The organism is Nitrospirota bacterium (assembly GCA_016212185.1).
Lineage (GTDB): Bacteria > Nitrospirota > Thermodesulfovibrionia > UBA6902 > DSMQ01 > JACRGX01.
In genome coordinates this window covers 1-40,430 of sequence record JACRGX010000025.1, presented here as the reverse complement: position 1 = coordinate 40,430, position 40,430 = coordinate 1, and the positions used below count along the sequence as shown (strand labels likewise).

At 40.9% G+C, this 40,430-nt stretch carries 45 protein-coding genes; 24 read left to right on the top strand and 21 right to left on the bottom strand.

Features of this window, described 5'->3' with window-relative positions; all coding sequences use genetic code 11:
• The 6 genes from HZA10_02965 to fabG all read right to left on the bottom strand — a co-directional run.
• Positions 1-1,300 (bottom strand): hypothetical protein (locus HZA10_02965; GenBank protein MBI5195265.1); only part of this gene is annotated, 1,300 nt, incomplete at its 3' end.
• Between the two features lie 26 nt (positions 1,301-1,326).
• Entirely contained in the window at positions 1,327-2,538 is a 1,212-nt protein-coding gene (locus HZA10_02960; GenBank protein MBI5195264.1) for a beta-ketoacyl-[acyl-carrier-protein] synthase family protein, read from the bottom strand.
• On the bottom strand, positions 2,531-2,974 hold the full coding sequence (gene fabZ, locus HZA10_02955) for a 3-hydroxyacyl-ACP dehydratase FabZ (GenBank protein MBI5195263.1): 444 nt from the start codon (positions 2,972-2,974) through the stop codon (positions 2,531-2,533). Before fabZ ends, HZA10_02960 begins: the two co-directional genes overlap by 8 nt.
• Before the next feature lie 16 nt (positions 2,975-2,990).
• The gene (locus HZA10_02950) at positions 2,991-3,230 is read right to left on the bottom strand and encodes an acyl carrier protein (protein MBI5195262.1); all 240 of its coding nucleotides are present in this window, start codon (positions 3,228-3,230) and stop codon (positions 2,991-2,993) included.
• Positions 3,231-3,252: 22 nt separating this feature from the next.
• A complete protein-coding gene (locus HZA10_02945) occupies positions 3,253-4,485 on the bottom strand; it encodes a beta-ketoacyl-[acyl-carrier-protein] synthase family protein (protein ID MBI5195261.1) in 1,233 nt (410 codons plus the stop codon).
• A 4-nt stretch (positions 4,486-4,489) separates the two neighbouring features.
• Positions 4,490-5,233: a 3-oxoacyl-[acyl-carrier-protein] reductase gene (gene fabG, locus HZA10_02940; GenBank protein ID MBI5195260.1), complete on the bottom strand. Its 744-nt coding sequence runs from the start codon at positions 5,231-5,233 to the stop codon at positions 4,490-4,492.
• Between the two features lie 597 nt (positions 5,234-5,830).
• On the opposite strand from fabG, the gene HZA10_02935 reads away from it, so the two are divergent.
• The 17 genes from HZA10_02935 to rsmA all read left to right on the top strand — a co-directional run bounded on the left by HZA10_02935 (position 5,831) and on the right by rsmA (position 20,230).
• Positions 5,831-6,151, top strand: coding sequence for a divalent-cation tolerance protein CutA (locus HZA10_02935; GenBank protein MBI5195259.1), 321 nt, complete (start codon positions 5,831-5,833; stop codon positions 6,149-6,151).
• Between the two features lie 228 nt (positions 6,152-6,379).
• The gene (locus tag HZA10_02930) at positions 6,380-6,718 is read left to right on the top strand and encodes a histidine triad nucleotide-binding protein (protein ID MBI5195258.1); all 339 of its coding nucleotides are present in this window, start codon (positions 6,380-6,382) and stop codon (positions 6,716-6,718) included.
• A gap of 175 nt (positions 6,719-6,893) precedes the next feature.
• Positions 6,894-7,559 (top strand): endonuclease III domain-containing protein, encoded by a 666-nt coding sequence (locus HZA10_02925; protein ID MBI5195257.1) that lies wholly within the window; start codon positions 6,894-6,896, stop codon positions 7,557-7,559.
• A gap of 267 nt (positions 7,560-7,826) precedes the next feature.
• The gene (locus tag HZA10_02920; GenBank protein MBI5195256.1) at positions 7,827-8,012 is read left to right on the top strand and encodes a hypothetical protein; all 186 of its coding nucleotides are present in this window, start codon (positions 7,827-7,829) and stop codon (positions 8,010-8,012) included.
• Positions 7,972-8,430 (top strand): nucleotidyltransferase, encoded by a 459-nt coding sequence (locus tag HZA10_02915; protein ID MBI5195255.1) that lies wholly within the window; start codon positions 7,972-7,974, stop codon positions 8,428-8,430. The genes HZA10_02920 and HZA10_02915 overlap by 41 nt, the downstream gene beginning before the upstream one ends.
• Positions 8,427-8,648 carry a hypothetical protein gene (locus tag HZA10_02910; GenBank protein ID MBI5195254.1) on the top strand — a complete coding sequence of 74 codons (222 nt, stop codon included), beginning with the start codon at positions 8,427-8,429 and terminating at the stop codon, positions 8,646-8,648. Before HZA10_02915 ends, HZA10_02910 begins: the two co-directional genes overlap by 4 nt.
• Positions 8,649-8,882: 234 nt before the next feature.
• A complete protein-coding gene (locus HZA10_02905; protein ID MBI5195253.1) occupies positions 8,883-9,905 on the top strand; it encodes a type II toxin-antitoxin system death-on-curing family toxin in 1,023 nt (340 codons plus the stop codon).
• Between the two features lie 264 nt (positions 9,906-10,169).
• Positions 10,170-12,911, top strand: coding sequence for a PD-(D/E)XK nuclease family protein (locus HZA10_02900; GenBank protein ID MBI5195252.1), 2,742 nt, complete (start codon positions 10,170-10,172; stop codon positions 12,909-12,911).
• The gene (locus HZA10_02895) at positions 12,908-13,054 is read left to right on the top strand and encodes a hypothetical protein (protein ID MBI5195251.1); all 147 of its coding nucleotides are present in this window, start codon (positions 12,908-12,910) and stop codon (positions 13,052-13,054) included. Before HZA10_02900 ends, HZA10_02895 begins: the two co-directional genes overlap by 4 nt.
• Positions 13,051-16,239: a UvrD-helicase domain-containing protein gene (locus HZA10_02890; protein MBI5195250.1), complete on the top strand. Its 3,189-nt coding sequence runs from the start codon at positions 13,051-13,053 to the stop codon at positions 16,237-16,239. Before HZA10_02895 ends, HZA10_02890 begins: the two co-directional genes overlap by 4 nt.
• A gap of 199 nt (positions 16,240-16,438) precedes the next feature.
• Positions 16,439-16,699: a type II toxin-antitoxin system Phd/YefM family antitoxin gene (locus HZA10_02885; protein ID MBI5195249.1), complete on the top strand. Its 261-nt coding sequence runs from the start codon at positions 16,439-16,441 to the stop codon at positions 16,697-16,699.
• Positions 16,700-16,987, top strand: coding sequence for a type II toxin-antitoxin system RelE/ParE family toxin (locus tag HZA10_02880; protein ID MBI5195248.1), 288 nt, complete (start codon positions 16,700-16,702; stop codon positions 16,985-16,987). It abuts the gene before it with no gap.
• A gap of 244 nt (positions 16,988-17,231) precedes the next feature.
• Positions 17,232-17,480, top strand: coding sequence for a TnsA endonuclease N-terminal domain-containing protein (locus HZA10_02875; GenBank protein ID MBI5195247.1), 249 nt, complete (start codon positions 17,232-17,234; stop codon positions 17,478-17,480).
• 79 nt (positions 17,481-17,559) lie between these two features.
• Positions 17,560-18,321 (top strand): TIGR04255 family protein, encoded by a 762-nt coding sequence (locus HZA10_02870; protein MBI5195246.1) that lies wholly within the window; start codon positions 17,560-17,562, stop codon positions 18,319-18,321.
• Between the two features lie 2 nt (positions 18,322-18,323).
• Positions 18,324-18,680: a hypothetical protein gene (locus HZA10_02865; protein ID MBI5195245.1), complete on the top strand. Its 357-nt coding sequence runs from the start codon at positions 18,324-18,326 to the stop codon at positions 18,678-18,680.
• Positions 18,681-18,684: 4 nt separating this feature from the next.
• On the top strand, positions 18,685-19,221 hold the full coding sequence (locus HZA10_02860) for a hypothetical protein (GenBank protein MBI5195244.1): 537 nt from the start codon (positions 18,685-18,687) through the stop codon (positions 19,219-19,221).
• A gap of 175 nt (positions 19,222-19,396) precedes the next feature.
• Entirely contained in the window at positions 19,397-20,230 is an 834-nt protein-coding gene (rsmA, locus tag HZA10_02855) for a ribosomal RNA small subunit methyltransferase A (protein ID MBI5195243.1), read from the top strand.
• Here the strand turns inward: rsmA and HZA10_02850 are convergent.
• The 8 genes from HZA10_02850 to HZA10_02815 form a co-directional block, all read right to left on the bottom strand.
• Entirely contained in the window at positions 20,189-21,481 is a 1,293-nt protein-coding gene (locus HZA10_02850; GenBank protein MBI5195242.1) for an O-antigen ligase family protein, read from the bottom strand. The two genes, rsmA and HZA10_02850, sit on opposite strands and share 42 nt — an antisense overlap.
• Positions 21,482-21,566: 85 nt before the next feature.
• Positions 21,567-22,598 carry a glycosyltransferase family 9 protein gene (locus HZA10_02845; GenBank protein ID MBI5195241.1) on the bottom strand — a complete coding sequence of 344 codons (1,032 nt, stop codon included), beginning with the start codon at positions 22,596-22,598 and terminating at the stop codon, positions 21,567-21,569.
• Positions 22,599-22,777: 179 nt separating this feature from the next.
• Positions 22,778-24,070 carry a glycosyltransferase family 4 protein gene (locus HZA10_02840; GenBank protein MBI5195240.1) on the bottom strand — a complete coding sequence of 431 codons (1,293 nt, stop codon included), beginning with the start codon at positions 24,068-24,070 and terminating at the stop codon, positions 22,778-22,780.
• Positions 24,067-25,239, bottom strand: coding sequence for a glycosyltransferase family 4 protein (locus HZA10_02835; protein ID MBI5195239.1), 1,173 nt, complete (start codon positions 25,237-25,239; stop codon positions 24,067-24,069). The genes HZA10_02840 and HZA10_02835 overlap by 4 nt, the downstream gene beginning before the upstream one ends.
• Complete coding sequence (locus HZA10_02830; GenBank protein MBI5195238.1) at positions 25,236-26,360, bottom strand: glycosyltransferase family 4 protein; 1,125 nt, start codon at positions 26,358-26,360, stop codon at positions 25,236-25,238. Before HZA10_02830 ends, HZA10_02835 begins: the two co-directional genes overlap by 4 nt.
• Positions 26,357-27,376, bottom strand: a complete 1,020-nt coding sequence (locus HZA10_02825; protein MBI5195237.1) for a glycosyltransferase family 9 protein — start codon at positions 27,374-27,376, stop codon at positions 26,357-26,359. The genes HZA10_02830 and HZA10_02825 overlap by 4 nt, the downstream gene beginning before the upstream one ends.
• Before the next feature lie 29 nt (positions 27,377-27,405).
• On the bottom strand, positions 27,406-28,611 hold the full coding sequence (locus tag HZA10_02820; GenBank protein ID MBI5195236.1) for a glycosyltransferase family 9 protein: 1,206 nt from the start codon (positions 28,609-28,611) through the stop codon (positions 27,406-27,408).
• Entirely contained in the window at positions 28,580-29,743 is a 1,164-nt protein-coding gene (locus HZA10_02815; GenBank protein ID MBI5195235.1) for a glycosyltransferase family 4 protein, read from the bottom strand. The genes HZA10_02820 and HZA10_02815 overlap by 32 nt, the downstream gene beginning before the upstream one ends.
• 74 nt (positions 29,744-29,817) lie before the next feature.
• Here HZA10_02815 and HZA10_02810 point away from each other — a divergent pair, with 74 nt between their 5' ends.
• Positions 29,818-31,128 carry a nucleotide sugar dehydrogenase gene (locus HZA10_02810; protein MBI5195234.1) on the top strand — a complete coding sequence of 437 codons (1,311 nt, stop codon included), beginning with the start codon at positions 29,818-29,820 and terminating at the stop codon, positions 31,126-31,128.
• A gap of 237 nt (positions 31,129-31,365) precedes the next feature.
• The gene (locus HZA10_02805; GenBank protein MBI5195233.1) at positions 31,366-32,340 is read left to right on the top strand and encodes a GDP-mannose 4,6-dehydratase; all 975 of its coding nucleotides are present in this window, start codon (positions 31,366-31,368) and stop codon (positions 32,338-32,340) included.
• A gap of 186 nt (positions 32,341-32,526) precedes the next feature.
• On the opposite strand, the gene HZA10_02800 is transcribed toward HZA10_02805, so the two are convergent.
• Positions 32,527-33,396 carry an SAM-dependent DNA methyltransferase gene (locus tag HZA10_02800; protein ID MBI5195232.1) on the bottom strand — a complete coding sequence of 290 codons (870 nt, stop codon included), beginning with the start codon at positions 33,394-33,396 and terminating at the stop codon, positions 32,527-32,529.
• Positions 33,397-33,528: 132 nt separating this feature from the next.
• On the opposite strand from HZA10_02800, the gene HZA10_02795 reads away from it, so the two are divergent.
• The 5 genes from HZA10_02795 to hemC are packed head-to-tail and all read left to right on the top strand — an operon-like array spanning position 33,529 to position 37,347.
• Positions 33,529-34,077, top strand: coding sequence for a hypothetical protein (locus tag HZA10_02795; protein ID MBI5195231.1), 549 nt, complete (start codon positions 33,529-33,531; stop codon positions 34,075-34,077).
• Positions 34,031-34,219: a hypothetical protein gene (locus tag HZA10_02790; protein MBI5195230.1), complete on the top strand. Its 189-nt coding sequence runs from the start codon at positions 34,031-34,033 to the stop codon at positions 34,217-34,219. The genes HZA10_02795 and HZA10_02790 overlap by 47 nt, the downstream gene beginning before the upstream one ends.
• Positions 34,220-34,257: 38 nt before the next feature.
• Positions 34,258-35,079 carry a c-type cytochrome biogenesis protein CcsB gene (gene ccsB, locus HZA10_02785; protein ID MBI5195229.1) on the top strand — a complete coding sequence of 274 codons (822 nt, stop codon included), beginning with the start codon at positions 34,258-34,260 and terminating at the stop codon, positions 35,077-35,079.
• Positions 35,076-36,356, top strand: a complete 1,281-nt coding sequence (locus HZA10_02780) for a glutamyl-tRNA reductase (GenBank protein ID MBI5195228.1) — start codon at positions 35,076-35,078, stop codon at positions 36,354-36,356. The genes ccsB and HZA10_02780 overlap by 4 nt, the downstream gene beginning before the upstream one ends.
• Positions 36,343-37,347, top strand: a complete 1,005-nt coding sequence (hemC, locus tag HZA10_02775) for a hydroxymethylbilane synthase (protein MBI5195227.1) — start codon at positions 36,343-36,345, stop codon at positions 37,345-37,347. Before HZA10_02780 ends, hemC begins: the two co-directional genes overlap by 14 nt.
• 36 nt (positions 37,348-37,383) lie before the next feature.
• Here hemC and HZA10_02770 read toward each other — a convergent pair whose 3' ends face one another.
• The 6 genes from HZA10_02770 to HZA10_02745 form a co-directional block, all read right to left on the bottom strand.
• The gene (locus HZA10_02770; protein MBI5195226.1) at positions 37,384-37,710 is read right to left on the bottom strand and encodes a hypothetical protein; all 327 of its coding nucleotides are present in this window, start codon (positions 37,708-37,710) and stop codon (positions 37,384-37,386) included.
• Entirely contained in the window at positions 37,710-37,961 is a 252-nt protein-coding gene (locus HZA10_02765) for a hypothetical protein (GenBank protein ID MBI5195225.1), read from the bottom strand. Before HZA10_02765 ends, HZA10_02770 begins: the two co-directional genes overlap by 1 nt.
• A 310-nt stretch (positions 37,962-38,271) precedes the next feature.
• On the bottom strand, positions 38,272-38,634 hold the full coding sequence (locus tag HZA10_02760; protein MBI5195224.1) for a DUF5615 family PIN-like protein: 363 nt from the start codon (positions 38,632-38,634) through the stop codon (positions 38,272-38,274).
• Positions 38,631-38,861, bottom strand: coding sequence for a DUF433 domain-containing protein (locus HZA10_02755; protein ID MBI5195223.1), 231 nt, complete (start codon positions 38,859-38,861; stop codon positions 38,631-38,633). The genes HZA10_02760 and HZA10_02755 overlap by 4 nt, the downstream gene beginning before the upstream one ends.
• 392 nt (positions 38,862-39,253) lie before the next feature.
• Positions 39,254-39,679 (bottom strand): prepilin-type N-terminal cleavage/methylation domain-containing protein, encoded by a 426-nt coding sequence (locus HZA10_02750; GenBank protein MBI5195222.1) that lies wholly within the window; start codon positions 39,677-39,679, stop codon positions 39,254-39,256.
• Between the two features lie 72 nt (positions 39,680-39,751).
• Entirely contained in the window at positions 39,752-40,396 is a 645-nt protein-coding gene (locus HZA10_02745; protein ID MBI5195221.1) for a hypothetical protein, read from the bottom strand.
• Between the last annotated feature and the right edge of the window lie 34 nt (positions 40,397-40,430).

Here is a 40,430-nt window from a genome sequence, read left to right as displayed (position 1 = left end):
GTTTCCTGAATATTGCCGCGGCATTATACCCTGCGAAGCCGCAGGATAACTTCATTGCTGTATTTAAAGAATACGGAACAAAGTCTCTTACTATATCAATATTATACTTCGGTTCCACCTCATCACAATTCAATGCCGGCGGAATTAAATCTTTCTCCATAGATAGCAAAAGAATAATACTTTCTAAAATAGCGCTTCCTCCAAGATTATGCCCCACATACGGTTTAAATGCCGTTATGAAAGGCTTTTGATTGTTTTTACCAAAAATATCTGTAATGGCTTTTGCTTCATATCCATCGGTTACTTTAATCGCCACTCCGTGGGGAACTATTAAATCAATATCCTCCGGCTTCAAACGAGTTTGTTTTAAAGCGCCTTTTATTGCATCCTGATACGATAAGCTTCCTATCATTGGCACAGTCACTTTCCAGCCCTCCAGTGAAAATCCCCCACCAAGATATTCTGCATAGATATGTGCTTTTCTATTTAACGCACAGTCCATTTCTTCTAAAACCAGTGCTGAAGCTCCATCGCCAAGAACTATACCATCGGCTTTTTTTGAGAAAGGTTTTATCCTTCCATCCTCAGCATAAAGGTTCTGTTCTTTAAACCACAAATGTTTAAACATGGTATTAGCGACATCTACCCCTGCAAGCAAAATAATGTTACTTCCGCCGTATCTAATTTGTCTTGCTGCGGATTCCATAGCAAATAAACCCGACGCACAAGCATTGTTGCTAAATAAAGAATATCCGTGAATCCCAAATGCCCTGGCAACGAAATAAAGATACATAAAGCTTTGAAGGTCGTAACCTTTTATGGAAAAATGCTCAAACACATGCCTAAACAATTTATGCTTAGAAAAATTACTATTAAATGGATTTTTTTCCAGATATGCCGTAGTTTCTTTGATTATTGCTTCACAGAAAGGTTCAAACCCGGGATGTTCAGCTGTTAAGAATAATCCAATATCATTATTCTCTTCATCGTAAGAAATTCTACTATCATCAATGGCTAATTTAACTGCCGCCAATAAATATAAAAGGTCTTTGTCTTCCTTCCCTTTTTTCCATGTCTGGATGCTCTCAATTATATCCTTCTTAATACTAAATTTTTCAATATCAAAATCCTCTACCTTATGAAAATAAAATTTATCCCACTCTTCCCCGTCAATATTAATCTCCTCTAATCTTAAACCGACCCTTTTTTTTAAAATCCCTTCCCAAAACACATCCTTCCCGATTCCTGTGGAAGCTATAGGACCTATCCCTGTTATCACCACTCTTCTTTCTCTTGTCATAATTTTGAGTTGTATAACTAATATTATTAATGAAACTTCTTAATCACCAGGCAAGAATTATTGCCTCCAAAAGCAAATCCATTATTTAATGCGATATTCACCTTCTTTACTCTTGCTTTGTTGGGAACGCAATCTATGTCACAGTTTGGATCCGTATTTTCAAAATTTATAGTCGGCGGAATGATATTTTCTTTAACTGCAAGGCAGCAGGTCAGCGCCTCAATCGCAGAAGCAGCGCCCATAGGATGACCCAGCATTGATTTTATAGAACTCACAGGAACTGTTTTAAATTTTTGCTTAAAAACCCTCTTAATGGCAGCACATTCATTCTTATCATTGCCCTGAGTGCCTGTTCCATGAGCGTTTATATAATCAACTTCTCTTTCTTCAACGTCTGCATCCTTTAAAGCCTTGCGCATTGCCTTTTCAATACCATCTACCTGAGAGGCAGTCATATGATAGGCATCACAGCTAAGTCCATAACCGGCTATTTCTGCATATATGCCTGAGTTCCTTTCTAATGCAGACTCCAGCGACTCAAGGATAAGAATTCCTGCTCCTTCGCCGACCATCATGCCTTTTCTATTTTTATCAAACGGCTGACATTTTTCAGGGGACATTGCATAGATGCGGTGAAAGCCGCTGAATGCAAGCTTGGAGAATGAATCAGCGCCGCCTGCTACAGCATAGTCCAAATCCCCTTTTCTTATTAAGTCAAAGCTGTAACCTATGGCATAATTGCCTGCCGCACATGCCGTTGGAATAAGATAATTAGGTCCCAAAAGTTTAAAATAATTGGAAACATTAGCAGGTATATTATTCGCCGAAGACTGAAGTATTTTTGTCTTGCTCATATTGTCTGCCCCTGCCATAAACCAGATATCAATGGATTCCTCCAAAGGCTTTTCACCCATAGTTGTTCCGATAATAACGCCTGCCCCTTTTTTATTAATATCCTTCGGAGATAATCCGGCATCTTCTAACGCCAGGGCAGCGGCAGATATGGCTAATTGTGAGGTCCTGCCAAGGAATTGCACTTTCCTCCTTGCAATAAAATCCTCCGGTCTGAAGTCCTTAATCTCACCGGCATAGTGACACCTGAATTCACTGGTGTCAAATGAATCAACCTTTGTTATCCCTGATTTGCCGTTTATTACGGCTTTCCAAAACTCATCTCTGCCTATTCCCACAGACGAAACAACTCCGATTCCCGTTACTACAACTCTTCTGTTATTCATTCTTACTTCTAACGGCAAAAACAAGATTTGCCTTAGCCGTAATTTTATCCTTCACCTTTATCACACAATCCGTAATTGCAGCATAGTCCAGAATCTTTACACCGCGTACTTCTATAATGAGTTTATCCCCCGGATATACCGGTAAAATAAACTCTGCCTTGACATTGCCGAGATAATAATCAGGGTTCGTCTTAACTATTTCAGGCTTGGCAATGTAATAAAGGATTATTGAAGCCTGCGCCATGGCCTCTATCATTAAAACACCCGGCATTATAGGTCTGCCGGGGAAATGTCCTTCAAAAAAGCTTTCATCGTTCTCTATGTGTTTGACTGCAACAACCTTTTCAGCGCCATTAATCTCAATAACCCCGTCAATAAAAAGAAACGGCTCCCGATGCGGCAAAATAGATTTGATTTTTTCCTTATCAAAAATCATTACACCAACCCTCGGACTATAGCTTTATATTCTTAGTATATTCTATTATCTGTCTCAGATTTCTGATATTAGGGATATCTTTTTCAGGGATAATAATCCGGTACTTTTTTTCAAAGGCGGCTACAATCTCAATCGCCTTTAATGAATCAATCACTAAATCTTTGAAAAAGTCTGCATCAAGCGTCAGTTTTTCTACCGGTACCTCAGTAACATTTGAAACTAATTGCCTCAATTCCTCTTCTAACCTGTTTGGCATAGCTTGATTTACAATCTCCTTTTTATTGATATTTGGATATGATTAGCGACGCATTACTTCCGCCGGGTCCGCAATTGTTAATCAATACATTTCTTACCCTGACTGTTCTGGATTTATTTGCTACATAATCAAGATTGCAATCATTATCCTTTACCTTGTAATTAACAGTAGGCGGTATAAAACCATAAACCGTACTGCCTATGGCAGCGGCCATCTGGAACAAACCGCCTGCGCTGAATGTCTCGCCTATCATTGACTTGATGGAGCTCACCGGGATATTGTAAGCATATTTGCCGAAAACATCCTTTATGGCTTTTGTCTCTAACTTATCCTGCATAGGCACAGAGTTTGCCGCTGCACTTATATAATCTATGTCTTTAATGTCCAATTCGGAATTTTCTATTGCCCTTTTTATGCTTTCCTTTAATCCTTTTGCTCCGGGTTCGTACTTACCCATCCTGTAGGAATCAAAACAATTGCCTGTATCTTTAATTTCAGCATAAATACTGGCCCCTCTTTCCCTCGCATACTCCTCATCTTCCACGACTATAACTGCCGCGCCTTCACCTAAAATGATTCCATTTCGCCGTCTGTCAAATGGGCAGGATAATTCCTCGCCATTTATCCCGGCAAAAAAACCCAGACGATAAAACCCTGTAAAACTTGCCAGAGAAAGACTCTCCACCCCGCCTACTAAAACCGCCTTAATCCGTCCCAATCTGATAAAATCTATTGCATATTTCAATGCATCTATACTTGAACTGTATCCTGTAGAAACAGTCGTATTAAACCCTTGTATATTGAACCGGATTGAAACCTGGCTTGAAGCTGCATTTATTACCATTCCCGGGAAAAGCGCGGCATCAGTAAAAAGCGGACCATCCTCTATCAGTCCTTTACCAAACTCAACAATATTCCAGAGCGCAGACAAAGTAGTTCCCGTGCAGACCCCGAAATCATCAGTATTTTTATAGTTAATATTTAATCCTGCGTCTTCTATGGCTAATTTTGCGGCAGAACACAGCAGCCTTGTAGTCCTGTCAATATCCTTTAAACCTTTATGACCCAGAAAATACGTTGGTTTGAAATCAGATATCTCACCTGCAGATTTACATTTAAACCTGCTTGTATTAAACCGGCTAATCGGCTTAATCCCGGAGCGGCCTTCTCTCAATGCGCCCCAGAATTGTTCCTTCCCTATGCCGTTAGGCGCAATTACCCCAAGCCCTGTTATTACAATTCTTCTCTTGCTCATTCTCTTATACCGTACTCATGCCGCCGTCTATAATTATTGTCTGCCCGGTAATATAACGCGCATCATCGCTAACCAAAAATTTTACAACTTTTGCCACCTCTTCTGGTTTGCCTAATCTGCCCTGTGGTATGTGTTTTATCATCTGAGTTTTGTATTCTTCTTTTAAATCTTTAAGCATATCCGTTTCAATAAAACCGGGAGCTACCGCATTAACCCTGATCGCATAAGGCGCAACTTCTTTGGCAAGAGATTTGGTGAACCCGATTATTCCTGCTTTTGAAGCCGCATAATTAGTCTGCCGGGGCATGCCCGTAATGCCGCTTACTGAACTGATATTGACTATAATGCCGTTCTTCTGTTTTATTAATGTCACAATAGCCGCCCTCGTAAGATTGAAGGTCCCGTCTAAATTAGTATTAATCACTTCACGCCAGTCATCAGGAGCCATAAGGGCCAGCGCCCTGTCCCTGATTATGCCGGCATTGTTAATTACAATATCAATGCCTCCAAATAACTCCTTTGTATTATCCACCCATGACTTCACATCATCATAGTTTTTAATATCCGCCTGAAATGATTTAACATTCACACCCAAATCCTTTATTTCCTTCTCCATATCCATTGCCTCTTTATTGCTTTTTAGAAAATTAAAGCTTATATTCGCGCCTTCACCGGCTAATTCTATAGCAACAGCCCGGCCTATCCCTTTTGCAGCGCCGCTGATGACAGCCACTTTATTTTCAAGCAACTTTTTCATGAAAATTTTTTATACATAATTCACTGGCGCGGGTATACAATAACCCATAGAAATTCTATGCATTAAAACCTTTAACCTTATAAATATGTATCATGAAACAGGTGTCCGTACCTGTTGAAATAGAATTTGGATTATACTGCGATGATGATTTTGAAAAAAAAGTATCCTGACTGGTGAGAATGAAATCCTGACTTTGTTAAGGGGTTTATCCTTTATTGCTTTATAAACTCCTTTTCGCAGAATACAAAAAACCTGCATATGTAAAAATTATAAACACATAAGTAAAAAAAATCAAGCAAAATATATATTCTTATTAATGAAAATAATAAAGGCATATGAATTTAATTTTATTTTTAAAAATCAATGTCATAGAAAATTAAAAACTTTTTTTGGATTTATTAGGATGGGTGCGACAAATTTTTATAGCAAAATTTTTAAAATCTCTGCAAAAGTCTGGGAATAAAGGCTGTAGGCGTGAATTGCAGCACCTACTGGGTGCAAAAAATGTCGCACCCTTTTAAACAGCTTAATGTAAAAATTCTTGTGTTAAAATTATTGTATCCTGTAAAATTATGAAAAGGAGTGATTATGAACGAAATTGTTATATTTATCACTGCGCCTAACGAAGAGGCGGCTGTTAAAATTGCGCGCGCGCTTGTGGAAGCAAGGCTCGCGGCATGTGTCAACATAGTTAAGTCCGTACGTTCAATCTACAGGTGGGAGGATAAAATAGAAGACGACGCTGAGGCGCTGATGATAGCAAAAACACAAAAAGATTTATTTAATGCCCTTGCAAAAAAAGTTAAGGAGCTTCACAGCTACAGCGTGCCTGAGATAATAGCCCTGCCAATCGTTGAGGGATCTGAGGAATATCTTAAGTGGCTGAACACAGAAGTCATCGGCAGATAGTTAACAACAGCGGAAAATAAAACTGAAATTAACCACAGATTTACACAGATTTTTCTACAGAAAATAACCACAGAGAGCACTGAGTGCTGCTCTGTGCTCTCAAATAGATGTCATTCCCCGATCTAATCGGGGAATCCAGAAGAAACATTGTAAATGATGTTTATATTTTCTCTGTGTCCTCTGTGGTTAATTTTGACAATACGCTGTTAACTATAAGGAGATAAAATAATGTGCCTATTTTGCAAAATTATTGACAGGAAAATACCATCAAAATTTGTTTACGAAGATGAACATGTGTTTGCCTTTGAGGATATAAATCCGCAGGCGCCAGTGCATGTACTTGTCGTGCCGAAAAAGCATATATCCACCATGCTTGAGGCAGGGCCTGATAATAATGAATTAATCGGACGGCTCTTTCAGGCAGCAAACAAAATTGCGCGCGACAGAAATATCGCCGAACGCGGATTCAGGCTTGTGCTAAACTGTAATTCCGAAGCAGGGCAATCCGTATATCACATACACCTGCATCTTCTGGGCGGAAGGATTATGCACTGGCCGCCGGGGTAAATTTTGGCAAATTGCCAAAATTTAGTTAACAGTTAACAGTTATAAGTTATTGTGGAAAAGGCGTCATTCCCGCTTGTCGGACTTGTCATTCCGACTTGTTCGGAATCTTTCTTAAAAAAGATTCTGGATTTATCCGCCTGAGGCGGACAAGAGCCAGAATGACAGAAATATATGTATGAAAAAAATAATAAAAATTAACCATAAAAAAAACCTCACCGGCATCTACAACACCCTCTACCGCGCCTTTGGCCCCCAGCACTGGTGGCCCGGGGATACGCCGTTTGAGATTGCAGTGGGCGCCATACTTACGCAAAACACAAACTGGGGAAATGTAGAAAAAGCAATAAATAATATTAAAAAACAAAACGCCCTCCACGCAAAAACCCTTCATGATATGCCGCATCAGGAACTTACAGCACTTATCAGGTCTGCCGGATACTTCAATATAAAGGCAAAAAGGCTCAGGGAGTTTTTAAAGTTTCTTTTAAATCATTATGAAGGCAGTATGAAAAAAATGGAGAAAGAAGATGCGCATGAACTAAGGCATCAGCTTCTTGAGGTAAACGGCATAGGGCCGGAGACGGCGGATTCAATACTTCTTTATGCCCTAAATAAGCCCGTCTTTGTCGTTGACGCCTACACAAAAAGAGTTCTTTCAAGGCATAAAATTATCCCTGAGAAGGCGACTTACCATGAAATTCAGGAACTCTTTCACAAAAACCTCCCGGAGGACATAAAATTATTTAACGAATACCATGCATTATTTGTAATAGTTGGGAAAGATTACTGCAAGCCCAAACCAAAGTGCGAAAAGTGCCCGCTGAAAAAGATTCCTCATTGAAATTAATGAACTGCCCCGCAGTCCCGATATTTCGGGACGAGGTATCAAAATTGAAAACAACTTTTCATTATGTCATTCTGACTTGTTCAGAATCTTTCTGAGTTGGTTGAAGTACAAATAATTACTTTATAAAACAATATGTTTACTAAATTAAACGCTAAATAACGTATAAATATCATTACTATTTACAATATATAAAATTATTTCTTGACAATTACGCAGTAATATATTAAGATAAATGTAAATAATGCAAGGAAAAGTTACTTTATGAGTCCAATATTAAAATTAAATCAGCATAACGAAAAGAAAGAGAGGGAGTTTGAATTAAGATACCTGCTGTCTCTTTCAACCCGCCAGCGTTTTGAAATGATGTTTCAAAAATCAAAAGAAACAAGAGAATTATTGGAGAAGCATGGTCACAGAAAACCTTTTGAAATTATTAAAAGAAAGTAAAGTTGATTTTGTTGTTATTGGCGCAACCGCATTTCCTGTCCACGGGTATGCCCGTTCAACTCTTGATATTGATATTTTTATAAAACCTGAACGATTAAATGCAGAAAGAGCTTTGCATGCATTGAAAAAATTTGGATATGATGTAACAGATGTTGAGATTGAAGATTTGCTTCGGAGAAAATTATTGATCCGGCAGTATGCAGTTGAATCTGATATTCATCCGTTTGTTAAAGGCATTACTTTTGAACAGGTATGGAAAAATAAAGTAAAAGCAAAATTCGGCAATACATTTGTTTATTTTGCCTCGCTTGATGATCTCATAACTATGAAGAAGGCTGCCGGTAGGAATAAAGATTTAGAAGACCTTAAGAATTTACATAAAATTAAAAAAATAAAACACGAAAAGAAAAAAGAATGAAAACAGAAGAAACAAGGCACGAGCGTTTTAAGCGGGTGGCATCAAAAAGGACAAATGAGATTCTTGAAAAAATCCGGATACTCGGCAACTGCTCCAACAAAAGTTCTTATGAATATGCAGAAGATGAGGTGAATAAAATTTTCAGTGAAATTGATAAGCAGTTGCGATTAATAAAAGCAAGATTTTCAGCAGGGAAAAGGGGAAGGTTTAGGCTGTGACATTCTTCAGCTTCAAGGGAAGAATTTAACCATAGTGTTACACAAATTACAATTCTTTACGTAAACACAAAACGTAGCAATATTGGTTTTAGCGATGAAAAAAATTGCTTCCACTTTTATGCCTGTGCTCTTTTCTGTTATAATGCTGAGGCAAGTCCATTTAATACACTCATTGTATTAAGAAAAAATGAAATATGTCGCTCAAATACTATTATCCTGTGAGTCTAAAATAAAATGACCCAGAAAAATAAAAACATCTCACCCAAGCATGGCGAAATTGTCATCTACGCAACTGATGACAAGGAAGCCCGGCTTGATGTAAAACTGGAGCAGGATACGGTCTGGCTTACACAGAAGCAACTTGCGGAACTTTTCAAGACCGAAAGAAGTGTCATCACCAAGCATGTTAATAATGTCTTCAAGAATAGAGAATTAGAGGAGAATTCAGTATGTGCAATTTTTGCACATACTGCCGCAGATGGAAAAATCTACAAAACAAAATATTACAACCTTGATGTTATTATCTCGGTCGGTTACAGAGTCAATTCAAGGCGCGCCACTCAATTCCGCATCTGGGCGACAAAGGTCTTAAAGGAACATATCGTTAAGGGTTTTTCGTTAAATGAAAAAAGGTTAACAGAACAACAGCAGACCAGACTAAAAGAACTTGAAAAGGCTGTGGCTCTTTTGCAAAAAACTGCTGATACTGTCCTTACCAGAGAAGAAGCTGTTGGGCTTTTGGCGATTATTACAGGCTATGCAAAGTCATGGATACTCTTACAGCAGTATGACAATAAAAATATTAATCTCATTTCCAAAGGCATATCAAAACCTGCCGGACATATAAAATATGTAGAGGCTCAAAAAGCTATTGAATCATTAAAAAAGGATTTGATTGACAAAAAAGAAGCTTCAGAATTATTCGGGATTGAACGGGAAAAAGGACTTGAAAGCATTTTATCTACAATATATCAGACCTTTGGAGGGAAAGAATTATATCCCGGCATTGAAGAAAAGGCAGCCCATTTGCTTTACTTCATAATAAAGGATCATCCATTTATTGACGGCAATAAACGCATAGGCTCGTTTCTGTTTATATTGTTCCTGCACAAGAATAATTACCTGCTGAAATCTACCGGCGAGGCTAAAATCAATGATAATACTCTGGTAGCCATAGCCCTTTTAATTGCTGAGAGCAAACCGAAAGAAAAAGAAACCATGACAGCATTAATTACAAATTTACTTAATGAATATTAGAACAATGAATAAAGACCTCTTACAAAAAATCTCCTCTCTCTAACCTGCGCTGACATCCTGCTGTCATAGTTTTCATCTATAATGATAAAATAACGCTGAGGCAATGAACCTCCCCGCAGCTTGCCGCGGGGTATCCAAAATAAAATAACTATTTTGTATGTTGTCATTCCCGCGAAGGCGGGAATCCAGGAAAACGACTTTCTGGATTCCGCATTCCCGATGCGTCGGGACGGAATGACGAAGATGAGGGAATAACAAGTTCAAGTGAAAAAGGGAACTGTCTTTATCGCCCCTCCGGGCGCAAGGGATAAAAAGGCAAACATCTTCAATAAAATCGTTGATTCCTGCCCTGCGGGTAATTATTCCGGCGTCCTGTACATTACGCCTAATTCTTTCAGCCAGGCAGAGGCAAAAAAAGGGTTTTTCTCTTATCTGAAGACCGTACACAAAAAAACTGCCTATATCCCTTTCCAGTCTTTCCCTTTAAAACAATTGTACATAAATCTTTATGAAACCTACGGCAGAAAAAAAATCATCTCCAGCGGCATAAGACCTCTTTTGATAGGTGAATCCTTCAAAGAAAAAAATATCGGTTATGCGGTTCTTTTATCAGAGCTTCTTTATAAAATCAGGCACTACATCACGGATAAAGACCTTTCTCAGATTAAAGCGGAAATAAAGGAACTTATCTTTGAAGAAAAGGCAATGGCACGCGCCGTAAATGCAATGGAGATTCTTGAAAGTTATGAGAAGCGGCTTGAAGAACAAGGGCTTATTAATTATGAGTCAGCGGCAAAAGAAAGCATTCCTCTTATAAATGAGAATTTAAATCCCTCCCTGCTTGTGCTTGATGGTTTTTTTGATCCAACCCCTCTGGAACTTGCAATTATAAAAGCGCTCATCGGGAAGACAGGCAGATTTATTGCGCTTCTGGATAAAGACGCCGGATTTTTAAAGTTCTTTGAACAAAACCCAGAACTATCTGAGATGCATACAATTAAGGCAGGCCTCCCAAAAAGAGGTTCAGGTTATTTCACATACCCCTCAATGGAGGATGAGGTAGAGGGAATTGCAAAAGGGGTAAAGGGCTTAATCCTTGAAGGCACAAGTCCGCAGGAGATAATTATTTCCTTCCCGGCGTTTCAAAAGTATCTGCCGATGCTCAGAAGGGTCTTTAAAAAATACGGGCTAACGTTAAGCATTGAAGGCTATGATTTATCAAATTCAGCTCCAGTTACAACGGTTAAAGATATGATTACATGCCTTGAAGACGACTATCCAAGGAATGAGTTTCTTTCCTTTCTTACCTCAGCGCATTTCCCTGAAATTCCCGCTGTTGTTAAGGAGTGGACAGTTGCATATGCAAACAAGGCGGGTATTTTAAAAGGGAAACAAGCATGGCTTTCAATGAAAATAGTCCTGCTTGATTTCAGCGGTGAGCAATTCACAAAAGAAGAGGAAAGCCTGATTGCTGAAGTTCAGGAAGGAATACGGTCAGTTATGGAGATTCTTGATGAAATAAAATCTGCAAAAGACCTCGCTTCTTATACAGACAATATGGAAAATGCCCTGAACAAATTCGGTTTCCCGGAGTCTCTTGATGAGTCCCTGTCAGAAGCTATAAACAGTCTATTTTCAGAGTTAAGGCAATTCTCCGGAATATCTGGCGCTGGCGCAGGCAGTAAAGAAGCCGGAATTTATTTGAGGCATTTGTTCACCGGATTAAGCGGCGCGGATATTGACAAAGACGGTGTAAGGGTTGTGCCATATGAAGTTGCGGCAGGGCATGAATCAAAAGCGCTGTTTTTGGGAGGCATGGTTGAAGACGAATTCCCGTCCAAACCCAGTATTGACCCCATACTGCCTGAAAAAGTCAAAAAGGCGCTTGGATTGCCGTTTCTTGAATATTATTTGGACAGGCAGAAGCGGTATTTCAAACGGCTCATGAACTTACCGCTCCTTGAGCCTTATTTTTCATGTCCTTCTGCCGAAGGCGACAAGCCCTTTCTTCCATCGCCGTTTCTTGACTGGGGGCAGAGCCTTGCAATGCCGGAATTAAATCTCCCATCGGATGAAGAGCGCCTGATTGCAGAGGGTTTCTCTGAGCAAAAAGAGTTTACAGGGATTTTATGGAACGGAGAACTGCCGGAAAAAAGAGAAATAAAAAACCTGCTGTCAAAACGCTTCGGGCAGGATGTCTTTATAAGCGTTACTGACATAGAGGCATATAGGAAATGTCCGCTTAGATTCTATATTGAAAAAGTCCTCAGGCTTGAAATTGAAAAACCGCCTAAGTTTGAAGTAGAGGCAATGCTCTGGGGAAAGCTTGCCCATAAAGTGATGGAATATTTATATAAAGACGGAGATATCGGACTTAATGATATAAATAGCCGGATTATGCAGGGACTTAAATTAACGCTTGCGGAATTCCCGCTCGGCGATTTCTGGTCAAAGGTCGCAGGGGAAATATTTCAGCGGCTGATACCGATGATTGAAGCGCAGGAGGCGGAAATTAAAATGCAGGGCTTTATGCCGCATGTATCTGAGAAGGGACTGAAAGCAGAGATTAACGGGCTGAGGCTTAAGGGCAAAATAGACAGGGTTGATATAAAGGGGTCAAGGGGTCAAGGGGTCAAGGGGTCAAAAAAACAACCACTTGAATCCTTGAATCCACGAACCCTTGAACCCTGTTCTTTTATCCTTCTGGATTACAAGACCGGCGGGATTGACAAAGACAGCCTCCAGCTTCCTCTTTATTCAGCCATGTGGCAGAAAGAAAATGAAGGCATAGTGGAGAAGGCAGGCTTTTATTCTTTAAAAGACGGCGGCATTGCATGGTATCCTGCAAAAAAACAGGGTATGGAGGAGTTCATACAGGATACATTACAGATTACTAAGGAGCTTGTGCAAAAAATGAGAGAGGGAATGTTTATGCCTTCAGAGGTTAAAGAAAATAAATGCAGATACTGTCAGCACCGGGCACTGTGTAAAGGAGGCGGAGCGTGAGTAATGTATATGCACAGGATATATTCCTTTCGCTCATTCTCGTCCCGAAGTCTCGTGACTCCGAGGTTTTCGCCTATCAGCGAAAAAATCCGCTTAAGGAAAACATCCTGCGCATATCGCAACCTGACGAAAGTTTTTTATGAACAACTATCTTGACATAACTAAAAGCGTCATCATTTCCTCGCCTGCAGGCTCGGGAAAGACAGAGAAGCTTGCAAGGCGCTATATCTCCCTGCTTAAAAACGGCGTTGAGGCGGAGCGGATTTTAGCCATTACCTTTACAGATAAGGCCGCTGCCGAGATGAAGCAAAGGATTTTAAGGATACTGAAAGATGAAGAAACTGAATTATTCAGTAAATTAATTGAGAGGGTGTCATTAATGAGGGTTACAACCATACACTCCTTCTGCGGCACACTGCTCAGGCGTTTTTCTTTTGAAGCGGAGATTGACCCCAATTACAGGATAGAAGAAGCGCTCAACTCGCGTATTGCATGGGAAGAAATCATCTATGAAATCCTGATGGGCATAGGAAGCCGGAAAAAAGATGATGACTATAATCTGATCCTTCAGACCATCAGTGAAAAAGGTTTCAAAGGGCTTGCAGACCTGAAAGGTATAATAAATTATCTTTATGAAAAGCGGCCGTTCTCCATAGAGGCTGAACTTGTATGTCCCCTGCCCGTTCCCGCCTCGCTGATAGAAGAACTTAAAAACTGGCCCGGCGCCGGGACGGCAAGTGAAGATTATGATAAAGTTTTTGAAGACAGCGGCAGGCTTGCCATGTCAGAAGAATATTTTTTAACCGGCAGCAAAGAGCCGAGGAAGCGCCCGCACGCAAGCTTTAAAAACATTACAGATTATCAGGGCTGGGCGCTAAAAATGTATTTGTACTGGACCGGGAGAAAACTTGAAGAACATTCAGAAAGGGCGCAGAGAATAAAAAGCATATTTATGAAATGCAATGAGACATACAGGAATAAAAAACGGCTGGGGGGAATTCTTGATTTCAGCGACCTTGAATATCTTGCATACAAACTGCTTATGGAAAATCCTGAGTGGGCCAATATCCTCTATGCATTTGATGAAAAAACAGACCATATCCTTGTTGACGAATTTCAGGATACAAACAATTTTCAGTGGGCAATAATTGACAGCCTTACAGAAGAGTGGCGCTCCGGTCTCGGCGCAAAAAGGGAAGAGGGCATAAAACCGACAATATTCCTTGTAGGCGACGGGAAGCAGTCCATATATCTTTTCAGGGGCGCGAATGTTGAGCTTTTCAGCCGGGCGAAAGAAAAACTGAACGCATGGCTCGGCAAAGAGTTTTATTATGAAGAGGTAAAGGAAAACTTTAGAAGCCTTCCTGCAATAATAAATTTCACAAATCATGTCTTTCCAAAGCTAATGGATGCACGGGAAGACAGCCCCTTTTGGAAGACAGGTTACAGCCGTCTGGATTTTGCCCGTTTCACAGAGGGACTGGAGCCGTCTCAGAGCGGAAAGGTAGAGCTGTTACTGCTTGAAAACAAAGAGGAGCCTATATCACAAACAAAAAAAAGCGAGGCTGAACTCATTGCCAAAAGAATACAGTGTTTGATAAACAGCCATGTGATTTTTGACAGAAAGACAAAAGCCCAGAGGACCTGCAAATACATAGACCTTGCCGTCCTTTTAAGAAAAAGAACCCATTTGAAGAAATACGAGGAGGCGCTCAGGCATTACGGCATACCATTTGTCGCTGTCAAGGGCATTGGATTTTATCAGGAGCCTGAAACGGCAATGCTGAGGGCGCTCGTTTATTTTCTTTCAAATCCAAAGGACGATTACAGCCTTTATGTCCTTTTAAAGAGCCCTCTTTTTCTGCTTGATGAAGCTGTAATTATAAAGGCAATGCGCACAGAAGGGGACTGCCTGTTTTCAAAATTAATGACTGCAGATGAGACAAAAGCTACCGGGGCATCTTTGCAGGAATTACTTTCACAACTCCCGCACTTGCCAGTTGCGGAATTAATAGAAACAGCGCTTTCCAAGACAGGGGCCTGGAAATATTTTCATGAACCTCAGCGAAGGGCAAATATTAAAAAGTTCATTCGGATAATAGAGGAACTGGAGGCAGACGGCAGATCCCTGATTAAACTGCGCGATTTCCTTCAGCACACATATGACAAAGACGATGAGCCTAAGGCAAATGTCAATACAGAGGGCATGGATGCAGTGAAGATAATGACCATTCATGCATCTAAAGGGCTTGAATTCCCCGTCGTCTTTGTCCCGGGCATTGAAGAAGAGTTCAAATTAAAGACAGCCGACAGCCTTGTATCTGAAAAAAACGGACGGCTCTTTTTCATATACGAGCCTGAATCAGCAATCAGAAAACAGGATGCTGATTTTATGGAGCATCTTGAAAAAGAGATAGAAGAGCAAAAGAGGCTTTTCTATGTCGCTGTCACAAGGGCTGAAGATGCGCTCTTTCTCACAGGATGCTGGAATGAGACAGGTAATCATAGTTTTCTCATGTTTCTTAAACAGGGGCTTGGGCTCTGCAGGGACAACGACAGTTATCAAATGAACGCACAGATTGAGGGGCTGTCCGTAATGTCAGAGGAAGAGTTTACTGCTTTGTATAAAAAAGAATATGCAGGCGAAAATATAAAAAGTATCAAAGCGTTAAAGTATCAAAGTGTCAAAGAATTAAGAAAAGGCATGGGTGCTTATGCAACTGGACCCTTTGACACTTACACAGCTTCCACTCCGGAAAGTCCCGGCTGGATGCAGGTTGCCGACGCTGTAACTGTAAAACGCAGGCATGGCAAAGACTGGCTGATTTTAGGTGATGTAATCCACAGGATTTTTGAAGGAATTTCAAAAAAGTTATTTACAGAAAGTAACATCAGGCGCATGGCTGAACAACTGCTTATGCCTGATGTAATTTTAAAAGAACAGCAGAAAAGCCTGCTCTCAGTTATTGAAGGGGATATTGCCCTTCTTAAGCAAAAGGGCATATGGCAGGATATCATCATGCCTCAGAAAAATTCCTTTGCAGAGCTTCCCTTTGTTTTGGAACTATCGCCGAACGCTGAACGCCAAACGCTAAAAACCGTCGTTTACTCAGGAAGGATAGACAGAATTATAGTTAAAGACGGCTGTTACAATGTTTATGATTACAAGACCTTCCCTGTGAAAGAAAATGAGATTGATTATTTGCTCAAAGAATATTCCTTCCAGCTCGGCATATATAAAAAGGCAGTGAGCCAGATTTTTGGGACAAAAAATGTGAAGTCATTTATTGTCTTTACACATATAGGAGAGGTGAAAGAAGTCTGTTGATCAAGTGCTTTTATGTCATTGCGAAAAGCGGAGCGACGAAGCAATCTCTGACTTTACAACGAGATTGCCGCGCTTCCTTCGGTCGCTCGCAATGACAGTGCAGCAATACTTTCTTCATTTATTTAATTGTATTGATAAAGCGGCAGATTTATGTTATATTAGTCTTAATTCTGGTCAACCAGAAAGGAGGTTTGATTCAATGAAAACATTATCGCTTTCTGAGGCAAAGATGAAACTGAGCAGTCTGGTGGATTCGGTTCACAAAACCGATGAGGAGGTTGTCATAACAAAAAACGGCTCTCCAGCCGCCGTACTTGTCAGCCCCGATGAGTTTGAGGGTTGGAAAGAGACGGTCGCTATACGTTCTGACGCTGTATTTATGGATGAGATTAAAAAAGGCTTGGCGGCTTTGAGAAAAGGCAAAGCAAAGCTCTATACGCTTGAGGAACTGTTCAGCTAAATGAACATCCGCAGACTGAAAATATCTAATGAAACAGCGGAATTAGTCCGCACCCTGCACCCGGATCTAAAACGAAAGATTAAAGCCGCACTGCAGACGGTTTTAAATGACCCCCTGTCAGGCAAGGCATTAAAGGATGAACTTAAGGGACTGCAAAGTTTTAAAGTCGGTAAATTCAGAGTGATTTATAACACTGCATCAGACAAGGGTATTATTAACGTTGTAGCCATAGGACCCAGAAAGACTATATATGAAGAAACCCTAAAACTCCTGCAAAGAGAAAAATGAACAACGTTCTCTTTAACATACCCTCTGTGTCAACTGGTTTTTGTCCCCATTGCAAAACTGTTGTCAACCTCGCTGAAAACATTAAACTTGAGTTCACTTGCGATCGGGACGAAGAGATTGAAACGATTACCATCAGAACGTATCATTGCGAAGCAGTAAACATGGCAATTTTTTAAATCCGAATAAAAGTCCATATAACTTTGAACGCTATGACAGCGATTTAGAGCGTAGAATGATGGCTCGCTTGGATGCTGATCCCGATGTAAAAAAATGGATGAAGCGTCACGGTATTTCCATCCCGTGGATAGACGGACAGAAACACCAGCGGCGTTATGTGCCTGACTTTATTGTTGAGTATTCAGACGGAAGAAGAGCGCTTATTGAGGTTAAAGATCCGAGCCGCATTGATTCCAACGAGGTGCAGCGTAAACGCAAGGCGGCGGAGATGTGGTGTAAACAGAGGGGAATGGAATATTTTATTGCGACGATTTGATAGTGTTTATCATGAGCACTTAATACTTTTCCAACTAAAAACCTAAATGTTATGATAATATTATCAGGAGGGAGGATTGATGCCGAGAAAGGTTCTGACAAACAAACCACTTATTGAAGCTATTTTTGAAGTAAAATGGGAGCTAAAGGAAATAAGTCAAGGTATCAAGGTAGACCCTCACTATAAAATCCTTGTTGGTAGTCTATATTCGAAACTAAAGGAAGACTACCCCTATCATGAGCCTTTACCCGCATCTTCATTACCTGACGATATTGCAGGTCATGTGATTCAGCACAGATTTAGAAAAGACAAAAATCAATGGCCACTCATCCAGATAGGCCCGGGTATTCTCACCGTAAATGATACGGATGGTTATATTTGGGAGGAGTTCGAATATAAAGTCCGTCGTGCTGTAACTACACTTTTAGAAATGTATCCTGAATCTAAGAATCTCAATTTCAACAGTCTCCTTCTTAGATATATTGATGCAGTTGAGTTTGATTTTAAAGAAAACAATATTTACGATTTCATGGCAGAAAAGATGAAAACTACTGTACGACCATATAATGTACTTTTTAGTGATACAGGTGTTGATTCCGTTCCGATATCTCTTGACTGGCGATTTTCATATCCTTGTACTAAACCGGATGGAGTGATTCACTTACGATTTATGAGAGGAAAGAAAGAAAATGCAGATGCTTTAATATGGGAAACCATGGTTCAATCTACGAATAAGCAAGTCTCTATGAAAATTGCCGATTGGTTGAACGATGCCCATAACTTGACAGATGACTGGTTTTTTAAACTAATTGCAGGTGAACTTGAAAGGAGGTTTGAATAATAATGCCAGATACAATATCATCAAACAGAATTGAACCAGTAAATTTTATCAGGCTTGGTTCCAGTTCCACAGATGGCGAAGATAGAGCCTGGAATCTTAATTATCCTATAGTAAAAGGGAGTTACACGTCTGGCTATTATCCGGAATTTGATATTGCAAGTTATTCAGGAAGCACGGCATTAATTCCTGAAAATGAAACATACAAATATAAAGAAATAATTCCAGAAGAGATGCTTGAGCACGATATTTTTGTGAAAATGCCTCCAAAGAAAAAATATACTATTAAAGCAAAGATAGTTTGCGTTAGAAAGGCCGAGCCACAAATAGTTATCCCCGAATATCCCTATACAGGAAGTTGAAGGTATGCCAAAAAGAGAATTCCCGTGGTACGAAATTATTGATAATGATGAACCTGTGTTACAAGGTGACTTTTTATTATCTTGCCCTGTTTTTGCACCAGTATACGATGCTGTTTTGAAAGAAGGAGCAACGCCATCTTTTGAAATTGTTGAATATGATGTCATTATCATGAGCCAATCATGTGATCTTGCCTCCAAGAAACTTGATTTAGTTCTCGTTTGTCCCTTATGGAAGTTGAGTGATCTCGAAGTTCGAGAAGCCTTTATAAAAAGTAGCAAAGGGAAAGAGACTTTACGACAGGGAAATATGCCGGGATACCATTTGTTGAACAAATGTGTGATTAATGGTTTTCAGAGAGAATACATGGTTGCTGATTTTAGGAATACTTATAGTGTTCATTTTGATCTTATAAACGATATCTCAAAAAAGCAGGCTAAAAGATTAAGGTTGCTTCCCCCTTATAGAGAACACCTTTCACAGGCATATGCCCGATTCTTTATGAGAGTAGGGTTGCCTATAGATATTCCTCAATTCAAGTAATAGGATACGTACCATTGAAATGGTTTATGGGTTTTAGCTTAATTTTAGATAATTAGCTAAAAAAGCTGTAAATTTAGCAATAAATACGTATAACCCATTAATAAATAATTACTTTGCCATTTGATTTTTAGCTAAAAAATCAAATTTTAAACCATTATTGAAAACTAAAACTTAAATGAAACGTCCCATTGGACAGCATTTTCTTTTTGACCCGCGGATACTGAAGAAAATCGTTGATTGCGCCGGTATAACACCTGCGGACACGGTCGTTGAAATAGGTCCGGGCAAAGGCATAATGACAAGGATTTTAGCCGAACGCGCAAAAAAGGTCCTCGCATTGGAGCTTGACAGAAAACTTGCCGCAGAACTGAAAGGGGTTTTTGCCGGAAAATCAAACGTAGAAATAATAGAGGCTGATGCAATGGAATTCCCGTATGAAACAATAAACGGCACATTTAAGGTCGTGGCAAACATCCCCTATTATGCCACCACCCCTATTTTATTCAGGCTGCTTGAATTCAAAGAGAAGATTACAAGTATGACATTGCTCCTGCAAAAGGAAGTAGCACGGAGGATTATTGCATCCCCCGGCGGAAAGGATTACGGCGTTCTTTCCATTACAACCCAGCTTTACACAAAACCGAAATTAAAATTTTCAGTATCGCACGGCTCTTTCACCCCTCCGCCAAAAGTAGATTCTGCAGTTGTGCATTTTGAGGTTTCGCCAACACCGCTTTATAAGATAAAAGACGAAACACTTTTCCTTAAAGTTGTAAGGACTGCGTTTTCACACCGCAGAAAAACTATAATGAATAGCCTCAGGTCATTAGTAGAAATTGAAGTCAACCTTCAACCTTCAGCCTTCAGCCTTTCACAGATTAAAGAGGCTGTGCATAAAGCAAATATAGACCCTAAATCAAGGCCTGAGGTTTTAAGCATAAAAGACTTTGCAAGGCTTTCAGATGCATTACTCTTTTTTAGCCATGCCGGCGCCCAGAACGACAAATAAAATCTTTACGCTGATACCGCCTAATTTATCACTCATCAGATTTGGTATTATAAAGCCAAGAATTGTTCCTGCAATAAGGATTATGAAAAAATTGCGCTCCATATCAGAATTAGATCTTATAGAGATTTTGATCAACTGAAACAAATAAATTCCAATAAAAGCAATGCCTGATATAAGTCCCAATAGTCCGACTTGTACGGCTATTTCCAGAAAAAAGTTATGAGGCGGAAGAAAGTATTTGCCTTTAAGAGGGGCAAAAAGGTTGTATACTTCCGGTTTATCGGTCTTCCATTTATTTAAATATTTTTCTTCTGCGAGTATTTTAGGATATTTTTTCATGCCCCAGCCATAGCCTAACAGCGGCCGGTCTTTTATAATGTCTACAGCCGCTTTCCACATAGGGATTCTATTGGAGAAACCGCCTGTCTTTATCTCATCGGAGAGATTTGTAATCTGATATAGTTTGGCTTTATATTCATCCATAACCGGGTTGTCTTTATGCATATAAAAAACTATTGCGCCACTAAATAACAGCGTAAGAATAAACGCCCTAATCCAAAATCTATAGATTTCAGGTCTGGCAAATAAAGCTCCTAACAATATCACAAAAGCAATGCTTCCAAAGCAGGAAATATCTCTAACGCCCACCATAATTGCAAATTCTAAAAAAATAAAAATCAGCAATAAAAAGCGCAGATTGGTGCGGATAAGTAAAAAATAGCCTAATGAAAGCGGAAAGATAGTAATGCCCTTCCCTGTATAGCCGTCAAGCCATACAGTATATTTTTCAAGGAAATGATCCCAGTAATATGAGAGTCCCCAGATAAATGACTCATTTACTACCAGCATTGTATAGATGGCAAAGGCAGAAACAGGCGCAATCAGAAGTTCCTTGATTTTCTCACAGTTATCATATTCTGTGACAATAATTAAAAACAGGCTCAGCGGTATCAAAAGCCCCCCTTTAAACTGCTTTAGATTATCAATGGGGTCCATTCCGGCAAGAGAGGCAATAAGAGCGATAAGAATGAATATGAAAATGGAAATGGTAATTTGATTTAAAGGTATAAAGGGCTCATGTTTTCTAAATTTTAATCTTAATACTGCCCAAGAAGAAAATGCCAGCCAGAAGGCAATTTCAAGCAGGGTGGTCGTATGGGGGAATATGATAAGGAAAAGATAAATGAATAACGATATATGCAGAGTTTTCTCTAAAACAGATTCAAAAGCATTTAAGTTTTCTTTTTGCATAGTTTTATCAAGTTTAAACAGTTCAATATTGTTTTAAATCGTTCAAAGTTGAACTTTTTGAACTATTTTAACGGTTTAAACTATCTTATATTAGTTTCTTCACAGCCTCAACAATTTCCACAGCACTCACTGACGTCACACACATTCTGTCGTCCCTTTTACAAGCATATGCAGCTTTAAAAACATAAGTGCAGGGAACACATGGCAGTTTGTGCTGGATAATTGTGATTTTTCCCCCAATAGGCCGCTGCTCCGTGGTGTCTATCGGCCCTGCAAGATGTATCACGGGAATATTCAAGGCATCCGCCATGTATGCAATCCCGGTATCAACGCCGATAAAAAGCGATAACCTTTCAATAAGCGCAGGAAGCTCTGATAAATTTAAGCTGCCAGTCGCATCAACGATACGGTCTTTTTTGGTAATACAATCAATTATATTGTGCGCCGCATCCTTGTCCTGATAAGAGCCTATAAGCGTCACCGTAACATCAAGATTGTCTAAGAGTCCATTTGCAATCTCAGCGATTTTTCCTGCCCCTAATTCTTTGAGTTTGTTCCCGCTGCTTACCGCAATGCCGATAAGGGGTTTATTGGTTTGTCCGCAGGATAAACATACATTGTCATTCCTGCGGAGGCAGGAATCCAGTTCATCTGTTTTCTGGATTCCCGTTTTCATGGGAATGACCTTAATAATGTTCTTGTCCTCTTGTAAAATTTGCTGTACCTTTCTATCCGCCCCCCCTGATTTATAAACCTCTTTTGATAAATTATTGCTTTCAATCCCGATTCCTCTCAGCATCAGCATATATGTCTCCATTACCAGCCTTCCCCCTACATGACTTTCAAGAGAAGTAAAAAACACTGATGCAAGCCTGAAGGTTAGTCCTGCAAAATCAGGCATTACAGACAATCTGATCGGCACCGCAGCCCAGAATAATGCAACTGCAAACGGCACATTGGGATTAAGACAAACTGCAATATCATAATTGCCTTTGCATATCAGGTTTGACAATTTCAATTTCCCCCTGAACCCCATATAGTCAGCCGCCTTAATGGTGATGATTTCATTCACATAAGGGTTGTGTTTTAGAAGCCCCTGTGTTACAGGGTTTACCATGACAGTTAAATGAGCCTCCGGGTATTTTTTCCTGATTTCGCAGAACACAGGTGTGGAACAGATTAAATCGCCGATTTTGGCAGTCTGGATTACAATGATACTTGTAATGGTTCCCTTCTTTTTTAAGGCAATAAACAAATACAATAAAGGGGAAAAAATATAAGTCAGAATTACATATATCACTGTTCCAATACCTCAGTGATGATGTTTTCTACTTCACCGGCATATTTTTCAATTGAGAAATTTTCAATTACTCTTTTTCTGCCGGCACCACCCAGAAATTTCCTCAAGGAAGGCTCTGATACAAGTTCTGTAATATAGCCTGAGAGTGCCTTTGTGTCGCCGGTGTTATATAAAAATCCTGTCCTGCCATCCACGACAAGCTCCAGAGGCCCTGCAATCCTTGATGCAATCACAGGTTTTCCCATAAGCATCGCCTCAAGAATCACCCGCGGGAATCCTTCCCTTTCAGAGGGCAGAATAAATAAATCCATTGCAGCCATATAAGATATTGCATCAGACTTAAAATTTATAAGCATAACATAGTCATTCAGCTTGTTTTTCTCTATCTCTTTCTGTAGCTGTTCCCTCTCGGGCCCATCGCCTAAAATGACACACTTAATTTTATTAGAAAATCCCCCCATCCCCCCTTTGTCAAAGGGGGGTAAGGGGGGATTTTCTAAACTTTCCATTTTGGCTTCTGACTCCCCATGAGTCGTAGACTGATTCCTAATATCTGCCATTGCCTTTATCAAATCAGCAAACCGCTTCCTTTTTACAAGTGAGCCTGCCGAGCCAATCAAAAGTTCATCCCCTTTTATTCCAAGTTCCTGTCTTATTCTATCAGGCGGTACTGTCGGAATTATCCCGGCATCTATCCCGTTATAAACAGTGATGCACTTTGAAGGCTCAATTCCCTGCTTCAGAAAACTCTCCCTGACCCCTTCTGAGACACATATCATTTTGTCAAGCCATTTATTTACGGCTTTGACCTCAAAAAAATTAAGCTCTGTCTCAATTCTGCCGTGAAGCAGTGACTTAATGCCTGCCATTCTTGCTGCAATAATGCCCTCAAGATTGCTGGACGGCTGGTTGTTCATGTAAAGGAGGTCTATGTTGAATTCCTTAAGAATCCTTGCAATCCGCGCTGCATCTTCTTCTATCCTGAAAAAATATTCAATAGAAAAGACGTACAGCTTTCTCAGTCCTTCGCTGAAAAATAATAATGTCCTTCCAGTTTCTTTCAATATCTTTGCTGATAAAGACTGCCTTCTATACTTTAATAAGAGGAAGTTTATGCCTAATTTCTCAATCTCGGTCTTTATATCAGCTTCTCCCGGTTTGATATAATTATGATAAAACAGAGCTGTGAATTTATAATTTTTTTTGTCTATTCTGCGCAGGAGCTCAAGCAGGCTGTTGGTGCCGCCGCCCCATTCTTTGCCTGTGTCAAGGATAAGAATATTCTTCATCCGGCCAATCCAGTAACTTTTTTAAAGACCTCAAAAATCTTCAGGCTGTTTTTCCGGTTGTCAAACATCTCCTCAGCCCTCTGTCTTGATTTGACCGCCATTGTTCTTTGCAGATTACCGTCAGTAAGTATTTCAAAAAGATGACCGGCAAGCTCCATATAATTGCCTTGTGGATAAATCCGTCCGGCATCGCCCACAAGTTCAGGCATGCCGCCGCTCTGTGTCACAACAACAGGAAGCCCTGATGCCATTGCTTCAACAACTGCAAAGGGGAATTGCTCATTCACCGTTAATGTCGTTAAGCTGGGCATTACAAAAGCATCAGCCAGACTGTAATATCTGCTGAGTTCGGTATTCTCTATAAAATTTAGAAATACTGTATTCCCCGACACACCAAGAAGTTCTGCAGTTTTCTGAAGGTTTGCCTTTTGCGCGCCCTGCCCTGCAAGGATAAGTTTTACGGACAGTCCTTTCTGTATCAAAAGTTTTGCGGCATAAAGCAGGGTAAAAGGACTTTTCCATGATGTGAGTTTGCCCACAAACATTATTACCTTATCATTAATTGAAATATTTAATCTATCCAGCAATTCGGTGTTTTTTGCGCACGGGGAAAAAAATGACAGGTCAACGGAATTATGCACGACATCAATCTTTAACAGGTTAACACCTTCAAACTCCAGATTCTTGCGGGCCGTTTCAGATAAACAGATAAAGTGGTCTATCTTTTCAAAAGATTTTCTCCATGCGAATTCGTTCCTTTTATCAAATATGTGGGTAAACGGCAGTGTGAAAGGATAACGATAAATCAGCTTATATCCAAATCTATCCTTAAAAGATGCCAGCGTATAAAGAGAGCGGTCTGCCTTTGTAAGAATCGCATCATATTTACAGGCGGAAAAATGTTCCTCAAGCGAATGAGGATAAAAATCAACATGTGTAAGGCATTCATTATCTTTAAGCCAGCGTTTAAAAGAACAACGCGGATGCTTTAATGAAAGCCATGTCTCATGCTGGTGGGTGAGGATATGTTTGGGAAGGTCAAACGACGCCGGGTTATGTTTGTTATTCTCAGGGATGAAAAGCGTTATGTCCGCCAAATCCTTCAGCGGCTCAAAAGACTGCACAAGCCATTTCCCCATGCCTTTGTCGGCAAATACGCCTATTTTCAATTGGCCCCGCTCCTTTTCTTCAGAACCTGATAATAAACCTTTTCAGTGTCTTCAATCATTTTCTTAAATGTATATCCTTCAAGTATCTTCTTCCTTCCCCTTGAAGCCATGCCCTCAGCCTCTTCCTTGTTTTTTGCCATCCGGATAATCGCATCGGCGATTGCTCCGGAATCTTTCGGGGGAATCAACAACCCTGTCACACCGTCTTCAATAATTTCAGAAAGCCCTCCGGCATCCGTTGCTATGACAGGCTTACCTACCGCAAGCGCCTGCGGAATCACCTGTGACGTAGCCTCAGAGGCAACTGACGGAAGGATGAATATATCCAGCGCGGACATTATTTCAGGGACATCATTTCTGAAACCGGTCATGATTACATGCCTCTCTATTCCAAGGGAACGTATTTGCTCATGGAGATTATTCCACTGCGGACCGTCACCGGCAATAATAAATTTTACTTGCGGGAGAACTGCGGCTACCCTCTGCACTGCATCAAGCAAAAAACGGTGCCCTTTCCAGTGTCTTAATATGGCGACTGTTCCAACAACCGGATAAGAGTTTTCAAGCTGCAATTCAGTTCGGATTTTATCCCCGCTGATATTTAGGTTAAACTTTTCCGTATCCACACCGGCAGGGATGCTGACAATTTTTTCAGGATTAAGCTTATTCCTCGTTATCAGGGTGTTCCTTATATGCATGCCGCTTGTGATAATAATATCACAAAGATGCCTATAAACAAATACCGTCAGACAGTTTTGCCCTACAGGCGTCGTCAGGTGGCGGCTCCGCACAACCGGCGTTCCTGATATTCTACCTGCAATCCCCGCAAGCCAGCTGTCTTTGGAACTATGGGTGTGAATTATGTCAACCTTCTCATCTTTTACTATTTTAAAAAATCTGCCGACTCCCAGCGGTGCAATGGGATATTCCATACGGACAATATAAACAGAAAACCCTGCCTCTTTTGCCTTTTCTGAAATTTTACTGCCTTCCTGACAGGCAATTAAAACCTTGTGCCCGCGTTCAGCAAACTTAAGGGATTCCTGAAATATCCTTATCTCCTGCCCGCCCCAGCCCTTTGAGGCCTCAGTGTGGAGTATTGTAAGTTTTTTGTTGGTCATAGCAAGTTATTCTCCTTAATTACTTCCATCATATCCTCTGCTGATATAGAATCTACGTGCTCCCCTTTTATAACCGTGAACTGCCTTTCTCCATAAGGCATCCATTTACGCGGTCTTTTGCTTCCCCACAGGGATATCGTTGGAGTTTTTACAGAGGCGCCCACATGCATTGCCCCGCCTTCTCCGCACACAAGAAGGTTGGACTTTGCAGCAATTGCGGCAAAGTCCATAATCTTAGGTGAATCAAAATAAACTGCATTACCCGCTATTCCCTTTGTAAGCGCCTCTGCCTTTCCCCTGTCAGCAGGCGCAGAGGAAATTATAATTGCTGCATTGTATTTTTGACAAAGCATATTCCCCAGTTCCTTAAACTTGTGAAGCGGCCAGGTGTTTTCCGGCTTATTGTTGCTGACATTAAATACAACCACCCCTCTATCCCCATGTGTAAACGGATAAGCTTTTAAAAAATCACGTGCTTTATTCATTGAATCAGCAGGGATTTCAATGCTTATGTCTTTTACTGTGTTTTTTATTCCAATGGCTTTAATAAATTCAAGGAGCGCATCAACCTGATGGAGGGATCTCCATTTTTCACAAGAGTTTACAGGCAGATTATAACAAAATTGAAGCGGATGCCATTTATCCGGCATACATCCGGCGCGTATCCTTGCCCCGCTAATCAGCGTGATTGCCGCAAGCGTTGACGAAAAACCTCTTTTTACTCCTATCACAAGGTCGTATTTTCTCTTATTTTCTCTGAAAAGCCTCCAATAATTAAAATATTTGTTTTTATAAATGCCGCGCCCTTTTTTGTACACCAGCACCTCATTTACAAAAGATGCGCCTGCGACCACCCCTGCATTTATGCTGTCAGCCAAAACAGTGATATGCGCATTGGGAAATTCCATCCGTATGGATTTAAAGACGGAAATGGCGCAAATCATATCGCCGATATTATTCCGGCGTATGAGAAGAATGTTTTTGATTTCGGGTTTAAGGGCTTTCAGGTTTTTCATTTCTTCGTATTTTTATTAAGAACACATCATTAACAATTATGTGTTCTTAATAACTTTGAAACCGCCTTTTTTACATCCTCCTGTTTTATCGCCTTCATACATTCCCTTAATTCAACGCCCTCGCAGCTTCCTTTTTTGCAGGGCTTGCATGGCATGTCTTTTGAGATAACAATATGCCCCCTGCTGTAGGGAGCCCATAAATTTTCCAATGTCGGTCCAAAGAGCGCAACCACAGGCGTGCCTACTGCCGCGGCTATGTGCATAGGCGCAGAGTCAACACCTACAAACAAGTCCGATGCCTCTGAGATTGCGGCAAGCTGTTTTATTGTGGTTTTACCTGCTAAATCTAAAACCCGTAAAGGGGACTGTCCCATCCCGATACTTCGGGAGGGACTGTCCCCGGATATGTGCATGAGCTCAGAGTTATTTTGTCTGTGTTCTGTGTTCTGTGTTCTGTAATCAGAAATCAGAGACAGAATCCTTTTTGCTTTTTCCATTTCTCTCCCATCCGGCGCTGATGTCACAATAACCTTTATCCCCTTTTCAATCAGCCAGCCGATAATCTCTGCCATGTATTCATCCTTCCAACATTTCCAAAGCCATCTGGATGTCGGATGGATATGAACGACTTTATCAGTATCCTCTATACTATTTTCTTTAAAAATCTTTTTTACAAATGCCTTTGCCTCCTCCGGTATAAAAAAATCCACATCTTCATTCTTCGCATCTATGCCAAACTGCTTTACGACATCAAGATTCTGAAACACCATGTGTTTTTGCTTGTCAATATTTGCAAGATGCGTATACAGGTATCTTTTGCCTGCAAACCCTTTTTTGCCCGGGTCAGCGGCCAATCTGTATCTTGCGCCTGAGAAATAAGATAAAATCACCGCTCGGTCCCCGTTTGTAAGGTCAACTGCCATGTCAAAGCCTTTTGCCCTTATTTTTCTGAGAAATGCAATTTCTTTTGCAATGCGGTTAACCAAAGGCAATTTTTTTATTGAGCGGTCAAAGATAATTAATTCATCAATTGCAGGATTGCCTGAAAGCGACTCCTCTGTGCCTGAATTTATAAGGACAGACACCTTTGCATCCGGGAATGACTCTTTTAACGCCCTCATTGCCGGCGCTGACAAAAGAACATCTCCTATATGCCTGAGTTTTATGACAAGGATTTTTCTGACACTTTTAAATGTAGAAGGATTATCTGTCAAATCCGCCTCTTTGCGTTTCAATAAGACGTATAATCTCCCCTATCGCCCTGTCAATGGAATAACCCTCTGCCTTTGCCCGCGCCTTTTCCCCCATTTCAACAGACTGTGCCAGGGCAAGAGATATTTTATCCGCAAAAACCTTCTCATCAAACGGGTCTTTTATCGCAAAGCCCTCAGCCCCGTCACTAATTAATTCTGAGACGCCGTTATATACTGTGGTCACCACAGGAAGGCCTGACGCCATTGCCTCAAGCGAGGCGTTGCTGAACGGATCATAGATTGTCGGCAGGACAAATACGTCTGAAACCGTATAAAGATGTTCAAGAGATGTTTCAGCTCCCCAGAAAGTCACACTTTTATTTATCTTGAGCCTTTCTGCCAGCTCTATATATTTCAGCGATGGTCTTTTCCCTGCAACTATCAGCCGTTTGTCTTTCATCTTCAAAAGAGAAAATGCCTTTAAAAGGGTTTTAAGTCCTTTCCTCTTTAAATCAGCGCCTGCAAATAAGATTATACTGTGTTCTTTTATTCCCAATGAATCCCTCGCAATATTTTTTTGTTCTGCCGTAACAGGCCTGAACCTGTTACGGTCCACGCCGTTATAAATCACGCATATCTTATCCTCAAGAATTCTGTAATGCCTGATAATGTCATTTTTTACCATCATTGAGTTTGCAATGATTACCCCTGAATTTTCAAAACACTTTTTCTCAAGATAAAGCATGACAAGATGATGGGGGTTTATGGAAAAACTCAGACCTTTATAAAACGGTTCAACCGCCCTGCGTCTCTCAAGCCACTCCTTATGACAGCCGTCACCTGCTCTGTAAACCCCGTTAGAAAGCATGACAGGGGGGGTTTTCCTAACGTGGGGAATATCCTGAAATGGTATACGCTCAAAACTCAAAATACAGTCAAAAAATTCTTTTTTAAAAGCACTCTGAATGTTAAAGGCAAAAAACAGGTTTGAAAGGAAGGAGGGCTTTTTTACTGTTCTTATTTTGTGAACATTTGAAATATCCGCCCCCCATTCATTAGCGCTGAAGATTTGAACCTCATTGCCTTGCGCCTGAAGTCCTTTAAAGACAAGTCTCAGATAGTTTTCCGCTCCGCCGTATGGCGTGTAGTTTTTTCGTACGAGGGCTATTTTCATATTGTTTTTTGTTTGTTTTTACTGTATTATAACAAAGAATACACCTTAATGATTGCTCGCATCGTAAGTATACAATGACCAGGCAGTTCTTAAATAAAAACACAATTGCAATAGTGGGATTGGGATATGTAGGACTGCCCCTTGCTATGGAATTGTCAAAGGTTTTTAATGTCATTGGCTTTGACGTTAAAAAGACCCGTATTAAAAAACTCTCATCCGGAGTTGATATCAACAGGGAGTTTTCAAGAAAAGAGCTATCCCGAAGCATCGGGACAAAAATAGATTTTACAGATAATCCCGCAAAATTAAGGGATGCCCGGATAATAATTATAGCTGTCCCGACACCGATAGACGAACACAAAATCCCTGATTTGTCGCCCCTCAAGTCTGCCTCTGAACTTGTCGGCAGAAATCTTCAAAAAGGCGCTGTTGTTGTTTATGAGTCAACGGTATATCCCGGAGTAACAGAAGAAATATGCGTGCCGCTTATTGAAAAAACTTCGGGGATGAAATGCGGCAGGGATTTTAGGGTGGGCTATTCCCCTGAAAGGGTCAATCCCGGAGATAAAGTCCACGGCGTTACAGGCATTGTAAAGGTTGTCTCAGCGCAGGATAAAAAAACAACAAACCTTCTTGCTAAAATTTACGGCTCAGTCGTAAAAGCCGGAATTCATAAAGCTCCAGACATAAAGACGGCCGAGGCTGCAAAGGTAATAGAAAATATACAGAGGGATTTAAATATTGCGCTTGTCAACGAACTTGCAATCATCTTCAATAAAATGGGGATTGACACAAAGGAGGTGCTAAAGGCCGCCGGGACAAAATGGAATTTTCTTCCATTTCAGCCGGGGCTTGTCGGAGGACACTGCATAGGGGTTGACCCCTATTACTTGACTTTTAAGGCACAGGCGCTGGGGTATCATCCTGAGGTCATCCTCTCAGGCAGAAGAATTAATGACAATATGGGCCGGTATATTGCAGAGCATACAGTAAAACAATTAATAAATTCCGGCATCCCTGTCAAAAAGAGTAAGATTCTTATCCTCGGGCTTACATTTAAAGAAAATATCAGGGATACAAGGAATACCAAAGTTATTGATATTTACAATGAATTGTGTGACTACGGGGTAAAGGTCTTTATCCATGACCCGCATGCCATCAAAGAAGAAGTTTATGAAGAATACAGGCTTTCGCTTATTGAGAGGCCTGAAAGCGAAAAACCCTTTGACGGGATAATCCTTGCAGTAAGGCATAGTGAATACTGCAATCATACACTCGGATACTTTAAGAAACTATGCAACAGCAAATCAGTGCTTATTGATATAAAATCCGTCTTTAAGAAAGAAGCGGCCGTAAAAGCGGGTTTCAACTACTGGAGGCTGTAAAAAAAAGTAATCAGTAATTATTCCATCAAGTGTTTAAGTTGTCATTCCCGCAAGCCCCGAACAAGTCGGGACAGGCTCCGTGCGTCGGGAATCCTTCTGAAAACAAAGAAAGATTCTCAAAGCGAGTCTACGCGAAGAGTCGCTCCGACCGGACAAGCCGGAATGACAAAGGTGTCATCTTGATTGCAAAATGGAATTAGTAGTTAGTAAAGACTTAAGAGAAAAGGATATTTAATTATGAAAAATATTATCGTTACAGGATGCGCGGGTTTTATAGGGTGGAAGGTTTCCCATCTCCTGCTTGAAAAAAATAAGAAAGTTATCGGCATTGACAACATAAACAATTACTACGACCCTGCGCTCAAAATATGGCGGCTCAATATATTAAAAAAATATCCTAACTTCAAATTCTATAAAGTTGACATTGATGATTACAAAAAAACCAGAAAAATTTTTCAGGAAAACAAAATAGATGCCGTTATCAACCTTGCGGCAAGGGCAGGCGTAAGGGCGTCAGTAGAAAACCCGTGGGTATATCTTGATACAAATACAAAAGGGACGCTGAATCTTCTTGAGTGCTGTAAGGATTACAAAGTCAAAAAATTCATCCTTGCATCAACCTCAAGCCTTTATGCATCGCTGGACATGCCGTTTAAGGAGACATCAAAAACCGATACTCCACTTGCCCCTTATTCCGCCACAAAAAAAGGCGCTGAGGCATTATGTTACGCATATCATTATCTCCACGGCATTGACATAACCGTACTTAGATATTTCACTGTCTACGGGCCAGCAGGAAGGCCTGATATGAGTATTTTTAAGTTTGTAAAAAATATGGATGCAGGCAAGCCGATTCCGCTATTCGGCGACGGAACCCAGACAAGGGACTTCACATACATTGACGATATTGCCGACGGCACCATAAGGGCATTGAAAACCAAAGGTTATGAGATAATCAATCTGGGCAGCGACCGTCCTGTCAAACTGAATTATGTTATCGGGCTTCTTGAAAAGAATCTCGGCAAAAAAGCCAAAATCAAGAGACTGAAGATGCACCCTGCCGACGTCACTGCGACATGGGCGCACATAGAAAAAGCCAAGAAAATGCTGGGCTGGAAACCGAAGATGCCTCTTGAAAAAGGCATAGAAAACACTGTTAAATGGTTCATGGAGAATAAGAAGTTTCTGAAAAGTTTAAAGTGGAAGGCTTAGCAGGCTGGCTGTTTAGAAACAGCCTCCCGCCTCATGCAATTCCGTGTTGCAGGAGAAATCTATGTATTAAGATAAATTATGTATTAAGATAGATACAAAGTATACCAGTTTGGGCATAATTATAAAAAACGGTGTCCCAAAACAGCAAATTATATTTTAATATCATATAGTTAATATCATAATTATTCAAAGCGAGGTAAATAATGACGAAAAAGTTTCACCTTCCAAGCCGTCTTGAGTAAAGGTATTACCGAATTTGATATTGGAAGGGTTCTGACCTTTGATGAGCATATCAGATTTACAAATAGCATAGGATTCTGGATTAATTTCCTGCCCGAATACCTCCAGTCTTGCATCTGGATTCAATTCATGCATATATTCTTCAGCCACCGAAAGCATACCGCCTGTTCCTCCTGCCGGGTCATAAAGGGTTTTCACAATACCTTTTTTGCGTAAAATATCTTTATCATTTACAAACAAAAGGTTTACCATGAGGCGGATTACTTCACGAGGGGTAAAGTGCTCTCCCGCTGTTTCGTTGCTAATTTCTGCAAACTTCCGAATGAGCTCTTCAAAGACATAACCCATGTGCATAGTGTCTACATCTTTGAAAATTCCGTTAAACTCAGCAAAACGCTTCACAATCATGTAAAGTAAATCGTATTCATCCAGTTTTTTTATCTGGTCTTCAAAGCTGAAGTATTCAATAATTTCCTGTACGCTGATTGAAAACCCCCTGATGTAATTACGAAGGTTAGCGGCAATATTGTTGTGGTCTTTTGCTAATTCGGCAAAATCAAACTTGCTCCGATTGTGAAATTTTGCTTTGGCAGCATTGTTGAGAATGGGTTCAAGCACTTCAGGTTTCTTCCCTTTGTGTTTCTGATAAGCCTCCAATACTTTTTTCTTTGTCGGCTCTAACACATAATCTAAACGCCGCAACACTGTAAACGGTAAAATTACTTTTCCATAATCAGCCTGCTTGTAATGGCCTCTTAAAAGGTCAGCGATTGACCAGATGAAATTTGCTTTTTCCCTAAAATTATTTGTTGCCATGATTTTCTCTAATTCTCATCTAAAGTATCAGGCTTAATTATTGAGAAAACCCTTTATATTGTCAAGTACAAAGGCGCAGTCCGCTTAATCAAGTCTTCCCTGATTTAAAATCAGTTTTTCTGTTAAAATATCATGATGGTCATTTGTGTTACCGGGGCGCATAGCGGAGTAGGCAAGACGACCCTCTGTTCAATTCTGCTTCGGGAGCTTAAAGGCTTTGGCGCGATTAAATTTACAAAGACAGAGCTTTACACGGCAGTTGTGGATGACATTAAAATATTAAGCGAAAAAGGCAAGGATACGGCAATTTTTTTGGAGTCCGGAGCAGGGCGGGTTATATGGGTGCAAAGTCCTTATGATGCGTTGGAGGAGCCCCTTCAGATTGCATTAAGCAGGCTGTCTGATTTAAAAGGTATTATTGTTGAAGGCAACAGCCCTGTGGATTTTTTAAACCCGCATCTTGTAATATTCATTATAGGCGCTGAGGGAGAGATTAAACCGTCTGCCATGAAGGTTCTTGAAAAGGCGGATGTTATTGTCATAAATTCAAGAGAAAAGACTGCTCCTCCGGCATTGCCCAAAAATAAGGCTGTGATATTTTGCATTGATTTAGAAAAAAGGACTGGTGAGATTGATGAGTTCCTCACAATCGTTAAAAAAAGAATTAACCGAGAGCATTAAGAAGAAGGTCAAAGGCGGAATCATTACTTGCGCTTCTTTAAGGAAGATTGCCGAAGAGGCAGGCATTTCTTACAAAGAGGCGGGGAATGCCGCTGATGAATTAAAGATAAAAATCAGAAACTGCGACCTCGGCTGTTTTTAGGGCATAAGGCTCGCAGAAAAGGGGAATTTATTTTGCAGATGGAATTGAATGTACTGTTTTTTGAATTTGCGCTTACATTATATTTAATTGCTACTGTAATCGGTATTATAGGACTTTTCAAAGGCACAAAAATCTCTCATAAAGCTATTCTCATATTTACTGCCATTGGTTTTCTTTTTCATACGACAAATATTGCGGTAAGATACATCAAGGGAGGATATTTCCCTGTTACAAATATCCACGAGGCGGCATCTTTTTTCTCATGGTGCATTGTACTGCTTTTCTTACTGCTTGAATACAGGTATAAGATAGGACTGCTCGGGTCTTTCATAATGCCAATTGTTTTTGTCCTGATGCTTTCGTCATCCGTGTTTCCGAGGGAAATAAAAGAGGCGCCGCCGATGCTTCAAAGTTACTGGCTCTGTATCCACACTGTGCTTGCTTTTTTAGGCGATGCGGCGTTTGCCATGGCATTCGGCGTTGGAATTATGTATCTCATACAGGAGCGGCATCTGAAATCAAAGCATTTAAATGGGCTTTTTCAAAAACTGCCGAATATACAGGTTCTTGATGAGCTTAACTACCGCCTTATAACAATTGGTTTTCCGCTTTTGACTCTTGCCATAATAACAGGCGTAATATGGGCGAGCACCGCTATCGGACAGTTCTGGCGGTGGGACCCCAAAGAGGTCTGGTCTCTTATCACATGGATTATATATGCCATCGTCCTTCATCTCAGGCTTACTGTCGGGTGGAGGGGCAGAAAGGCCGCGATTCTTTCTATTGTAGGATTTATTGCAGTTATTTTTACATTCTTCGGCGTTAATCTCATTCTAAAAGGGTATCATGATTTTGTATGAATATATTGGTAGTAGGCCTTAATCATAAAACGGCAGAGGTTGAGGTAAGGGAGAAGGTAGCCTTTGACGGCAATAAGCTCGGCGATGCCTCTGATATCCTAAAGACCAATCCTCAGGTGAAAGAAAATATAATCCTCTCTACCTGTAACAGGGTGGAACTTTATGCCACTGTCAAAGACACTGTACAGGGGACAGAGGGCATTAAAAAATTTCTCTCTGATTTTCATAATATCCCGAAAGAAGTCCTTGATAAATCCCTTTATGTGCATGACGGCGGAGTCGCTATAAGGCATATCTTTAGGGTTGCCTCAAGCCTTGATTCAATGGTGGTGGGAGAGCCTCAGATATTAGGGCAGTTAAAAGACGCCTACGAGTTCTCGCTGAAAAGAAAATCCACAGGCATACTGCTTAACCGGCTGATGAAAAAAGCCTTCTCTGTTGCAAAGAGGGTCAGGACCGAAACTAAAATCGCAGAGAGCGCAGTGAGCATAAGCTTTGCGGCAGTTGAGCTGGCAAGGAAGATTTTTGAGGATTTATCCACAAAGACATTTATGCTTTTCGGCGCCGGAGAGATGGCGGAGCTTGCGGCAAAACATTTAATCAACAACGGCGTGAAAGATGTCCTTGTGACCAATAGGACCTATGAAAGGGCGGAGGAGCTTGCGAGGGAATTTAACGGCAAGCCGGTGCAGTTTGAAAGTTTTCTGCAAGAGCTTGTGCATACGGACATTGTGATTTGTTCAACCGGCGCGCCTCACTACATTCTTACAAAAGAGCATATGCATAAAATCATGAAGCAGAGGAAGAACAGGCAGATGTTCATAATTGACATCTCCGTACCGCGCAATATAGACCCTGAGATTAATGACATGGACAATGTGTATCTTTATGATATTGACGATTTGCAGGGGGTTATTGATACAAACATTCAGGAGAGAAACAGGGAGGCTGATAAGGCTGAGAAAATAGTAGAGACTGAAATAGAAGCTTTCTTAAAGTGGCAGGCGTCTTTGTCCGCAGTGCCGACGATTGTAGCATTAAGGGAAAAGGCAGAGGCAATAAGAAAAGAAGAGGTTGAAAAGACTATGAGAAAATTGGGAGGGCTGAAACAGGAGGAAATTCAGGCTGTAGAAGCCCTGACAAATTCCATCGTTAATAAACTTATTCATCCGCCCACTGCTGCGCTGAAGAGCGAGATGGAGGATAAGGATGTGATGGTGGACATTATCAAAAGGCTGTATAACCTTGATGTAAAGGAAAATTATGAGCAAGAATAAAGTTGTTATTGCAACACGCGGCAGCAAGCTCGCCTTATGGCAGGCTAACTGGGTGAAGGCACAGCTTGAAAAAAGAAATCCCGGATTGACAATAGACCTTAAAAAGATTAAAACCACAGGAGATAAGATATTGGATGTTCCGCTTGCAAAGGTCGGCGGCAAGGGGCTTTTTGTCAAGGAGATTGAGGATGCGCTTTTAAGAAAAGAAGCAGACCTTGCAGTGCACAGCATGAAGGATGTGCCTACTGATTTGCCCAAAGGACTTTATATAGCAGTTATATTAAAGCGGGAGGATCCGAGGGATGCATTCATAACTAAAATTTCAAATTCCATCCCGAATAAGTCGGGACAAATTTCAAATTTCAAAAGTCTGCCGAAGGGTGCAAGCGTAGGCACGAGCAGTTTAAGGAGGATGTGCCAGCTTTTAAGCATAAGGCCTGATTTAAAGATTGCCCAGTTGCGCGGAAATCTGGATACGAGGATAAGGAAGCTTGAGGGGGGGCAGTTTGACGCAATTATTGTTGCCGCAGCCGGCGTAAAGCGCCTCGGCATGGCAGAGAAAATTACTGAGATACTTGAGCCAGATATCAGCCTTCCTGCAATTGCGCAGGGCGCTGTCGGGATAGAATGCAGGACTGATGATAAATTCATAAATGAACTTATTGCGCCTTTAAATCATGAAAAGACGTCCATCTGCGTCAGGGCGGAGCGCGCATTTCTTAAAAAACTGGAGGGCGGCTGTCAGGTGCCTATCGCAGCGCATGCGCGGTTAGTTGAGAGTCAGGGGTCAAAATCAGACGCATCACGCATCACGCATCACGAGTTACTATTTATGGAGGGTCTTGTCGGAAGTGTTTCAGGCGACAGGATTATCAAGGATTCCATTCAGGGCAAGCCTGAAGATGCGGAAAAATTAGGGCTTAAACTTGCAGAGGAATTAATCTCCAAAGGCGCAGGAAAAATTCTGGCAGAAGTTTATTCAAGGGAGTAAAGGGGTGTGCTTTATCCTCTTGAAGCATTTGAATTATCAGGACCAGTATGATTTTTTCTTGTATGCTTCATCGTGCGGACCCATATCCACGAACTTGACGGTTTCATCTTTGCACTTTAGGCAGTCATGACAGAGAACTATTTTGTCATCACCTTTTGTCCTGCAGACCTTACAATACAGGTAAATTATGAGGAAATTCTTCTTAACAGGACTGCTGTAATATCCCCTGAAATTTCCTTTTAACGGCTCGCCGAGGGCGATAGGGTTTTCTATTATCATATCCACTTTTTTTTGTACCGCCTTCTTTACTGAACTGTGCTTTTTCAGGGATTTCACAAAAATATCGCTGAACAGCGCTTCCATCAAAAGACCTCATTGTACTTGAACCATTTCATCTTGCCCGTCCTGATTTTAGAAATTGTATCCAGAAGGCTTTCCTTAAAATTAGGGTCGCTGAGAATTATTTCAGTAGGCTCAGTTAGAACTGTCCTCTTCAGGTTTAAAACAAACTGTGTAAAGACTTCGGAGACCGTGGTTCTCTGTTCCTCAGCATACGATTTAATATACTCTATCAAGTCTTCATCAAGCGTTATATTTACCTTGCCTTTGTGCATTATAGACACCTCCTTTACATTATACGCCTATTATACGCCTAACTGTTTTTAGATATCAAGTCTCCTCTACTCTACCCTTCGGATTGCAGACGAATCGTAGACAATCTCAATCCTGCCTATCGCAGGCAGGCTCCTGCCTTCTGCTCACCGGATAATGTGCCTGCCTTATTTTGTTGTTTCCCCTCTATCAAGTCGGTACGACTCGTTTCCGAGAGGGGATTAAGGGGTGTGTTGCTTTTTGGCGGCAAGGATTTGGTCAACGAGCCTGCCTGACGGCAGTCAGGGGTGATGAAGGGCTGGGAATCGTTTGTCATCTTGTTGATCTTCTGATGCGCACGCCTTCCGGGGTTATAATAATCAAATTCCCTTTTATGTCTTCTTTCTTGATAGATTGATAATACTTTTTGAAAATCGTGAGTGTCTCATCAACAGTTCTTTTATATATTTTAGCAACAACAATTCCTCCGCATCTCTCCGGAGGAAACCTGAATATTCTTGTGAAATCTTTGTCCATAGTAATAATGACCATGTTTTCCTTGCACGCTCTCTCAAATACCTCATCATCAGAAATGCCGGAAAGACCACTTTCTCTAATACTCAGTACATCGTTTCCAAGAGATCTCAAATAATCAATAATGGGCTCAAAAAGGTTTTCATTGGCAAAAATCTTCATGCTGCTGTGACCCCTGCCTCCTCATCAGCAAGAATAGAAGCATATAGCAGGCATGCCCTGATGTCCTCATCGGTAATATTGGGATATGCTTTTTTAATCCCTTCAAAACTCTCTCCTGCAGCCAGAAGATCTAATACGATATGCGCAGGGATTCGGGTGCCTTTAATACACGGCTTGCCGCTGCATACCTTCGGATCAGATTTTATTCTTTCAATACTAATACTCATATTCTTCACCTCCGCTTGACCTTAGTATACCAAAAATTGATTACTTCTTCCCTTCCGCTCTGACCTATGGGTCGTAGACAATCGCAATTTCTTCATCTGTTAATCCGTAGAGGGCATATACCATTTCGTCAATCCGGCACTCAAGGACAGGGGGGTTCTGTTTGCTGTTAATGTTGATTAATTAGAACCGTCCCCGATTCCCACCGCCGTCCCCGATTCCCACCGATTCCCACTCTATGCCTTTTTCTCTCTTGCATCTCACACCTCCTAAGGTTTTAAGATTGTATTGTAACCTAACCTTTCGGTGTGTCCACTATTTCGGGGGAAGTCCAGTGCAGAGGCGCAATAGCGCAAAGGAGCGGACAATATTTGTGCGGAGACAACTTTTAATCTCAGTAATTCTTATTATTTGTGCAGTCTATCCTGAAGGTGTCTCCGGAGACCCTGGTGCCTGAATTTCCAAAGGCGCTGGCCCTGAAGCAGGGGGTCTGCGCTGTGCCTGCCAAGACTATGTTCTGCTCAATGCAGTAACTGAAGTTTAGTCCGCTTCCGGGCTGAAACCCGGGGAGCAGCGCTTGTATTGCGGTTATGTTGTCATTGCCTGCCGAGCATGTGCCTACGGATGCGGTGTAAGCTGAATTTTCAGCCATAAACTGCTCTTCAAGCAGTCTCAAAGACTCAAGGTTTGTATAGGCCTCAGCCCTTGCCGCCCTTTTCTGCTGGCCGAGATATGACGGAACGGCGATTGCGGCAAGGATGCCGATGATTGCAACTACGATAATTAATTCTGTGAGCGTGAAGCCTTTTTTGTTATGCATACTTACCTCCTACTAAAATATTGTTCAAAATTGTTCAATGTTGTTCAAGATTGTGGAAATCGCTTACAACGATTATGCCTTAAGCAGTGACACAACCCAAACTGCAAAACATAGTATAAAGGATAATACCCCGTAAAAAGCAAATTTACTCCTTATTTTGCCTTTGTCATCAAAGCCCTTAAATATAATAAAGACAACTGATGCTACCCATCCGATAAATCCGGCTTCCATAAAAAAAGACCATAAAGGAGACGGCATGCTGTCAATCTTTAAGACATGCAGGAACTTCTTTTTTTCATTTTCAGCCTCTTCTGATTTGATAGAGCCTTCCCTGATTAAAATCCTCACATTGAGGTTTGCAATTTTTTCGTCGCATTTTTTAATCCAGTCTCTACCCGGCGTAAAGAGGCTTCTTGAGGCATAAAAAGAGCTTCTTATTGATGAGTATGCCATGACTGCCCAGTCAAGCCTGTCCTGTTTTTCATACATCTCGCCTGTCTGCCACAGCCTCTCTGCCGCGCGCTGAATATAAGGCGAAAAAGGCGTATAAAAATGCATGGAATTATCATATTCCCTCATGGCAAGTTTAAAATTATTTTTTGAAAGATAATCCTCTGCCGCCATGAAATAGCTTCTTTGCAGATAAAAAATCCTTGCCCCAGTTATCAGGAGGAAAATAAAAAGCAGAAGCATTACGGCAATAAGATATTGTCTCATTTCTTATTATTGCCCTTTATTGCCGATTTAAGCC

Coding starts and splice junctions, on each gene's coding strand:
- HZA10_02840 (MBI5195240.1), bottom strand. CDS start 24,070: ATGAAGAATATTCTTATCCTTGACACAGGCAAAGAATGGGGCGGCGGC.
- HZA10_02755 (MBI5195223.1), bottom strand. CDS start 38,861: ATGAGTATTAGTATTGAAAGAATAAAATCTGATCCGAAGGTATGCAGC.
- HZA10_02850 (MBI5195242.1), bottom strand. CDS start 21,481: ATGCAAAAAGAAAACTTAAATGCTTTTGAATCTGTTTTAGAGAAAACT.
- hemC (MBI5195227.1), top strand. CDS start 36,343: ATGAGCAAGAATAAAGTTGTTATTGCAACACGCGGCAGCAAGCTCGCC.
- HZA10_02865 (MBI5195245.1), top strand. CDS start 18,324: ATGCCAGATACAATATCATCAAACAGAATTGAACCAGTAAATTTTATC.
- HZA10_02925 (MBI5195257.1), top strand. CDS start 6,894: ATGAAAAAAATAATAAAAATTAACCATAAAAAAAACCTCACCGGCATC.
- HZA10_02745 (MBI5195221.1), bottom strand. CDS start 40,396: ATGAGACAATATCTTATTGCCGTAATGCTTCTGCTTTTTATTTTCCTC.
- ccsB (MBI5195229.1), top strand. CDS start 34,258: ATGGAATTGAATGTACTGTTTTTTGAATTTGCGCTTACATTATATTTA.
- HZA10_02770 (MBI5195226.1), bottom strand. CDS start 37,710: ATGGAAGCGCTGTTCAGCGATATTTTTGTGAAATCCCTGAAAAAGCAC.
- HZA10_02880 (MBI5195248.1), top strand. CDS start 16,700: ATGAACATCCGCAGACTGAAAATATCTAATGAAACAGCGGAATTAGTC.
- HZA10_02815 (MBI5195235.1), bottom strand. CDS start 29,743: ATGAAAATAGCCCTCGTACGAAAAAACTACACGCCATACGGCGGAGCG.
- HZA10_02920 (MBI5195256.1), top strand. CDS start 7,827: ATGAGTCCAATATTAAAATTAAATCAGCATAACGAAAAGAAAGAGAGG.
- HZA10_02960 (MBI5195264.1), bottom strand. CDS start 2,538: ATGAATAACAGAAGAGTTGTAGTAACGGGAATCGGAGTTGTTTCGTCT.
- HZA10_02935 (MBI5195259.1), top strand. CDS start 5,831: ATGAACGAAATTGTTATATTTATCACTGCGCCTAACGAAGAGGCGGCT.
- HZA10_02790 (MBI5195230.1), top strand. CDS start 34,031: ATGAGTTCCTCACAATCGTTAAAAAAAGAATTAACCGAGAGCATTAAG.
- HZA10_02830 (MBI5195238.1), bottom strand. CDS start 26,360: ATGACCAACAAAAAACTTACAATACTCCACACTGAGGCCTCAAAGGGC.
- HZA10_02810 (MBI5195234.1), top strand. CDS start 29,818: ATGACCAGGCAGTTCTTAAATAAAAACACAATTGCAATAGTGGGATTG.
- HZA10_02885 (MBI5195249.1), top strand. CDS start 16,439: ATGAAAACATTATCGCTTTCTGAGGCAAAGATGAAACTGAGCAGTCTG.
- HZA10_02765 (MBI5195225.1), bottom strand. CDS start 37,961: ATGCACAAAGGCAAGGTAAATATAACGCTTGATGAAGACTTGATAGAG.
- HZA10_02890 (MBI5195250.1), top strand. CDS start 13,051: ATGAACAACTATCTTGACATAACTAAAAGCGTCATCATTTCCTCGCCT.
- HZA10_02950 (MBI5195262.1), bottom strand. CDS start 3,230: ATGCCAAACAGGTTAGAAGAGGAATTGAGGCAATTAGTTTCAAATGTT.
- rsmA (MBI5195243.1), top strand. CDS start 19,397: ATGAAACGTCCCATTGGACAGCATTTTCTTTTTGACCCGCGGATACTG.
- HZA10_02825 (MBI5195237.1), bottom strand. CDS start 27,376: ATGAAAAACCTGAAAGCCCTTAAACCCGAAATCAAAAACATTCTTCTC.
- HZA10_02870 (MBI5195246.1), top strand. CDS start 17,560: ATGCCGAGAAAGGTTCTGACAAACAAACCACTTATTGAAGCTATTTTT.
- fabZ (MBI5195263.1), bottom strand. CDS start 2,974: ATGATTTTTGATAAGGAAAAAATCAAATCTATTTTGCCGCATCGGGAG.
- HZA10_02905 (MBI5195253.1), top strand. CDS start 8,883: ATGACCCAGAAAAATAAAAACATCTCACCCAAGCATGGCGAAATTGTC.
- HZA10_02760 (MBI5195224.1), bottom strand. CDS start 38,634: ATGAAGATTTTTGCCAATGAAAACCTTTTTGAGCCCATTATTGATTAT.
- HZA10_02945 (MBI5195261.1), bottom strand. CDS start 4,485: ATGAGCAAGAGAAGAATTGTAATAACAGGGCTTGGGGTAATTGCGCCT.
- HZA10_02780 (MBI5195228.1), top strand. CDS start 35,076: ATGAATATATTGGTAGTAGGCCTTAATCATAAAACGGCAGAGGTTGAG.
- HZA10_02750 (MBI5195222.1), bottom strand. CDS start 39,679: ATGCATAACAAAAAAGGCTTCACGCTCACAGAATTAATTATCGTAGTT.
- HZA10_02805 (MBI5195233.1), top strand. CDS start 31,366: ATGAAAAATATTATCGTTACAGGATGCGCGGGTTTTATAGGGTGGAAG.
- HZA10_02795 (MBI5195231.1), top strand. CDS start 33,529: ATGATGGTCATTTGTGTTACCGGGGCGCATAGCGGAGTAGGCAAGACG.
- HZA10_02845 (MBI5195241.1), bottom strand. CDS start 22,598: ATGGTAAACCCTGTAACACAGGGGCTTCTAAAACACAACCCTTATGTG.
- HZA10_02915 (MBI5195255.1), top strand. CDS start 7,972: ATGGTCACAGAAAACCTTTTGAAATTATTAAAAGAAAGTAAAGTTGAT.
- HZA10_02910 (MBI5195254.1), top strand. CDS start 8,427: ATGAAAACAGAAGAAACAAGGCACGAGCGTTTTAAGCGGGTGGCATCA.
- HZA10_02930 (MBI5195258.1), top strand. CDS start 6,380: ATGTGCCTATTTTGCAAAATTATTGACAGGAAAATACCATCAAAATTT.
- HZA10_02800 (MBI5195232.1), bottom strand. CDS start 33,396: ATGGCAACAAATAATTTTAGGGAAAAAGCAAATTTCATCTGGTCAATC.
- HZA10_02860 (MBI5195244.1), top strand. CDS start 18,685: ATGCCAAAAAGAGAATTCCCGTGGTACGAAATTATTGATAATGATGAA.